Annotated in this window: 40 protein-coding genes and 1 pseudogene (2 of these 41 cut by a window edge); 22 read left to right on the forward strand and 19 right to left on the reverse strand. The window is 49.6% G+C overall.

Annotated features, from left to right (window positions below):
* Positions 1-1,359: the beginning of a DEAD/DEAH box helicase gene (locus EKK48_30425; GenBank protein RTL34896.1), read on the reverse strand. The gene continues 1,839 nt to the left of window position 1, outside the view; 1,359 of the gene's 3,198 nt are visible here — the first part of the coding sequence; the start codon lies at positions 1,357-1,359; the stop codon falls past the left edge of the window.
* 59 nt (positions 1,360-1,418) lie between these two features.
* Here EKK48_30425 and EKK48_30430 point away from each other — a divergent pair, with 59 nt between their 5' ends.
* The 3 genes from EKK48_30430 (at position 1,419) to EKK48_30440 (ending at position 6,296) form a co-directional block, all read left to right on the forward strand.
* Entirely contained in the window at positions 1,419-2,762 is a 1,344-nt protein-coding gene (locus tag EKK48_30430) for a hypothetical protein (GenBank protein ID RTL34897.1), read from the forward strand.
* Positions 2,763-3,353: 591 nt separating this feature from the next.
* Positions 3,354-4,325, forward strand: coding sequence for an alpha/beta hydrolase (locus EKK48_30435; protein ID RTL34898.1), 972 nt, complete (start codon positions 3,354-3,356; stop codon positions 4,323-4,325).
* A gap of 138 nt (positions 4,326-4,463) precedes the next feature.
* Positions 4,464-6,296: a PAS domain S-box protein gene (locus EKK48_30440; protein ID RTL34899.1), complete on the forward strand. Its 1,833-nt coding sequence runs from the start codon at positions 4,464-4,466 to the stop codon at positions 6,294-6,296.
* Here EKK48_30440 and EKK48_30445 read toward each other — a convergent pair.
* From EKK48_30445 to EKK48_30460, 4 genes are read right to left on the reverse strand one after another with little or no spacing between them, the layout of a single operon-like run.
* Entirely contained in the window at positions 6,247-7,797 is a 1,551-nt protein-coding gene (locus EKK48_30445) for an SGNH/GDSL hydrolase family protein (protein RTL34900.1), read from the reverse strand. The two genes, EKK48_30440 and EKK48_30445, sit on opposite strands and share 50 nt — an antisense overlap.
* 20 nt (positions 7,798-7,817) lie before the next feature.
* On the reverse strand, positions 7,818-8,426 hold the full coding sequence (locus EKK48_30450; protein ID RTL34901.1) for a hypothetical protein: 609 nt from the start codon (positions 8,424-8,426) through the stop codon (positions 7,818-7,820).
* Positions 8,419-10,257: a hypothetical protein gene (locus EKK48_30455; GenBank protein RTL34902.1), complete on the reverse strand. Its 1,839-nt coding sequence runs from the start codon at positions 10,255-10,257 to the stop codon at positions 8,419-8,421. The genes EKK48_30450 and EKK48_30455 overlap by 8 nt, the downstream gene beginning before the upstream one ends.
* Entirely contained in the window at positions 10,254-11,834 is a 1,581-nt protein-coding gene (locus EKK48_30460) for an SGNH/GDSL hydrolase family protein (GenBank protein ID RTL34903.1), read from the reverse strand. Before EKK48_30460 ends, EKK48_30455 begins: the two co-directional genes overlap by 4 nt.
* A gap of 461 nt (positions 11,835-12,295) precedes the next feature.
* On the opposite strand from EKK48_30460, the gene EKK48_30465 reads away from it, so the two are divergent.
* Entirely contained in the window at positions 12,296-13,090 is a 795-nt protein-coding gene (locus EKK48_30465) for a hypothetical protein (GenBank protein RTL34904.1), read from the forward strand.
* Positions 13,091-13,113: 23 nt separating this feature from the next.
* Here the strand turns inward: EKK48_30465 and EKK48_30470 are convergent, their stop codons facing one another.
* Positions 13,114-14,655 (reverse strand): SGNH/GDSL hydrolase family protein, encoded by a 1,542-nt coding sequence (locus EKK48_30470; protein RTL34905.1) that lies wholly within the window; start codon positions 14,653-14,655, stop codon positions 13,114-13,116.
* A gap of 25 nt (positions 14,656-14,680) precedes the next feature.
* Positions 14,681-17,968, reverse strand: coding sequence for a carbamoyl-phosphate synthase large subunit (locus EKK48_30475; protein ID RTL34906.1), 3,288 nt, complete (start codon positions 17,966-17,968; stop codon positions 14,681-14,683).
* Between the two features lie 446 nt (positions 17,969-18,414).
* Between EKK48_30475 and EKK48_30480 the strand changes: the two genes are divergently transcribed.
* Entirely contained in the window at positions 18,415-19,185 is a 771-nt protein-coding gene (locus tag EKK48_30480) for a hypothetical protein (GenBank protein ID RTL34907.1), read from the forward strand.
* Between the two features lie 39 nt (positions 19,186-19,224).
* Here EKK48_30480 and EKK48_30485 read toward each other — a convergent pair whose 3' ends face one another.
* A complete protein-coding gene (locus EKK48_30485; GenBank protein ID RTL34908.1) occupies positions 19,225-20,487 on the reverse strand; it encodes an MFS transporter in 1,263 nt (420 codons plus the stop codon).
* Between the two features lie 15 nt (positions 20,488-20,502).
* Positions 20,503-21,714, reverse strand: a complete 1,212-nt coding sequence (locus EKK48_30490) for a YkgJ family cysteine cluster protein (protein ID RTL34909.1) — start codon at positions 21,712-21,714, stop codon at positions 20,503-20,505.
* A gap of 158 nt (positions 21,715-21,872) precedes the next feature.
* On the opposite strand from EKK48_30490, the gene EKK48_30495 reads away from it, so the two are divergent.
* Together EKK48_30495 and EKK48_30500 are read left to right on the forward strand one after the other, a co-directional pair.
* Positions 21,873-24,380, forward strand: a complete 2,508-nt coding sequence (locus tag EKK48_30495; protein RTL34910.1) for a tetratricopeptide repeat protein — start codon at positions 21,873-21,875, stop codon at positions 24,378-24,380.
* Between the two features lie 6 nt (positions 24,381-24,386).
* On the forward strand, positions 24,387-24,845 hold the full coding sequence (locus tag EKK48_30500; protein ID RTL34911.1) for a hypothetical protein: 459 nt from the start codon (positions 24,387-24,389) through the stop codon (positions 24,843-24,845).
* Between the two features lie 67 nt (positions 24,846-24,912).
* Here EKK48_30500 and EKK48_30505 read toward each other — a convergent pair whose 3' ends face one another.
* Both EKK48_30505 and EKK48_30510 read right to left on the reverse strand, forming a co-directional pair.
* Positions 24,913-25,137, reverse strand: coding sequence for a hypothetical protein (locus EKK48_30505; GenBank protein ID RTL34912.1), 225 nt, complete (start codon positions 25,135-25,137; stop codon positions 24,913-24,915).
* A gap of 222 nt (positions 25,138-25,359) precedes the next feature.
* Positions 25,360-27,462 carry a hypothetical protein gene (locus EKK48_30510; GenBank protein RTL34913.1) on the reverse strand — a complete coding sequence of 701 codons (2,103 nt, stop codon included), beginning with the start codon at positions 27,460-27,462 and terminating at the stop codon, positions 25,360-25,362.
* Positions 27,463-27,919: 457 nt separating this feature from the next.
* Here EKK48_30510 and EKK48_30515 point away from each other — a divergent pair, with 457 nt between their 5' ends.
* Both EKK48_30515 and EKK48_30520 read left to right on the forward strand, forming a co-directional pair.
* Positions 27,920-28,921 carry a hypothetical protein gene (locus EKK48_30515; GenBank protein ID RTL34914.1) on the forward strand — a complete coding sequence of 334 codons (1,002 nt, stop codon included), beginning with the start codon at positions 27,920-27,922 and terminating at the stop codon, positions 28,919-28,921.
* A gap of 33 nt (positions 28,922-28,954) precedes the next feature.
* A pseudogene (locus EKK48_30520) lies at positions 28,955-29,139 on the forward strand (hypothetical protein).
* Here EKK48_30520 and EKK48_30525 read toward each other — a convergent pair.
* Both EKK48_30525 and EKK48_30530 read right to left on the reverse strand, forming a co-directional pair.
* Entirely contained in the window at positions 29,093-30,349 is a 1,257-nt protein-coding gene (locus EKK48_30525; protein ID RTL34915.1) for a glycine C-acetyltransferase, read from the reverse strand. The pseudogene EKK48_30520 and the gene EKK48_30525 overlap by 47 nt on opposite strands.
* Positions 30,350-30,399: 50 nt before the next feature.
* Positions 30,400-31,566, reverse strand: a complete 1,167-nt coding sequence (locus EKK48_30530; protein ID RTL34916.1) for a hypothetical protein — start codon at positions 31,564-31,566, stop codon at positions 30,400-30,402.
* Between the two features lie 393 nt (positions 31,567-31,959).
* Between EKK48_30530 and EKK48_30535 the strand changes: the two genes are divergently transcribed.
* Entirely contained in the window at positions 31,960-32,295 is a 336-nt protein-coding gene (locus EKK48_30535; protein ID RTL34917.1) for a hypothetical protein, read from the forward strand.
* A gap of 178 nt (positions 32,296-32,473) precedes the next feature.
* On the opposite strand, the gene EKK48_30540 is transcribed toward EKK48_30535, so the two are convergent.
* The 3 genes from EKK48_30540 to EKK48_30550 form a co-directional block, all read right to left on the reverse strand.
* Positions 32,474-33,649, reverse strand: coding sequence for a trans-2-enoyl-CoA reductase family protein (locus tag EKK48_30540; protein ID RTL34953.1), 1,176 nt, complete (start codon positions 33,647-33,649; stop codon positions 32,474-32,476).
* A 97-nt stretch (positions 33,650-33,746) separates the two neighbouring features.
* Entirely contained in the window at positions 33,747-34,235 is a 489-nt protein-coding gene (locus tag EKK48_30545) for a thioredoxin family protein (GenBank protein ID RTL34918.1), read from the reverse strand.
* Positions 34,236-34,294: 59 nt separating this feature from the next.
* Positions 34,295-36,265: a DUF885 domain-containing protein gene (locus EKK48_30550; GenBank protein ID RTL34919.1), complete on the reverse strand. Its 1,971-nt coding sequence runs from the start codon at positions 36,263-36,265 to the stop codon at positions 34,295-34,297.
* A gap of 223 nt (positions 36,266-36,488) precedes the next feature.
* Between EKK48_30550 and EKK48_30555 the strand changes: the two genes are divergently transcribed.
* The 5 genes from EKK48_30555 to EKK48_30575 all read left to right on the forward strand — a co-directional run bounded on the left by EKK48_30555 (position 36,489) and on the right by EKK48_30575 (position 43,269).
* Positions 36,489-37,322 (forward strand): electron transfer flavoprotein beta subunit/FixA family protein, encoded by an 834-nt coding sequence (locus EKK48_30555; protein ID RTL34920.1) that lies wholly within the window; start codon positions 36,489-36,491, stop codon positions 37,320-37,322.
* Positions 37,322-38,461 carry an electron transfer flavoprotein subunit alpha/FixB family protein gene (locus tag EKK48_30560; GenBank protein ID RTL34921.1) on the forward strand — a complete coding sequence of 380 codons (1,140 nt, stop codon included), beginning with the start codon at positions 37,322-37,324 and terminating at the stop codon, positions 38,459-38,461. The genes EKK48_30555 and EKK48_30560 overlap by 1 nt, the downstream gene beginning before the upstream one ends.
* Positions 38,445-40,160 carry an electron transfer flavoprotein gene (locus EKK48_30565; protein ID RTL34922.1) on the forward strand — a complete coding sequence of 572 codons (1,716 nt, stop codon included), beginning with the start codon at positions 38,445-38,447 and terminating at the stop codon, positions 40,158-40,160. Before EKK48_30560 ends, EKK48_30565 begins: the two co-directional genes overlap by 17 nt.
* Before the next feature lie 188 nt (positions 40,161-40,348).
* A complete protein-coding gene (locus EKK48_30570; protein RTL34923.1) occupies positions 40,349-42,442 on the forward strand; it encodes a hypothetical protein in 2,094 nt (697 codons plus the stop codon).
* Between the two features lie 44 nt (positions 42,443-42,486).
* Positions 42,487-43,269 carry a class I SAM-dependent methyltransferase gene (locus EKK48_30575; protein ID RTL34924.1) on the forward strand — a complete coding sequence of 261 codons (783 nt, stop codon included), beginning with the start codon at positions 42,487-42,489 and terminating at the stop codon, positions 43,267-43,269.
* A gap of 4 nt (positions 43,270-43,273) precedes the next feature.
* Here the strand turns inward: EKK48_30575 and EKK48_30580 are convergent, their stop codons facing one another.
* Together EKK48_30580 and EKK48_30585 are read right to left on the reverse strand one after the other, a co-directional pair.
* A complete protein-coding gene (locus tag EKK48_30580) occupies positions 43,274-44,083 on the reverse strand; it encodes a hypothetical protein (GenBank protein ID RTL34925.1) in 810 nt (269 codons plus the stop codon).
* A 122-nt stretch (positions 44,084-44,205) separates the two neighbouring features.
* Entirely contained in the window at positions 44,206-45,720 is a 1,515-nt protein-coding gene (locus tag EKK48_30585; protein RTL34926.1) for a tetratricopeptide repeat protein, read from the reverse strand.
* A 260-nt stretch (positions 45,721-45,980) separates the two neighbouring features.
* On the opposite strand from EKK48_30585, the gene EKK48_30590 reads away from it, so the two are divergent.
* The 6 genes from EKK48_30590 (at position 45,981) to EKK48_30615 (ending at position 54,817) form a co-directional block, all read left to right on the forward strand.
* The gene (locus EKK48_30590; GenBank protein ID RTL34927.1) at positions 45,981-48,428 is read left to right on the forward strand and encodes a hybrid sensor histidine kinase/response regulator; all 2,448 of its coding nucleotides are present in this window, start codon (positions 45,981-45,983) and stop codon (positions 48,426-48,428) included.
* A gap of 7 nt (positions 48,429-48,435) precedes the next feature.
* A complete protein-coding gene (locus tag EKK48_30595) occupies positions 48,436-49,068 on the forward strand; it encodes a response regulator transcription factor (protein ID RTL34928.1) in 633 nt (210 codons plus the stop codon).
* A gap of 165 nt (positions 49,069-49,233) precedes the next feature.
* Positions 49,234-51,963 carry a hypothetical protein gene (locus EKK48_30600; protein RTL34929.1) on the forward strand — a complete coding sequence of 910 codons (2,730 nt, stop codon included), beginning with the start codon at positions 49,234-49,236 and terminating at the stop codon, positions 51,961-51,963.
* Between the two features lie 74 nt (positions 51,964-52,037).
* Positions 52,038-52,532: an Lrp/AsnC family transcriptional regulator gene (locus EKK48_30605; protein ID RTL34930.1), complete on the forward strand. Its 495-nt coding sequence runs from the start codon at positions 52,038-52,040 to the stop codon at positions 52,530-52,532.
* Between the two features lie 61 nt (positions 52,533-52,593).
* Entirely contained in the window at positions 52,594-53,841 is a 1,248-nt protein-coding gene (locus EKK48_30610; GenBank protein ID RTL34931.1) for an aminotransferase class I/II-fold pyridoxal phosphate-dependent enzyme, read from the forward strand.
* A gap of 16 nt (positions 53,842-53,857) precedes the next feature.
* A complete protein-coding gene (locus EKK48_30615) occupies positions 53,858-54,817 on the forward strand; it encodes a tetratricopeptide repeat protein (protein ID RTL34932.1) in 960 nt (319 codons plus the stop codon).
* Positions 54,818-54,897: 80 nt separating this feature from the next.
* On the opposite strand, the gene EKK48_30620 is transcribed toward EKK48_30615, so the two are convergent.
* Positions 54,898-56,346, reverse strand: coding sequence for a matrixin family metalloprotease (locus EKK48_30620; GenBank protein RTL34933.1), 1,449 nt, complete (start codon positions 56,344-56,346; stop codon positions 54,898-54,900).
* Positions 56,347-56,604: 258 nt separating this feature from the next.
* Between EKK48_30620 and EKK48_30625 the strand changes: the two genes are divergently transcribed.
* A protein-coding gene (locus EKK48_30625) for a PAS domain S-box protein (GenBank protein RTL34934.1) crosses the window boundary here: on the forward strand, positions 56,605-57,671 show its 5' portion. It continues 754 nt past the right edge of the window; the window shows 1,067 of its 1,821 coding nt (coding positions 1-1,067); it begins with the start codon at positions 56,605-56,607; its stop codon lies beyond the right edge, outside the window.

Raw genomic sequence — 57,671 nt, forward strand, 5'->3', positions numbered from 1 at the left:
ACTTTCAGTACCATCACCGATATTCGCCTTTTTCTTCAGTTTCGCCTTTTCACCTTTTCGCCACCAGGCTGGAAGCATGACACCGAAACCAGCTTGCTCCAATGCCGGAACGGTTTCTGTGAGGAACTGGAATGCACCGGTATTGTCCAGAGCAAACCCTGATGGTGTAGGGCTTTTTAAACTTTCACCAACTCGATCAGAGAGACGCGATGCCATGCCCAACGAACGCAAAAGCTGCTCTCGTGGGTTAAAATTGGCAGAATCAAATGTCTTCTTCACCGCACCCGTATTTAACCAGGCGTCCTCAGCTGGTATAAGCAAACTCTGGTCGTTCACACACTGCAGCAGATAATGAACACGCCAATTCTTATCTGTGCACGCATCGTTTTCCTTTGTCGATGTGCGACTCTTCTTTTCACTCACCGGTTCTCCAGGCGGCGGCTCGTCCAAACGAAAACAAAGTCTAAACTGAGAGTACTCACTGATCAGGAGCGGGCGCTCCCACTCCTCCAGCTCCGTGACAAACTTTTTTATCTCGTCATCATCGAAATTCATGCGCCCACTGGCGGTTGAAAGTGAGTGCATCCAGCAGTCATGGACACTGAGATACTTGTTTTTACTCAGATACATCGACGTCACCACACGCGAGCTCGCTTGCCGCACTGAGTCATCGACAAAAGCAGTCACATAGTTACTGACCAACTCATATGGAGTTGGCGCACTTCTATCGATTTCGGCGGTCGACGAAGGCACTGCGTTAAGAGCGCGCACCACAGGCGGCATCAGCTCGGTGAATCCCTGGAAAGCATCACGATCTGCCGGTGTTAAAACCGGCTTCCAACGTCCGTAGTAAATATCGCCTTTGAGCATGACACCGGGCAGATATTGCTGGCGGGCAACCAGAGCAGCGCCGAATCGAGCCAGCTGGATGATATACGAGAATTCCGCCCCCAGAATTATTCCTGGCGAGAGAATGTGACCGCGATCCGCACGTTCTACAAGAGAGACTATTTCGAGCGCATGCAGGGACACCGTGTCGACTATCCACGACAGATGCTTCACGGGAGAGGGCATTTCAAAATCGTCCGCGCACAACAACCGGCTGGAAGGAACTGGAAGCTGCTCGGTGGAAGGCAACCAGACCTGCACTGTAGCGGCTCGACACGTATCCATTTCAGCAGGAACTGCTGCCGGATCGATGGCTTGCAGCAATTTTGCATATGAACAAGCGTAAGGATGCCGCCCGCCTCGCCTCCCCCTCTTTACTACATCCAGGCTAGTAAATTTTTGGGCAGGAAATGATTCCTCAGCCCAGAGGACTACCTCGTCGTTTAACAATCCGGCATGCAAGATTATCAAGAGCCTTCTCTCCCTGGGTACATAATATCCATACTTGAGGAACTAAAGGGTACAAACGTATGTCAACGCGTTCGCTAAACTGCCTGTCTATCCTTATTCTTGGTTTGAGCATTCAATTCAGCTGCGGTAGCGCCGCTCAGGCGATCAACCCACCAAAAAATTCAGCCGTTGCGAAACCAGGCACCTCATCTCAGACAGAAGTCGACATCCGCAACGCTTATGGCTTATATACGCAACAGAAGTATGCAGCTTCTGCAGACGCTTTCGAATCGATTATCAAAAAATCGCCACCAAACGCCAAGCTCTATTACTTTGCCGTGTTGTCAAATCGGGCTGCCAATCGCAACAATCGAGCCAAGCAGTTAGCTGGATATGTAATCGGTCACTTCGGCGGTAGCACGGAAAGCAGCTATTGCAAGACCATGTTTCCTGATGTGGCAGGTGGCGCTCAGACGCAAGAGCCAGACCTGCCCGAGTCAGTTAGAGCGGCGCTCCCCCCGGCGATGCAGGCCATGTTGCAGACGCCGGAAGGCAGAGCTGCGGTGCGAGAAGCGATGGCCAAAGATCCGAAAAATTTCGAGACAGTTCGTCAGGCCGAAAAGCAAGGACTGATTAATCAAAGAACAATCAAAGCCGCCAAACTGGCGATGACACCCAAACCAGTCTTCGGCGAAAAGACAGGCACGACGCGTCCATTCACTGCGGCAGACATCGCCCGCGATGGAGCCGCGGGAATCGATCAAAGCAGATTTCCCAACTGCTGGTTTGAAGCTTCAATGTCGGCACTGGCAGAACTGCCCAGAGGGCAGGCGCTAATGGCCAATATGATCCGCTATGGAGAAAAGGGCTCATATGTTGTGCGTTTTCCCGGTGACGGTAACGAATATGTGGTCACCCAAGATTTCCTCGACGAAACTGGAATTCATGATAAAGCGCTCTGGGCATCAATAATCGAGTGTGCCCAGGTGCAAAAGTTTCCGGGTAACGCTGGCGCAGAAGGAGCACAGGCAGACCAGTCTCGTCTCGAAGTAGGGCTGCAATGCATAACCGGTTGCAAGGCTGAAGTGATCTCACCATCCACTTGCAGCCAGCAGGAACTCTCCAGATTTATTGGAGGGGCAGTATCGTCGAAAAATCCAATCGTTGCCGGCACGTACTGGGCCGGAGTAATTGGCAGTCTGCCTGAACTGGTAGTGCCCCAGCACGCCTATACGATAATCGGATTCGATGCTGCCAAAAATATGATCATGATTCGAAACCCGCATGGAGCTAATTCACAACGCTTCGCCAGCACCACTGACCCCGGACATCTGGAATTTGAACAACTCAATGATGGCGTATTCAAAATGAGCATTCCGTTGTTTCAAAAGTATTTCCATTCCATTGCCAGATCATTTATCTAGTAGCGAGATAGAAGCATCAACGATCACTGCTGCGCACCAGTTTCGGTGTCATAATGCCACCAATCAGTCATCGCTCCACCAGAAACTGCAAACAGATGAGTCTAGCTCTTACTGCCGAGATTGACAGACCAAGCCTGTTATCCTTGACGCGTTTTGAAAATGATTTCGGAAATCATTTGAATCAAACTTTCTCTAAGTTTTTATTCTCAAACGATCACTATCAAAAATTGGGTGTATGATAATCGCGCCTGCTCCTCTCCCGTGGAGAGTGCGAATAAAGTCTTCATCAGCCTCAACGCATGCTCAGTGCAAACATATATGCGACTGCAACTGCTGGATCGAGACTAATAAAGTGATGACTTGAACCGCCTTCGACCACGCTAAAGCTGAGCTACAACTAGATCCCACAACAGTTAACCGGTGAGACAGCGCGAGACGCGCTTCGCTCTCAGTCGCTTAGCAATAAGAACTTTAAAGCTTGTCGTCAGAAAACGACAAACATTTTCTAGCGCCTCAGCTTAGAGCGACAGATGGCTCAGAGAGAAAGTCACCGAATCACCCCCAAGAGCAAAAAAAGACTCGCAAGAGTCAATGGAAACAGTCAGGAAACCCAAAGGATACCCAGTAGATATGCACTTTCAGAAACTTCTTGGACTTGCGACAAGCTTGTTCCTCTTTACCGCTTCGAGCACGCCAGCCCAGAACCAGTCTGTCCCGGAACTGAAAGATATAAACCTGACGACGCTGCACTACGGAAGTGACAAAAATCAGACCATCGACCTGTACCTGCCAAAGCATTATCGACACCCGCTTCCTATAGTGCTCTGGATCCATGGTGGCGGATTCAGTACCGGCGACAAAAAAGATACGGTTCCTATTTACTTGCTCAAGATCGGATTCGCAGTGGCGAGTATGAACTATAGACTCGACAATGAAGTCTCGTTTCCGGCACAATTATTCGACTGCAAAGGAGCAATTCGGCGGCTGCGTGGGGCAGCCAAACAATTCAAACTGGATCCGACAAAAATTGTGGCTTTTGGTACGTCTGCAGGCGGGACATTAGCAGCACTGCTGGGAACAACCAACGGAAACAGACAACTGGACGGGCACGTTTCAGATAACGGCCTATCCACAAGCGTGCAGGCAGTAATTGATTTCAGCGGTATCAGTGATTTTAAGGCATTCCTATCCACGGCAACTCCCTCAACAGAAGTCAATTTGAAACGCTTCCTCGGTTCAGCAACGGGCAAAATGTCAACCAGAGCGAACTTAGCAAGTCCAACCAGGATAGCCACCAAGCAGTTGCCTCCATTTCTTATCGTTCATGGCACAAACGACAAGGTGGTGCCTGTATCCCAGAGTCAACAGCTTTTTCAAGTAGTGAAAAAAGCCGGTGGCGATGCAAAATTAGTAGTTATCAAAGATGGGGGACATAGCCTGCGTGGCTACACACCCGCTGGCTACGTGGTGCAATTCTTGACACAGAAATTTGACCTGGACGGACAAAACGGGGGAAAAATGTCGACAGCGGCGGCTCTGCGTGAGTTAAACATGCCAAAATAATTGCCAAAGAATCGGTAAGCCCACACCTGTCACAGATATCTGACACGCTCCTGCGCAGCTCTATGCTAGGATTGTCGGACTGTTGGGTTATAAAATGATTCTGGTATAGCCGCTCAGAATCAGAAAACTGGGAAGCGATTGAAGAGGCGATTCTCACTATTTTCAAAGGGCGTACTGCTGGTAGCAGTACCAGTTTTGTTCGAGATATTGTTTGTAGTCAGTTTGTTCTTACTGGTTGTCCAATCGCAACAACAGGCCCTACAACGAGCCCACATTCTTTCGAACTTTCAAGAAATTGCAGCAGCATCATCAGATGGCTACCTGGCTATTTTTTCTTCCATTTCTTATGCCACACTGCCGACCAAACAGTCTTTTGATGACTACAACAACGCGCGCAACAAATACATTCAGCACGTCAAATCGATCCAAAACATAAGCTCGCATCCGCTCACGATTAAGAGTGTAAAAGCAGTTACTGATGCATCGAAGATAGCTCTCAGTCTTCTCGACGAAATAGACCTGAAAGTACAGCACAATGATCTGGCTATCTATGAAGGATTTCAGTACAGTCGTCGCGCCATGCAAATCGCAAAAGAATTAAAAGCGCAATTGACAAACTTTCGAACCGAATATCAGAACGCACTAATTGAAAGTGACGAGGAAGCAGCACGGTTTCAGGCGCTGCTTCAAAATTACGTAATCGGGGGCATTCTCGGCAGCATCGTAATTGCATTCGGACTATGTTTCTACTTCAGCAAATCAATCGTTGCGAGGCTCAAGATCGTCAAAGACAACAGCGTCCGCATAGCCGCCGAAGCGCCGCTAAACAAACCAATCTCCGGCAGCGATGAGATCACCGATCTCGACAAATCAATCAGAGGAATGTCTAAAATCATTTCGGAAACAAGGGAAAGTGAAAGAGCAGTACTCGAAAATGCCTCCGATATCATTTGCACCATAGACTCCCAGGGCAGATTTTCGTCGATCAACCCCGCATCCTTACGAATCTGGGGTTACGATCCAGACGATCTGCGCGGGCGCCGGTGCGTCGACGTTCTCGCCGAAGATAGCAAGACTTCACTTCCTTCAAACAAAGAGGCGCTTGCTGCACATCCAGGTGGGCAGTTCGAGAATCGCATTATCGCCAAAGATGGAACGCATCGAGACATGCTCTGGTCTGTGCAAAAATCAGAAGACGAACAATCGATGTTTTGCGTTGTTCATGACATCACCGAACGAAAAGAAGCTGAACGCTTCAAGCAACAATTGACCGCCGTCGTCAGTCACGACTTGCGCACCCCGCTCACCTCGATGCAGGGCGCTCTCACGCTTTTGGGCATGGGCGCACTGGGCGAACTACCCGAAGCAGCAGCGAAGAAGATTCAAATTCTCGATTCTGAGATCGTTCGGCTGATTGCTATTACGAATGATCTTCTGGAAATGGAAAGCCTCACTTCGGGCAAACTCGAACTCTTCATACGCGAAACAGATCTGGCAGATCTGCTCGAGCGCTGCAAAGACTCAGTGGAAACGTTTGCCGAGCAGCACGGCGTTAAAATCGTTACGGCTTCAACGGATCTGGTTATAAACACCGATGCAGATCGCTTAGCCCGTGTTCTTATTAACTTGCTCGGTAACGCGATCAAATTTTCACCGGCGGGAGAAACTGTATATGTCGACGTGAATGCTGCCGAAACGGACTTAGAAATATCCGTTACAGACCACGGCAGAGGTATTCCTGATGGCTATCACGAAGTGATTTTCGAACGGTTCAAGCAGGTCGAAGAAGCAGATGCAAAACAGAAGGGCGGCTCTGGTTTGGGACTGGCAATCTGCAAGTCGATAATTGAACAACTCGGCGGCACAATCGGTGTGGAAAGTACATTAGGAAAAGGAAGCCGCTTCTGGTTCAAGCTTCCCCTTACTTGTCTGACAGAACATCCAAAAGCAAGCCGCGGTCAGGTCCACTGAACTGCGCTAAAATGCGCAACGTATTAACGTGAGTGGAGCGAGGTGTCGGCGGTACAGTCCAGACCTCGAAGTTACCTTTCTTCTGCCCAAGATCTGTCAGCGCGCCATCATCGAAGTGTTTATCAGGATCTTCCGCGCTGTAATAAATCTGGGCGCTCTTCAAACATTTGCCATTCAAACTTATGCTTTTGACGTTCACCGGCGTTTCGAAATTGAGCGAGACAAAAGGTTTGCGAAGCGGCATAGTCAGCATCTCTTCATCGTTTTCCGGATATTCGAAATAGATGTGATTGGCGTCCTGTCTCAAGTGAATCAAAGCCGGTGTCCAGTCATTGACCCTACGCACGGTAGCAGTCTCGACGGGCATTGTTTTCTTACCCAGAACTTGAGGATATTTTGACTCTAAAATGTTCGCGGCTTCTACAGCATGCACGTAAGTACCCATCGGTCCTGGATGTCCGTTTGCCGGGTTGATGCCAAGCCACAGGGGCGGATCAGGAGAGTAGAATCGCGGATCTGACTTAGCAAAGCTGCAAAACGAATCCAGCGCATCATGCCATTCAATTTGATTCTGATTAAACAAAGCAGCTACCTTGTTGTAGCGAGCTTCGTAGTAATTGCGAATTTTATCGATCAGCGTCTTGCCGGGCAACGGCTTTTCAGTGGCGTATACGCAGCACGGCAGAGTCACCACAAATGATGGCACGTGCAGCGAATTCAAATACTTGCCCAGTTCAGAAACGGTGCCCTCATATTCTTGCCAGTTCTTGCCCTCGAGCAGCTTCAACTCCCAGTTGGCAAAATCAAAGCCATATTTTTCGCCGGACAAACGAAATGTGAGAGTTCCCTTCCTCAGCCCATTGAACAGTTCATCCGAAAGATTCGGAAACAGGTCCGAAAAAATGGATTTCGGTCGCTCGGGAATATCATCACCCGGCAACACGATCGTTTTGACAATGCCAAAACCGGCCTTATCACTGCCTTCATCAGGGTCATTTGTGACATAGCCCCAGATCACCGCATCAGGCTTATAAATTGGCACAAGCTTTTTAGCCCACTCCAGCTCCATTTTGGTAGAAGCACCGGACATACCGGCAGCGATCACTTCGACGTCGTTATATCCGCGGCGCTGCAATTCCCGTTGCAGTTGACGCCACCAGATTGTATTCATATTGGCGTAGCCGCTGCCCCAGACGAATGAGTCTCCCATGACCAGAATTCGTTTCGACTTAGGACATTTCTCCTGGACCTGAAATCCCTCGGAGCGCCAAACAGGGTTATTTGCGTCAGCCCAGTTCCTTTTCTTGATTTGACTGAGCAGACGATTGTTTTCCTGGCGCCATGAGTACGAGCAAATTTTGCCTTTGTCTTCGAGATAGGTGAGTACAAACGCATCAATGAAGAAACAAACAGCCAATATTCCGATAAAGGAGTAGAGGAAGTAATTGAACGCCAGTCCTGGCAGGATATCGAAGCGCTTGTTGAAGATCTTGATTTTCACGAAATTCTACGAGATGGTGCCTAAAACAGAGTGTAGATCAATGGAGCAATGGCAGAACTTTGCACCAAAACGCCCATCAAACCGAGCACCAGAAACAGTACCAGGCAGGGCAGAAGAATCAGCTGTCCGTGCTCGGTGAAATAGCGAAATGCATGCAATGAATTCAAAAGCATAGAGCTCTTCTGGTTGCCTTTGACAGTGCTGTTCTGAGAGGTAACGTTCTTGTCCACCCAACCTTCCATGTTGGCAGGAGCTGTGCCATCCCAACTGTAGAAGGGATGCGTGCCATAGACTTTCTGGGCAATCAAACCGATGGGAAGCACTACAACGAAATAGACTATGGCGATCAACACTTTGAATACTTGCGTAGCGACAAAGCCGCCCACCATCTGGATAGCCTTCTGCGGATAGCTGATCAAACCAGGCATGACAACCGTGATAGCCAGAATCGCCAGTCCGACTTCACTGACTGTGAGCCAGTAGTTCTCTTGAACGAGAAAGAAATAGCGGAAGGCACCCATCAATGTAAGCACCCAACCGAGCGCCAGACCGAAGATGATGGTGGCTTTCAGTTCCTCCATTTCCTTTCGATCGTGAAGTCGACTCAGGTACGTCGAATGATTAGTCAAGTTCAAACCTCCTTAACCATTTTTCTCTGTCTGCATCGTTAAGCGGACGATTCTTCTGCTCTTCGCGTCTCATGAATCGATTACCGACAACGAGACAGTCAATTTCAGTCGCCATAAAGCAGCGATAAGCATCTTCAGCTGAGTTGACAATCGGCTCACCGCGCACATTGAATGAAGTGTTGACGATAACCGAAGAACCAGTCTTCTCTTTGAACTGAGTTATTACATCGTAAATAAAAGGATTACGCTCACGGTCAATGGTTTGAACACGAGCCGAATAGTCGACGTGGGTAACTGCTGGAATTTCACTGCGGATCTGCTTCAACTTGTCGATACCGAATGAGCCGTCATCCACAACCTCTTTCCGCCTGCCTGCTGCCACAGGGTAGCAGAGGAGCATGTAAGGGCTCTCTTGCGGAATGTCGAAATATTTGGTGGCATCTTCCGCCAGCACCATCGGAGCAAAAGGTCTGAAACTCTCTCTGAATTTGACTTTCAAATTGAGATGGCTCTGCATATTCTGACTGCGAGCGTCAGCTAGAATCGACCGCGATCCCAGGGCTCGTGGACCGAACTCGGCGCTGCCTCTTGCTACCGCCACAATTTTCCCGTCAGCGATAGCGCCGGCAATCTTCGACTTCAATTCCTCATCTGTGCACTTGTCCCAGACAGCGCCCATGCGATTGAGAACTTCATCATCATCGCGAGAGGTAGGTTCGATTTCATACCCGAGGAAAGCACCATGCATGGCGTCTGGCTTTTGCACTATGCGTTCGTTGCCTAACTCATGGTGCCACATCCACAAAGCAGCACCGAGCGCACCGCCGGCATCACCGGCAGCAGGCTGAATCCAGATCTTCTCAAATGGACCTTCTCTGGAAAGTAATCCTGTTGCCACTACATTCAGTGACACACCACCGGCCATGACGAGATTCTTCATGCCCGTCTCTTTGTAAACGTAGGCGCCCATCTTCAGAACGATCTCATTGAGAACAGCCTGGATGCTCGCTGCCAGGTCCATCTCACGCTGTGTAATCATAGACTCAGCCTCACGCGGCGGTCCACCAAAAAGCTGATGGAATCTGGCGTTTGTCATCTCCAGACCGCCGACGTAATTGAAATAGTGCTGGTTCAGAACAATCGCACCATCATCCTGAATCTGGATCAATTTGTCTTTGATGATATCGGCATACTTGGGCTCGCCATAAGGCGCAAGACCCATGAGCTTGTACTCACCGCTGTTGATTTTGAATCCCGTATACGAGGTGAAGGCGGAATACAGCAAACCGACTGAATTTGGAAAACGGATATGCTTAATAAGCTCAATCTGATTTTTCTTGCCTGTGCCAAAAGTGGTTGTTGACCATTCTCCAACACCATCGATGGTCAATATAGCGGCTTCTTCAAATGGCGAGGGATAGAATGTGCTGGCAGCATGCGACATGTGATGGTCGCAGAAATGCACGTGCTTGTTTACACCCAGCTCCTTCGACATCTCGTGCCCCATCCAGAGTTTCTTGGAAAGCCACGATGGCAGAGCTCTGACAAAGCTGGGAAGACTGGCCGGGGCAGTGACGTGATAAGTAGTGAGCAATCGCTCAAACTTCGCATAAGGATTTTCGTAAAAGACGATGTGATCGATATCGTGCTCGGTTATTTTCGCCGTTTCCAGACAGAAGTTGACGGAGTTATGAGGAAACGAGCTGTCGCCTTTATTTCGAGTGAATCGCTCTTCTTGAGCAGCGGCGACACAAACGCCGTCTTCCAGCAAAGCGGCCGCGGAATCGTGGTAGTAGGCGGATATTCCGAGTACCCTCGTTTTCGAACTCATTGAGCAGCTCCTGCAGTTGGTATCATGTCCAAAATTATTCCGTGATTAGCACCTTTGAATTTCGCATTGACGCGCACTGAGCTCACGGGCCAGGCTGCGTATTTATCGGGAATCTTCCAGCAACTGGAGCCACCTTTCTTGATGCCCAGCTCGACTGGAATGCCGTCGTCATAATTTTTTGTTGGCTCTTCAAATGTCACCGAGATATCGCCTTCTTTCAGCTGCTCTCCGATCAGTTTGATTTCCGACAAGCGGGTGGCGTGAGCTAAATTCAAAAGTACGAAGGGCTTGCGCAATGGCATAGACAAAAGATCCGACTCGCTCTCTGGATAAACGAAGAAGGCGTGCTCCTTGTTCTGGCGCAATTGAATATCGGAAGGAACACAATCGTTGATCACAGGCAGGTTGCTGACCGGCTTGTCGAGTGTGCGCGGACCGAGCACATCTTTGTAATTGGCCTCAATGTAATCGGCAGCCTTGACTGCATAGAAATGACAGGCGAGAGATCCCGGGTGCGAATTAACGGGATTGATCAGATACAAGAACTTCTGTGATTCGCTGCCGGGTGCAGCATGCGACGACACGTAAGCGATAAAGTCATTGAGGATGTCGTAAAACGGCATTCCAGCCAGAGTAAAAGCTTGCCTGACCGGTGCATAACGGTCTTCATAGTAGCGTCTTATATTTTCGTAGAAGGCACGTCCGGTGAAAGTCTCGTTCTTATCGTGGCTCGACGGAAAAACTACAGCGTTGGGAAAAGTAATGTAGAAAGCTGGAACACCTGACTGCTTGGAAAATTCGGCAACATTCTCAACTGTCTTTTTGTAGTGCTCGAAGTTATCGCCCTCGACAATCTTCTGCTCCCAGTCACCAAACTGCCAGCCATAGCGATCACCGGCAAGAATCTCACCGCGGCGTTTTTTGCGAATCGCCAGTAGCTGTTCCGCCAAATTCGGGAAGGCTCCTTCCATAAGCTTGGTGGCGCGCTCAGGGAAATCCTCATCTTTCGGCACAATCAGAGCTTTGCAGACATGCCCTCCCGTCGGGGCGATCTGCTCACCTTCATCAGGATCATTGGTGACGTATCCCCAGACAACCAGGTCAGGTTTGTACTCAGGAATCAATTTTTTCGCCCAACCGAGCTCTCTCCAGGTGGCTGCGCCACGCAGACCGGCACCAACAACTTCGACGTCGTGATATCCACGACGCTCGAGTTCGAGCTGTAATTGACGCCACCAGATCGTGTTCAGGTTGGAGTAACCATGCCCCCAGACATATGAGTCGCCCAGCACGAGAATGCGCTTTTTGGTGTGCTTTTCCGCCGAGACGGGAAACAGATCAGAGCGCCAGACAGGATTGACATCATCCGCTTTGTTGCGGACGTGCATCCAGTGCAGCAACTTCTCATTTTCGGCTTTCCAACCAGTTGAAGCGATTTTCCCCGAATCTTCCATCGTCGGAATTACATATGCATCGACGGCAAAGCAGAGACCCAGAAGAATCGCAACAGATATAAGCAGATAGCGGATGGCTACTGCATTTCCTCTGGTCAGCTTTTTCAAGACGGAGACGAACATTCCACTCCAAAGGGCTTGAATGCTAAATTCACATCGTTCCGGAATCGATGTTGCCCGGCGCCAGAATTATACAAAAGCAGGACCCATGCCGTTGTTAGGAGCACCTAATTATCCCGGCGGTGAGAGCATGCTAACAGACAGAACCACAACCCAATCCACGAAAAGCCTTACGAGAGCCCACTTTTGCAGCAGCAAAATTATGGTAACGGAATGAAAGGAAATACTTCGTATATCGATCCGACTCTAATGTGAGAGGAACTTATTCTCAACAAACCGCACAACAAAGCGGCTGTTGACAAGCCAAGCAGAACAGAAAGCCACAGTTGTAAAGGTGCTGACGAGTGCAAGCACTCCTTTTCGTGGAAACAAAAGGAAGCTGCATGCTTCAATAAGATCATCAGTAAGCTGCAATTTCGGCTTGCCTGTCATTCTTGTCCACAGAATATAGTGGCAAAGACCACATGCGATACCAGGAGTCATTTGTGCGCAAAATACTATTTCTTGCACTTGTATTCGTCGCCACACTTGCGAATGCACCAGCTTTCGCCAACAGCAAATTCGAGACAAACAGCATCACGCCAAATATTTTGGTCGTCTATTTTCACTCCTATGGTGGAAACTTTCTCGAACCTTTTGAAAAGCCGTCGACGGCTGAAAGCATAGCGAAAGCTTTACTGAAAGACATTCCCGGTGTGGCTATTCAAACAGTCGACCGAGATTCCACAGCTGCTCTGAACGGCAGTGACGGATATCGAGGCGTTTCTCAACTAATAGTCCAAGATTACGCAGCACATCCCAGTCTCAAACACGTTGTCTTATGCGGCACCTCCCTTGGTGCCTACGAAGCAGTCGCCTATCTGCATTATGCTCCAACGAATATTTTCGAGAAAATTTCCGGCATAATTTCAGTGGAACCGACCGATGATCTGGCCGAACTCTACTGGAAGACACAATCTCCTAAAGTAAGACAACTACTCTTCCAATCTTTCGGCGGCGACCCAAATAGAGAACCAGATTACTATCGCTCCCACAGCGTCAAAACCCTGTACTCCAACGTACCCGACAGACCCAACGTCAAAGTCTGCGTAGTCTCGGCCAGGCGAGATGATGTGGTGCCTCCATCTCAGCAAAGGCGCTTATGCGAAACGCTACGCCAGAAGAAATTCAAAGTGCAGTTAGTCGAGATTGACCGGGGTCACTCCATTGCCGACGCGGTCACGTACGGCGACGGGCTGCATTTCGTGACAGGCAGATAACCGTTCAGCAATCTCTCAGCTGCCTACTTAGCAGTGGCAACATCCAGAATCAAACCACGATTTAAACCCTTGAATTGAGCGTTGATTCGAATCGTGTTAACACGCGAAGAGCGCGGTCCTTCAGGCAGAGTCCAGCTCACGCAATTTCCTTTTTTCTCTCCCAGCTCGGTTAACGAGCCGTCGTCGAAATGCTGATCCACACCGTCTGCAGAGAAGTAAACATCGGCACTCTTTAAGTCCGCTCCATTCAAAGTTATCGACTTGACAGACGCCGGATGTTCGAGATTCAACTGCACATATGGCTTACGAATCGGCATTGTAAGCAGATCATCATCGGTGTTGGGATAGACGAAGAAAATATGCTCATCGTTTTGCTTGAGTGAAATGTGCGCCGGCAACCAATCGTTGATATGAACCTTATTGACCACATCAACAGGCATAGACTTCTGTCCCAGGCACTGCGGATAGTGCGACTCGAGAATATTGGCAGTTTGCACGGCGTGCACATAAGTGGCTTGAGGACCGGGGTGTCCGTTGGCAGGATTGATAGCCAACCACAGCGGCGGCTCTGGTCTGTCCATCCGGGGGTCCGGCGCAACGAAAGCCAGGAATGAGTCGAGCAAGTCGTACCATTTTATGCCGTTTGCTTCAAACAGCTGCTTCACTGGTGTGTAGCGCGGAACATAATAATTGCGAATCACACTGAGCATATTTCGCCCGCTCAAATTGCGGGTATCGAAGATACAAGATGGCAGAGTCACCGCAAATGATGGAATAGGAAGCGCCTGAACATACTCTCCTAATTGTTTGACGGTGTCGTGATAGACCTCCCAGTTTTTCCCTTCCAGGAGTTTCAACTCCCAATCGGAAAAATCCCAACCGTAAACCTGCCCCGACAGCTTTCTCGTGCGGCAGGCACTCCTGAGAGTCTGAAACTCATCGCCAATATTCGGGAAAGTCGTAGCGATGAATGTTTTCACGCGCACAGGAAAGTCGTCTTCCGGCAGACGCACATTTTTGACGAGGCCCAATCCGTCCTGACTGCCCTCTTCTGCGTCGTTAGTGACATAACCCCAGATCAAAGCATCAGGTTTATAAATCGGCACGTACTGTTTAGCCCAGCGCAACTCTTTGCGAGTCGGCGCACCTGGCATTCCGGCAGCTACCACTTCAACGTCGTTGTAGCCACGGCGCTCCAGCTCGCGTTGTAACTGCCGCCACCAGATTGTATTCATGTTGGCGTAGCCTGTGCCCCAGACAAATGAATCACCCATGACCATGATGCGTTTTGACCTGGGACAGTCAATTGAGACAGGCCAACCTTCTGAACGCCAGATCGGATCCTTCTCAGTGGCCAGATTACGCGCGTGCATCTGCGCCACCATTTTGGTGTTGTCGGCACGCCAGGCACTGGAGCAAATCTTGCCTTGATCTTCGAGACTGGTAAGCACGAACTGGTCTATCAAGACAAGCAATGCAATGACGAAAACGATCGAATAGAGCGCGTAGTTGACAGCAATTACAGGCAGAACCTGAAACTGTTTACCGCCAATTTTAAAATTCACAACAACCCGCTCCTCGAATTATCAATCATGTGGTGGCGAGATTTTTCGCCGGTGGCACGAAGCTTATTACACCCTGTGCGTGCAAATCCTGAAGACTGACCGGAGCAGCATCGTGCACCTGACCGCAGTAAATGGAGGTGCCTATCTGTCGCGCTTCCGTAAAGCTCACTGTGACCACACGCCCCAGGTCAACACCAGCCCGACGCAGGTTATGCTCACGCTCATCCAGAGCATCTATCAAAGAAAGACTGACGATCAAATCAATCTGCTTCGCCTCGAGCTCACGCCGAATGGCAGATGCTGAAGACGTATCAATAACATCAAGACCCGGAGCAAACAAATTATTCGAGAGCACATCGCTTATATAGATTTTGACACCGAGCGTAGAATATTGAGCGATCAAATCAGCTGTCTGAGAGAGACACTGGGCAGCAGAGGAGAAGAGAACCGATTTCGCCTCGCGGGTCTCTCGATTAGCCCCCTTCTGAGCCTTGGCGAAGGCGCAACAAGCTTCAGGAGCAATCCCCATCACTTCACCGGTTGAACGCATCTCGGGACCAAGAGTGACGGCCGACTGCCTGAACTTTTCAAATGGCAAAACTGGAGATTTGACGGCCACGCAAGTCGCGCGCTCTTGCCACAGATGGCTGAGCGAAACGAGCGATTCTCCCATGATCACTCGTGTGCCGATCGAAGCCCAGGGCACGCCACTGGCTTTGGAAACAAATGGAATGGTTCGACTGGCTCGAGGATTGGCTTCAATCACATAGACTTCATCGTCTTGCACTGCAAATTGAATATTGAGGAATCCTTTTACTTCCAGTTCAGCCGCGATCGCTTTCGTAATTGCGGTCATCTGATCAACTATTCGAGCACTGAGACTTTGTGGTGGCATGAAACATGAGCTGTCGCCTGAATGTATACCGGCTTGCTCGACATGCTCCATCACTCCTGCAATGACAGTGTCGACGCCGTCTGAGATAGCGTCGACATCGACTTCGATTGCATCGGTCAAGAATCGGTCAATGAGAACTCCGGCAGCTGCTGCAAAACCGGCGTTGAGGAACTTCTGCAATTGCTCGGGCGTGTGCACGACCTGCATCGCTCTGCCACCAAGGACATAGCTTGGACGAATCAAAACCGGATAGCCGATCGTCGATGCAACCGAAGTCGCTTCCTCGACCGAATAAGCCACAGCGCCGGCTGGACGCTTCAGTCCGAGCTTGTTCAAAAGTCCTATAAACGCATCTCTATCTTCTGCCAGATGAATTGACTCAACAGAGGTGCCAAGAATTTTGAAGCCGCGTGCGCTCAGGGATGAGGCTAACTTCAGAGGTGTCTGACCGCCCATCTGGATGATGATGCCCGGACCGTCTTCGCGCAGGACGATGTTAGACACATCTTCCAATGTAATGGGTTCAAAGTACAACTTGCTGGAAACGTCATAATCTGTCGACACGGTCTCAGGATTACAGTTCACCATAATTGGTGTCATGCCAATTTCCTTCAGACATAAACTCGCCTGCACGCAGCAATAGTCAAACTCGATGCCCTGTCCGATGCGATTCGGTCCGCTGCCGAGGATCATTACCTTTTGCGAGTTATGACGCGGTGCAACATCTTCACTTTCATCAGCGCCATATGAGGAGTAAAGATAGTTTGAAGTGGTCGGAAACTCGCTCGCGCAGGTGTCAACCATTCTGTAGGCAGGATAGACATTGAGCGACTTGCGCAGCTCATAAACTGCATCTTCCGAAATATCCGAGTCGCTGCCCTCAGAGAAAATCGCCGCTATCTGAGCATCGCCAAAACCCAACTTCTTCAAAGCGACGAATTCTTCACGGGTAAGGGCAGAAAGCACATCAGAGCCGGCAGCAAGAGCGAGTCCCTTGAGCCGTCTGTCAATCTCGAATATCTCAAGCAAACCATCCAGGAACCAGCCGTCAAAAGAACTCAACTCTTTGATCTCATCAACGGAGAGCCCGGCGTTGAACGCGCCCCAGACATCTATCAGTCTAAAACGAGACCGTTCGAGCATACGCTGCTTCCACAGATCTTTGTCGGCAGAGGCACGACCTTTTATCTCAGCAAAACCCGTGACGCCTAACTCCAGACTGCGGAAAGCCTTTTGTATCGACTCCTGAAACGTAGAGCCTATGCCCATCGCTTCGCCGACAGACTTCATCTGCGTGCCCAGCTTTTCACAACTTCCAGAAAACTTTCCGAACTCGAAGCGCGGCAGTTTTGTGACAACATAATCGAGAACCGGTTCGAAGCAGGCCGAGACGTCACCAACAATGTCGTTGCGAATTTCATCAAGTGTCAGACCCACAGCTAACTTAGCCGCCACCTTGGCGATCGGATAACCGGTGGCTTTGCTTGCCAGGGCCGATGAACGAGAAACACGTGGATTCATTTCAATCACGACAAACTGACCGTTGATCGGATTGATGGCAAACTGAATGTTGGAACCGCCGCAGTCTATTCCGACAGCACTGATGATCTTTTTAGAAGCGTCCCTCAAAATTTGAAACTCTGGGTCAGAGAGCGTTTGCACCGGAGCTACCGTGATTGAATCTCCGGTGTGTATGCCCATCGGGTCAACGTTCTCTATCGAGCAGACGACAATGAAATTGTCCGCCTTATCGCGAACTACTTCAAACTCCAGTTCTTTCCAGCCGATGATACTTTCCTCGAGCAACACCTTACCGACTGGACTGGCTTGCAAGCCATCGGCGCAGACTCTGAGAAGTTCATCGTAGTCATGTGCGGTGCCGCTGCCACTGCCACCAAGTGTGAAGGCTGGTCTGACGATGACAGGGAAACCAATTTCTTGCGCGATTTCCTGGATCGAATCAAGCGACTGAATCACTGCCGATTTCGGCAGAGGCATACCGATCTCAATCATTTTCGCCTTGAACAACTCTCTGTCTTCGGCCACCTCGATGGCTTTCAAGGAAGCGCCAATCAGCTCGACGCCCAATTCCTGCAAACAACCAGAGTTAGCCAACTCAACAGCTACGTTAAGAGCAGTCTGCCCGCCCACTGTAGGCAGGAGCGCATCCGGACGTTCGATTTCGATAATTTCTCTGACAACATCGGCTGTGAGTGGCTCAATGTAAGTCTTAGTGGCTCGACCAGGATCAGTCATGATCGTGGCTGGGTTCGAGTTGACCAGCACAACCTCGTACCCTTCGTCTTTCAAAGCCTTGCAGGCTTGAGTTCCTGAATAATCAAATTCACACGCCTGACCAATTCTGATAGGTCCAGCTCCAAGAACTAAGACTTTGCTAATGTCGGATCTTTTTGGCATTTGGTACCGCGGGGAAACCTTGTCTGGATAAGCCTTTTGCTATTAGCAGGGCATTATACCGAAGAGGCAAAGAGGAAAGGTTAGTGAGACCTAAGTCAGCACTTGCAATCCTCCAAAATTTCTCAATTTAGCTTAGACAGGACTTAAGAAAGTCATCGATCAGAAAAAACAAACGTGGTTTGCTAGCCAAATCATATTGATTAGACACTCCAACGAGCTCATTTCGATGCCGATGCTCTCTCCTTTGATGATAGAGAGTTAAATAGGTCTGGTGAAGATACTTTTTCAATCTAGCAATTGCTTAAGAATGAAATGACGAGCAAAACCAGGCGAGCCCGAACGGTAAAAGGTTGAGTATCTGCGAACCTGAGCAATTACAGCTAAGATAGAAACAGGAAACCGTTCGTAAACAGTGTCAGACATCCAGACGATCGGAAGTCGATCGATTGAAAACACCAAGCCTACGTCTGCTGTTGATTGCTCTGACTGTTTTGACCTGCACATCCGGGGTGAACAGTTGGGCTCTTCCCGCTCCCGGGGTAAAACAAACAGCTCCTCAGAATACGGCAAAAATGAATGCGTTGCAGCTCAAACAGAGCCATTACTTTTTTGGCGATGTTGAAACAATCGCCAGTAAAACTGCTATCCGCATGGAAGACACAGGATCATGGAAATTTGTTCTGGTGGCCAGAGCCCCTGACTGGAAAGTAACTGTCTATCGAAACGACGACAAAATTTACTACACATGCCCTCTGGAAACTTTCTTAGACGGAGGAATGGTCTCGCAGTTTCTGGTCGGTCGTAAGGGCGAATTTATAAACGGCGGCAGCAATGAAACCTTGAGCACAACCGTCGCCGGCGTTCATGTTAAACGCTGCAGAGGCTCGATTGCTCTTTGCGAATACCTGCCTGCCGAAAAGCTGGTCGCACCGCAGGTAGTGCGAATCTTGTATGAGACTTTTCGAATGCCTACAAACGGCGGAGTAACTTTGCGCTTCATGCAAATCAAGCAGGGTACTGACTGGATGACCGGTTTGAAGGACTCCGGCTTGCAGAAAATGCTCTCCACACAAAGTGCAAAAATGGTCTCAGTGCCAGTGAGCATATTTGATCCACCGACCGGTTACAAACGGTCCAAGTCATTGCGCGAAGTTTTAATCAGCAAGGAATCAAGAGATTCCAGCACGGACGCAAAAGACCTTTTCGAAATCAAGTAATCGCCCACCGGCAAGTAGAGCAGATTCCAGACGAGTGGTTTACACCTGCGGGTTGGTTTTGGGTGCCGACAAACGCTCGGCGCGAACCGAAAGAAGATAGACGATTCCGGAACATAAACAAACCACGCCGCATACGGCAACAGTCAAAGGTGCTCCCCAGCGACTGGCGCACATCCCGACGAAATAACTTCCGAAAGGCGCAATTCCGAGCATCACCATCATGTAAATGCTCATCACGCGCCCCCGCAATCGATCAGACACAGCTAGCTGGAAAAGAGAATGCCCACCGCTCATCTGAGTAGTCATAAACAAACCAATCATCGATGCCAGCATCAAAGAAATCCACAAATTACGCGAGAAACAAAATGCAATCAGGGAGATACTGAAACCAACACTGGCAAAACCAACAGCATACTTGAGGAATGGACCACTGCCACGATGAGCCAGATTGAGCGCGGCCAGAAATGCGCCTACACCTGCCACCGCACGCAGTGCGCCCAGAGTTTTCACGTCTCCGCCAAGAATTTCAGAAGCGAACAGGGGCAAGAGTACAGTGAATTGAAGACCAAACAAACTCAAGACAATAGCCAGAAGAAGCACTCGCCGCACAGAAAACTCTTGCCAGACGAATTTGAGCGCCTCAGAGACGTGCTGACTGTCGGCGTGGCTGACCTTCTCGCGCTTCTGCACCTTTAAAAGCGCTATGGCAACGATAGCAGCCAGGAAACTAATGGCATTTAGAACAAAACAAACACCTTCACCTGCCGCAGCAACAATCACGCCACCTAGCGCCGGGCCGACCGTGCGCGCTGCCTGAAAGAGGGATGAATTCAAACTGATGGCGTTAACCAGATCCTCCCTCTCCACCAGATCTACAAGCAATGCCTGCCGCGATGGCACTTCAAAAGCGCTGCAAGTGCCCACCCAGGCAGCCAGGCAGATCGCATGCCAGAGCTGCACTTGATTTGTCAGCGTCAAGTAAGCCAGCACCACGGCTTGCAGCATTGCCAGAATCTGCGTGCATAGGAGCATCTTTTTGCGGTCACACTTGTCTGCCAGCGACCCACCCAGAAGTCCAAATAGCAACATCGGCAAGAGATTCGCACTTTCCACCTGTGCCAGCGCCACCGGAGAATGGGTGAGGCGATAGACAAGCCAGCTCAGTGCAACCCCTTGCATCCAGGTCCCAGACAGAGAAATCATCTGCCCGAGAAAGTAAATACGAAAATTGCGGTGCTTGAGCGAACGAAAAGTCTGGTCCAGTTCTTTCTTTAAGTTGCGTGACGGTCGTTCTGTTTGCATCTCTTTCAACTGGTACTACACAGATAATGACAAGATTCTTTCCACCCGAGCCGGGCTCTGCAAAAGCACCTCGAGAATTGCATGTGCTTCTCGCGACAGACTGGCTACAGTCAATCGTCGCTCAAGCATCCTTATCTGCTCCAGTTGCCACTGAAAGTCCGAGGTATCAACGGCAGAGATGTTTGCCATCTTCAAATGAATTCGAACCAGCGCGACAAGCACAATCAGGTGGTGGTAGCCGGATAGAAGACTCAGTCCACCAAAGCCTGGACCAAAATAGAGCTTAGAAAATAGTCTGCAGTAGACAAAGCGCGTCAAAAGTTGTTCGAACTGTTCGTAGTCGGTCGCTCTGTAACGACGATCATTTATAGCTTTAAAAGAAACAAGCTCCGCTGCTGCACCATCGCGGTGGAAGCGCATAGATAGCGATGGTGCCGGCTGGGCAAGCAGATCCATAAACTGCCCGTGATCAAACTCTGCAACGCCCTCATCGTAGGGATCAGCGACAAAATACATTTCATAGAGTAGTTTGAGCAAAATCTGATCGATCAGTATCGGGCGCACTTTAGTCAAATGCGCGTTATCGAGATCCACCGGTTTCGAAATTTTGCCGACAATGAATCGACTTTGAGCGAGCAAGACTTCTCGAGTCAGAGTTTTGCCAGGGCAAATATTCTCAAGCAGCACTTTGTCGATCGATAGAAACTCGACCCAACGCATTGAAACTCCGTCTACAAGCTGAATTTGACTCCAATCTGGCTGATTGGGAAACAGCTGCGTAAAAAGCGACAACTGTTGTTGCAGAAATTCCTTTTGCAAAGTCAACGGAGACCCGCTATTGAGGAGCACTCCCGTGCTCGCGAAACTGACAGAAGCAAAAGTGCCTGAGGGCGTATTAGTAAATGTATAAGGGAAAAGACGGCACATTGCTGGTTTGCTTTCAATGCCAAAGTTTTTGTGCAACCTGCAACGAATATCAGCATCTAAGTACTGGCAGCTGCCGTCAGACTTTTTCTCAAGCGCATGAGTAAACGCCTTCATCTTATCGACTGAATTGGGCAAGTGGCGAAAGTTCGGCTTATCCGAATCACCGGCTAAGGCGGTGATTCGCTCCACATCGGCATCAGTGGCAGGTACCGGCCAGTGAAAACAACAATTACCGCACCCGGTACAATCGAAATTGATTCCCTCGGGAATATAAAGAACGGTTTCAAACAGGCTGTTCACAGCGCACTCGTGAGGGTTTTATCAGTTAATCATAGCCCGGGAAGAGACGAAATTCGTCTCAATCTATTAAACTGAAGCCTAATTTCAAATAACCGCAAGTTACATTCAAGCGTGCCATAAGTTGTGCACGCAATCTGAGATCCAGGAGGTGGGGTTTAATGAAGCGACGGTCGAGGCTCTTCGCGACAGTGCTGGCGGCATCGCTGGCGATATTCAGCCCTTCAATCACCTCAGCTGCACCACCAGCCTCCCCAGCGACGAGCGCTGGTCAGGTCCAGGATAAGTGGGCAGTCGTAATCGGTTTGCAAGAATTTGCCGACCCGAGCATTCCCAGGCTTCACTTCTCAGCCAAAGACGCCAGAGACTTTTACGACTACCTGGTTGATCCAAATGGCGGGCGCTTCGCCAAAGATCACGTAAAACTGCTTGTCAATGCTGACGCTACCAAAGTCAATATCATGGACGTCCTGGGCGACTCATTCTTGCCGCACGGTGCTGCTCCGGGCGATCTGGTGGTGATTTACCTTTCCACTCACGGCTCACCGGCAGGTGCCGACATCAACGGTGTCAACTACGTTGTTGCCTATGACACGCAGGTGAACAAAATGTTTGCCACCGGTATAGAAATGCGTCAACTGATTAGAATCATCAAGGAACGCGTTCACACAAACAGAATCATGCTCGTCATGGACACCTGCTACAGCGGCGCTGGAGCCGTTGGAGAATCGCATAAAGGACTGTCGAGATCAAACATCAATCCCACTGCGCTCGCTCAAGGCAGCGGCAGCGTCGTGCTCTCATCCAGTTCGCCGGATCAGCGCGCCTGGGAATCGGAGAACTACAAAAACAGCTATTTCACCCACTATCTCATCGAAGCACTGAGAACTCCCGGCAATCATACAATCGACCAGGATTTCGCCGTCATGAAGCAGAAAGTACAGACCGACGTGCTCAAAGACAAGGGCGAACTGCAAACTCCGGTCATGGCATCGGCTTTGACCGGTCCATCATTTGTTGTCAACGCGCCGCCCAGCATCACGCGTCCGGCACCAGTGACGGTGCCTTACAGCAGCGAAGACCCGTCCGCCAGCGCAGCGTCTGCCGGCAAATCGCCCGGTTTGAATTTCGCCAGTTACGGCGCCCACAAAAGCGCCGCCGAGACACTGATCAGGCAGCACAAGCTCTGGGACGCCATTCATGAATTACAACTGGCAGTCAAAGACAATCCTTCTTCTGTAGATGCTTACCTGGCACTGGCCGATGCATTTGACGAGCAAGGACGCTATGGGGAAGCGTTTGAAGCTGCTAACAGGGCTGTCGTAAATGACAGCAACTCGACTCGCGGGCATGAAGTGCTTGGACGAGCCTACCTGCGAAACGGAAACACAGATGAAGCACTCAGACAAATCCAACTGTCTATAAGCCTTGATCCAACCAGCTCTGATGCGCATTTCCTGCTGGGATTTTTAGATCAATACAAAAACAACCGCATCGACGAGGCCGAGCAGCAATACAGAAAAGCTCTCGCTCTTGATGCTCTTAACGCAAAAGCCCTGGTCAATCTCGGCATTCTACTGGAACGTCAGGGACGCAGCATAGACGAAGCGGAGGGGTTATTTCACAAGGCAATTGATGCAGATGCAGAAGATTGGCAGGCCAGGCTAGGTCTCGCCAACATTCTCCTCAAATATAGAAACAACCCGAAAGAAGCAGAGGCGCAGATTCGCAAAGCGACAGAATTAGCGCCTGCAAATTCCAGATTGCACAGCGAACTGGGAAAAATTGTGGCTCTGGATAAAACACGCTACGAAGAAGCCGAAGCGGAATTCAAAAAAGGCATTGAGTTAGCTCCGAACATGGGCCTACCAGACTCCATGTTTGCTGCTTTTCTTCTCTCTACACTGGGTCGAGTCGACGAGGCAGAAAAGGAGTTCAGAAGAGCACTGCAACTGGATCCGAACTTAGACGAAGCACGAGTGGGTCTCGGAAATTTGCTGGTCGACTATCGCAAAGTTTATGACGAATCTGATGAACAGTTCAAAAAGGCACTGAAAATAAATCCGAAAAACGGCGGTGCATATATTGGTCTTGGACACATAGACACAGTTTTGTACAAAAATTTCAAATCAGCAGAACAAAATTTCAAGAAAGCAATCACCATTCAAGAAACCAACTCATATGCTCACGATCAGCTCGGACAGCTCTATTTCGAGCATATGCAGTTTCCGACTGAGGCTCAAACTGAATTTGAAAAAGCCATCAAATATGATCCCAACAACGCAGTTGCACACTTCCATTACGGCGTGCTGCTCCTCAGTCAGTTGACCAAAGACACCGAACAAAATAAAACAAAGTGGCGCGATCTCGTAGACCGGGCAAAAAAGGAGCTGGACACAGCCATCCAACTCGATCCCGCTAACTCGAGCTACCACGCGGCGCTGGCTAACCTCTACGTTGCGGACAAACAATACAAATTAGCTGAGCCCATCTATCGCAAGGCGCTCGAATCAAATATCACAGACGCCGATGCGCATTGCAAATTCGGATTGCTTTTGATCGAACATTTGAACAAACGCATCGAGGGCGAAGCTGAGTTGAAAAAAGCCCACACGATGAAGCCCGAAGAAAAGGGAATTCAAACTGTTTACGAACGCTACGTGCGGTAAAATCAGATTCCATTCCGCGGAGACTTAGGGAAAACCTTGCTCAAACTTGATCTGCCTGAACTGACCTACGCGTGGGAAGACGACACTCCAGACAACTCATACTATCTGGATATCGAGTCGGGTGTCGTCAAGCTAGTTAATCGCAATCTTCTGGACCTTCGCGACCTTACCGATGAAATCGAGCAGGACAGGCATAAATTTCTCTACATGCCAAAGCCTTCAAAAGAACAGCTTGTTCTGGATTTAAAGGAGTTTTGGTCCTCGGTCGAGGATGACAAACTGCGCAATATTCTCTCAATGGCATTCGAGAGCCCTCATCTGCTCTCTTCCTTTAAGAAGATTCTCGAAGGCAACAGCCCCGAACGTGAACGCTTTGAGCAATATCGACAAGAGAAGACTAAAAAGCGCATCGAAGAATGGCTGAAGTCCCATGCCATCAAGTACCAGCTTCAGACGCAAAGCTGAAATTTCTGACTCGCTTAATAACGCGGTCCGAACCAGGCATTGCGGCAGAGGCTACTGGACAACCGAACTAGGTGGCACCTGGCAACCGTCCGGCCGAATAGCCGGCTCCGACTGAACGCTCGGGCAAAGAGGGTCCCCGAACGCACTTGATAGCGGACCAGGGAAGATAAAGCGTCTCGCTTTCCCGCCTGATGCACAGGTATGTGCTCTGGTCAGCCATGGCTACCTCACCTTCGACCTGCTCCCCGCTAACCAGAAGCACTGTCACAGGTGTGTTCATCGGAATTGCCAACGAAATCCTCCTTCCACAATCAAGACTAGTTTAGCGAATTGACGGCACAGTTAAAAGGACCAGGAAAAAGCGGTAACCCAAGCCCTATAAAGGCTGAGGTCTTCCTGGCGGATTTTTAGCCGATATCCCCTTAAGCTTCAAATTCGAACGCTCAACCGATATCGGTTAAACAATGGAATTGGAACTTAAGACTGATATCGGTTAAGAATTGAATTTGGGGTACTAAGCAACCGCGCTCTTGTCGTCTGGGTGGAGCTTTTCTTCCTGCTGCTTTCTCAAATATGCCTCAGGTGAGCCGCTCGCCAGAGCTTCGTGAACTCGGGAGGCACTGCCATCACCGGTCAAGCGACGGGAGTCGGCAGAGATCTGAACGATCTGCACTACTTTGGCGCGAGCAGCGCTGATTTCACCTCGGGAATTGTTGATTTGACCGACCAGGTCGTAACGTCCCAGAGCGGTGTAGACCTGAGCCAGGCTGTTCAACTCAGCATCAGCAGCATCCAATGCGCCCAGAGAACCGCCAGTCGTATCATATTGTGCGCTCGCAGCCAGGGCCGCACCTACTGCAGTTGAGGCTTTAGATATGGCAGCTGTCGCACTACCGCCGCTATCCCATGCTTTCGCAGAGCCGTAGGCATTCGAGACTGTGCCGTCCGCGCGGACAGTAGTTCCGTCGTAGAAGCTTACGTCGCCACCAGTGCTGACGCTCATCAGGCTCTTGCCAAAAGCGTCGACTGAATTGAAATATCCCTGATTGTTCATCTGGGTGACTTGACCACCCTCTTCTTTGATGGTCAGATTGCCGCCCGGATTGGTATCGAGTGTGATACCACTATCATTTGGTCCACCAAATACGCTGATTGCTCCAGTATCTGAATTGAAGCTGCGGAACACATTTTGAGTTTCAGGATCAACGTTCGTGAATGTGTGACCGTCGTTGACGATGTCACCACATCCTGGATGCTTGACGTGCGTGCGTCCGGCATCATTTGTCACGGTAACCGTACCGGTGTCCGAAGAAGTCGTCATCTTACCGGTCTTCGTATCGATGTGCGTCTGATCATCGGCCTGTACATTACCAGCTGCTGTCACAACGGTCTTGCCGTCAACTGCCACAGCCCCGGTGGTCTCATCAACTTTCAACCCGGGCGGTATCATGTGATGGCGACCATGCATCTGAACCCATTGCTTGGCATGGGTGACCGGATCTTCTTGTTGAACATAAGCGTGATTGTTCTGGATTTTGATGACGTGCCCATCTCTTTCCAAAGTCACATATGGTCCGTTCTCATCGCCATGCTTGTAGGTTTTGACCATCAAACCATCCTGGCGCACTACAGCGTAGTCACCATCTTTGTCGACAAACAAACGAGTTTGCTGTGCCAGTTGTCCCGCATCCATTTGAGCGCGAGCAGCATCTGCATTCCTATCAGCTGGAGTCTGTGTTTGAGTGATAGACTTTTCCGAACTCAATTGTTGTGTTAATTGCTCACGTGAATTGAAGTCGAAAAGGTGCTTGCCGTCCTTGTCAGCGATGAAACCTTTCTGTGCCTTCTCGTCCCACTGGAAAGTTTGCTTTGTGGCACTGTCAACGACTGTCTTAGTTGATCCCTCAACCGTTACATCGTAAGCACCACTCTTATAGTGACCTTCCTTTGTATCCTTATTCAAAGCAATTTCAGCGGCACCGACACGACCTTCAATCGTGTGCGGGTCAACCTTCACGTCTACCGGCACGCCGTCGCCATTTTTGCCCTTCACATGAGCCTCGCCATTTTTTGCCGAGACTTCGGTTGTGGCACCAGTTTTAGTGTCTGTGGTGCTGAACAACCAGTCCATTGCGCTGGTGACCTTACCAGTTACTTCTTTGCCTACATTGGCAACAGCATCACCCATTTTGGAAAACCAACTCGATACGCTGGATGAGTCTGATGCCTGAGTGTCCGCAGGCTTCGCGTCTGGCTTAACTTCGGGCTTGGTCTTCGCTGCATCCGTTGAAGTTTTGAAAATGTCATCGCTGAAAGTAAGACTGCCGATATCGTCAATACTGCATTTGTCAGCAGTCTTGTCTGGAGTTACTCCCATCAGTGAGTCGTAACCGGAGACGATTTTCTTCCAGGCCCAGCCGCCCCAGGTATCGGACCGGCATTCATCCAGCTTCGCAGAACTGATACCACTGTGGTCGTTCCCACCGTGTTCGGTCGTAGACTCACCCGAGCCCTCGCTGTGATGATCGGCGGGGTCCTTGTGTTCTGGCGCAGCAGCAGTCTTCTTCTTCTCAGACGAAGAATCTGCCGACGAGATGAGGTTATCAGAAACGCTCACGAGGATATTTCCTCTGGATCTTGAGGGTTCGGGGGGGTTGAAGGTATAGCGGTAGTAAGCATGAATACTTTAGGGATCTTTGTAAATCATGTCATTGGGGAAAATACGTAGTCGGACACTTTAATTATTGACAACAACCTGAAAACAATACAGTTGCCGGTTCCGGCTATTAGACCGAGTACAAAATTGCTCCGGACTCTAGAAATATCGAGAAGTGGACATGTACGGCTTTGATAACTTACCCAATTTCAAGCTTTTTGAACCACAAGACCAACCAAACGGGCGTTTCCGGCAAAATTGAACAGATGACGCTAGAATTCAAAATAACTGGATTTTCAAGGGTTTCCAGGCTTCATCCGATTCTGTAGGCTAGTGCAACCCAGTCTTCTCTATAAGGTTTCATCCCGGCAGTCTAGTCGCCGAAACGCAGAGAGCTCAGGCAGAAAGGCAACACTTCATGGCAACCGTACTACTCGGACATTCCAAAATTACCAGCCTGGTCGCCGTCGCGCTGTTAGTCGGCGGTTCTCTAGGTGGTTGCGCAAAAATAGAACTGAGTTCTAAGAAGCCGTCGACGACTGCAACTACAACCGCCGCAACAAGCACCAGTCCGACGACACAAGCCAATTCAAGCCCCCCGGGTCAAATGCAAGCCGGGCAGGTGCCTACATCCGTCGCTGGCGACTGGAAAGTCGGGTTTCAGTTCAACACAAGCACTCTCAATTCCACGTTCCATCTCGATCAAGTCGGTCAAACTTTTAAGGGCACAGGCACCGATGACCAGGATGGAAACGCCTTCACCATCGAAAAAGGAACAGTCGCAAACGGGCAGGTGCATTTTTTCAAGCAGTACCAGGGCAATCCGCCAGTTGAATACAGCGGCAAACTGGAAATTCAAGACGACGCCACTTACCACGGCCCATACATGAGCGGGGACTACACAACCGCTTCCAACGGCAAGATCATCAGCAATATCTGGGAAGCGCAAATGATTCTCCCAAATAATGGATTGGCAGGCGCGCCTCCACCTGACCAGGCACCGCCTAACCAGGCTCCGCCGCCCGACCAGCAAGCACCGCAACAACCAGAACGAACCCTCCTATCCAACTGGCCAGCCGACCGGGCCCCCCATCTTTCAGGCAAGTGGGACGTCGGCTACGAATACAATTTCAAAACGATGCGCTCTTCCATGTTCATAGAACAAGATGGCGACCGTATAACCGGTCACGGAGTCGATTTGAACACCAAAGAAAAATTCACGATCGAAAAGGGTTGGTATCACTATCCCAAGATAACGATCATTCGCAAATATACAAAAGGAAAGAATCAAGCCAGTTCAAGTCGAACAATGGCATTCAAAGCTTCGGTCAGTTTCGTCAACGACAAAGACTACCAGGGACCATACATGAGTGGAAAGACTCAAGGTGGTGGCAACTGGGAAGCTCAGCGCGTCGAGTAGCGGTCAAGACACCCACGCTCAAGGCATCCACACTCAAGACATCCACGCTCAAGACATCCACGCTCAAGACATCCACGCTCAAGACATCCACGCTCAAGACATCCACAGTCAAGACGTCTACGCTCAAGACATCTACGGTCAAGACATCTACGCCCAACGAAACGACGCGCGCTAAACGACGCCCAGCTTTTTGCCGACTTTCTGGAACGCGCTCAAGGCACGGTCCAAATCTTTGGTTTCATGAGCTGCAGAGATCTGCACTCTCAAACGAGCCTCTCCGCGAGGAACAACCGGGAACCACAAACCGCGTACATAAACACCTTCAGGAAGAAGCTCGCGACTCATGTCCTGAGCAACCGACGCCTCGCCAACCATGACAGGCACGATCGGATGCTCACCTTCGAGAATAGTGAAGCCAAGATTTTTAATTTCTTTGCGGAAATACGCCGTATTTGCATGCAATTTTTGAACCAGGCTGTTGTCTTCTTCAAGCATCTTTATTGCTTCAATAGATGCACACACTATGGGCGGTGGCACGGTATTTGAGAAAGTATATGGTCGTGACTTTTGACGCATGTACTCAACCAGCTCTTTCTTACCAGCGATGAATCCGCCGGAAGCGCCACCAAGCGCCTTGCCGAGAGTACCTGTGATGACGTCGATCTTGCCATGCACGCCACATTGCTCCGGCGTGCCCCGGCCAGTTTTGCCCAGAACACCGGTAGCGTGAGATTCGTCAACGAATAGCAGGTGATTATGCTTGGCTGCCAGTGCAACAAAATCTTGCAAGGGAGCGTACTCCCCTTCCATACTGAAAACACCGTCCGTAGCGATGATGCTCAATCTATAATCTTTGCACTCATCTTCCTGAATCCAGTCAGTCAACTGTTTAAAATCGTTGTGCTTATACGCCCTTAAATCAGTTGTTTTAGTTGCCTGGCGAGCCAATCTGATACCGTCAATGATACTGGCGTGATTAAGGGCGTCACTATAAATCACATCGCGATATTCTGACTGTCCAAGGTCGCCTGAAAGAAGAGCGGTGAAGAAAGCCTCGTTTGCAGCGAAACAAGACGAGTGCAAAATAGCAGCTTCTACTCCTAAGAAGCTGGCAATTCGCTCTTCCAATTCGGAATGGATTTTCTGAGTGCCACACAAAAACCGCACCGAACCCATTCCGAATCCATAGCGTTCCAGACCTAACTTCGCAGCTTCACGAACACGAGGATGATTGGCCAGACCGAGGTAATTATTCGACGCGAGCATAACAACGTTCTCGCCATGAACACTGACCGTCCCGCCTTGCAGTCCATCAATAGGAACCTCGTACTTAAAAGTCTTCGATTCCTTCGCATGATCTAGCTCCTTAGCGAGCGACGAATATAAATCGCGAACACCAAGTTTATGATTTTTCGATGAAGTAACCATGCTGCAAGCCCCTTGTTGGTCAATGTTCAGTCAGTATGTTTCCGTACGAATTACTTTTTTCCATTGGCAGTAGGAGTAAAGACGAGCTTCATTTCCTTGCCACTGGCAAGCGCGCCAAAGGCATCCTCGTATTCATCCAATGCGTAATCTTTCGCGCTGATTATTTTGTCCAGCTTGTTTTGCAAATCGAATCTATCGCAACGCAACATGCGCAGCATCGTTTCCCATGTGTCGAACATCTTTCTTCCGAAGATTCCCTTCACAGTAACGCTCTTCCAGATCACGGCATTGGCGATGTCGAAATTAGCAAGCGGCTTACGAGCAATACCAAGCAAGATGACAGTGCCACCATTGCGAACGATTTTAAATGCGTCAGTGTAAGCAGCAGGCGATCCAGACATCTCCAAAACGATATCCACACCGTTCGACCCGATTTCGTGCTTCTCAACCGATTGATACAATGCAGTCGATCCTTTTGTCACGTCAAAACAATCGTCAGCACCAAACTCGCGAGCCAGCGAGAATCTCCGGTCTACATCGGCAGCTTCGGTGAGATAGATGCGCGAAGCACCATAATCACGACACAAAAATGTAGCCATCAAACCTAACGGCCCGGCACCGAGAATTGCCACCGACTTGCCGCGCACATCAGCCTCATGGACAGTGTGAACAGCATTGCCAAACGCATCCAACAAGGCGCCGATGCGAGTAGGGATTCGCGATTGATCACCATTTTTACCAAGCAGAATGACATTCTTGTATGGAACAGAAACGCTCTCCGCAAAGCATCCATCGAGGTGCACGCCTTTGACTCGCACTTGAGTACAGATATGTTCGTTGCCTGTCCGGCAGAGCATGCAATGACCACAAGAGAGATGCATTTCAGCGGTGACGTAATCGCCCGGCTCAATCAGAAGCTGCTCTGGTACATTGCGCCAGTGATCGCGCCCTACACCGGCTCCTACCTTCTCTACAATTCCGCAAAACTCGTGACCAACGACTATTGGTTTGTATCCAGCGCCGTTAGTGATGTAACGCTGCATCTCATTGCGGATGCCTTCGTTATTGGCACTGCTGTAAATGCTCTTATCTGTGCCGCAAACCGCCGTAGCCAGCACTTTAATCTGAACATCATCGAAGCCAAGCTCAGGAACCGGCACATCTGTGCGCAGAGTCATTCCGTCTTTACTCACATCTTCTTTCACAAGACACTTCATTGTGGTTTCCGCGTGGGCTCCTTTGTTGACTGTGGCTAATTGAGCGATAGACGCCAGATTTCGTCAAAAAACTGTACCGGAATTCCCCACTTATATACAAGGGAAGACGCGTCGCTGCTTAGTTGCGGAATTGTTAAGGCGCGTTACAGCGATACACTCTGAAACATAGTGCAGGACTGTATAACGGTCAAAAGATAAACCCCTCTAATTTTTCCGAACCCTCGAAAAGCCGCCCAGTCTGCGGCTCAAGATGCGATCTCGTCGACCGTGAAACCGGAAGAGATAGCTGAAAGCTATGCTCAATTAGCGTTTGTTTAGTTGCCAAGTTCTACCAGACTGCTAGATTACTGGGGTGGCACTAAACAATTTCTTTATATTCGGGAGCACATGGCGATGGACTTTGACCCAACCAATGAAATGAACTTCGACCCAATCGTTTACCGACCTGCTGCAGACGTCGTGGCTTCTTTCGTAGCAGAAGCTTCGATTGTAAGAACGATTGTGCAGGGCAGCGGTGGTCCGGACAACTCTGAAATTACTGAAGCAGGACTGAGATTTGTGCGCCATCTCATGGCGACATCAAAAACAATGCGCTTTGGGTTTATGCCTAACTTCAAAGACATGAATGCAATCAGAGAAGTCGCCCGCGAATTCATCAAGAAGTGCGGCGGAGCCACACACGCACTACAGACTATGTACAACGTGATTCAGGTTGCCGAAGCGAATTGATTCCCGCCTGGATATCCGCGAATCCTTGTCGTGCTCAAACTCAACGCTTAGATCCGCCCCTGAATTATCAGTTTGACAGCAAGATGAACTGATCTAAAAGACAACCAGATTATGAAGAAAACAAAGCCCCGCTTAGAGCGAGGCTTTTTGTTTGTGGATGATTGTTGAACGACTTAAACTAAACAGCAGGATCCACTTCTTTTTCGTAGTCCACGCCTGGCAATCCGAAGCCAAACAACTTGAGAAATTCTGTTTTGTATCCCTCAAAATCCGAAATCTCGTTCAAATTTTCGCTGGTCACTTTATCCCACAGAGCCTGAACTTTGGCTTGCGTAGCTGCATCCATCTCCCAGTCATCAATCCGAATTCGTCCTTCTTCATCCAGTCTTGGACGATTACCGTTATACAGTTGCGTATTGAACAATCTGTAAATCTGCTCGATACAGCCCTCATGAGAATTCGCTTCTTTCATGACTTTGTAGAGAAGTGAAATATAAAGTGGCACCACAGGAATGGCAGAACTCGCTTGAGTTACCAGAGCTTTATTCACGGATACATAAGCCTTACCGTGAAGATCCGAAAGTGCCTTTGTTATGTCCACAGCAGCGACTTCGACATCCTTCTTGGCTCTACCAATGGTGCCATCACGGTAAATCGGCCAGGTTACCTCGGGTCCGATATAGGAATATGCAACTGTGACCACGCCATCCGCCAGAGCATCCGCCTTCTTCAAAGCATCAATCCAGAGACGCCAGTCATCGCCGCCCATGACCTCGACCGTGTCCTGCATCTCCTGCTCGTTGGCAGGCTCAATGCTGACATCTTTGACTACGCCTCTATCAGTATCCAGAGTCTTATTTGTAAATGTACTGCCGACTGGCTTCAGAACGGACCTGAAGGTCGTCCCAGTCTTAGGATGTGTTCGCACCGGTGAAGCCAGGCTATACACAACCATGTCGACTTTGCCCAGGTCGTCTTTTATCGCTTTGATCGTCTGTTCCTTTATGGCATCTGAAAAAGCGTCGCCATTAATATTCTTTGCATACAACCCGGCAGCTTTGGCAGCTTTCTCAAAGGCAATGGAGTTATACCAGCCGGCCGTAGCTGGTTTACCGTTCTCGCTTGGTTTTTCGAAGAAAACACCGATTGTGCCAGCCTTTCCTGCAAAGGCAGCGGTGATGCGTGAAGCCAATCCGTATCCGGTCGAGGCGCCAATCACAAGTACTTTCTTGGGAGTGCCTTGAATCAATCCCTGTCCCTGGACATAATCAATCTGCTCTTGCACGTGCGCGGCGCAGCCGGTCGGATGCGCGGTCACACAAATAAAACCGCGGATTCTAGGCTTGATTACCATTGTGCTCTTTTCACCGGTCGTACTCATGGGTCATTCTCTCTCTTGGGGATGTATGAATTCATTCACAGATCTAGCACCACCATATCTGGTGCACGGACTAGTGATGCTTGGGTGCCTTTTTGGCAATCTTCACTAACTTTGCTTTATATTGTTCAGCGTCGAAATAACCGAAAATTCGGCCCAACACTTTTCCATTGGGTGCAAAAACCAATCCAGTCGGGTATGCCGAAACGTCATTCTTCTCGGCAGTACGCTGCCCCTCGGCGTGGTCTTCCGCATTCAACTTGACCGGTATGAAGTGCTCGTTCAAATATTGCTTAAATTCAGAATCTGCAAATGTTGTCTGGTCGAGCCTTTTGCACCATCCACACCAGCTTGTGTAGAAATCGGCTAAAACGAGTTTATTCTCCTTTTCGGCCTGGTCTAGACTCTCACTGAAGTTCGTGCGCCACTCGCCTGCCGCTTCAGCGGATGCAGGCGGTGCAGATTGACTATCACCGTCATCAGCCAACGCAGGTGCCAGGCTGAGTTGTGCAGCAAGCGCAAGAATACTCAGCAGCGCTAAGTTTTTTCGAGCAAATATCATTTCATTCTCATATAAAAGTAGGTTGAGCCCGTCATTCTAATACAACTGTCTAATTTGAGCTATTTTTCAGGTGTAACGATCATTTCCTCTCGAATGATTTTGACCGGCGGATACCCGCCACTCAAGAAGCGGTCATGGAAGTCACGCAGGCTGAACTGACTTCCTTTTAATTTTTTGTAGTCATCTCTGAGCGCCAGAATATCGAGCTTTCCGAGCGTGTAGACAAGATAGGTGGGGTCGGAAGTGCCGCGCTTGGCTTCGCGTTCGGCATTGGCTTTTTCTTGATATCCCTCTTCGACAAAGAACTTCACGCCATCCTGTAACGACATGCCGCGGGTATGCATTTTGATGCCAACAATGTACCTGCAGTTACGCAGTAAGGCATCGTGCAGTTGCACCAATTTGAGCTTCTTGTCACCTTTGTTGAAGCCCTCGTCCAGAAGCATTTGCTCGCAATAATGTGCCCATCCTTCTTCAGTCAATGCCGAACCAATCAGCCTTCTCACCTTTGTTGGAGCAGTCTGTTTAACATGCAGATACATAACGAAGTGCCCGGGATAAGCCTCATGAATGCTTGTGCAAAGCAAATCGCAATTGCTGAAAGCGCGCATGTGCTCCTCAACGTGCGCCGGAGTCCAGTTGGGCTCGGGTGGCGTTACGTAATAAAACGACTGCACAGCTTTCTTTTCGTATGCGCCGGGCACATCCAGCGATGCGAAAGTCAATGCCCGCATAAAAGATGGCGTATCAGTGACAATGGGTCGTTCGGGAGAAGCGATCGTAACAATCTTCTGATCTGTACAGAATTTGCGTATGCGCTCGAGCAAATTTCGAATATCGGTCAACAGTTGAGTCGGCTTCGGATGCTCCTTTGCGACGTCTTCATAACATTGCTGAGGAGTTTTACCGGCATCAATCTCTTTGGCCAGCGCGACGAATTCGGATTGCAAACGCTTAAGCTCTTTGTTGCCGCGCTCCAAGAGCGAATCAATAGGTTCGGAAACCATCTCCTGATATAAGAGTTTCTTGCGGTAAGCTTCCTCGCCATAGGCAAAATCTCCTTTGCATTCGCCTTTAGCAATCATCTTCTCCAGAAATGACTGGTAGTCTTTCAGCGCTGTCACGCAATTGCCGGTAGTTTCAGCCAACTGAGCTTGCAACTTCTCGTCTTTTACCCCCTTGAATGCACCCGGCACGAAATCTTTGAAGAACTCCACTGCGCCGGGCAATTGCTCGACTGCAATCTCGGCATAGATTTTGGGCACCAGGTTGGCATCAAGATTCTGCTTGGCAAATTCGAGAGCTTGCGGAATCTGTTTCTCACGGGCAATTACATCTTTCATGCGAGTTTGGATAGGCGCAAAATCACGCTTAACAAGGTTGAAGATGCTTGAACTCACACCCGTTGAATAAATATCCGGGTCTTTTTTCCACAACTTCAGCTCGTCACAGTTGAGCAAGTCGTTATTAATATGACCGAGCAACATTTCTCGATCGTGACGGAGATTTCGCGACAAACTCCTGGGATCGAGTGAGTTGAGCGTATCGCGATAGCTCTTCAAACCTGCAATTCTGGCTGCAACAAACTCAGCTGAAAGATTTTCCAGCTCTGTGTCGTGTTCGTGAAAACCAGATTGCGTTGCCCAACTCGGGTCTAGCTTGAACATATCTTCAAAATACGAATCAGCAATCATGCTGAAATTTTGATCACCAGTCAAACCTGCCCTGGGCTGAGGAGCAAGGATTACAGGCGGTTTACCTGAGAGAGGAGCTGGCTCGGTTTTTAACTCAAGACTCTTTTTTTCAGCAACAAGAACCTTTGATTGGTCCCGACTCAATTCAACATTCGATTCGACAGTACGAATCTGCGACTTTGACTGGATTTGATTTTTTCTTTCGGAAAGCTTTCGCGATGAGTCAAGCAGGTCTGCTCCAAGCGCGCCTCGAACAGGGCCCAGAATGCTGCCAGCGGCAATTAGGGTCGAGAGCGAGCACGCCTTTGCAACGCCCCTGAACTGTCGCTTATTCATCTTCTTTTTCCTCTTAGCTGAATTTCATCCCGAGTCGAGAAATCATACGCTGCTCGCAATATTGAAAACCTTATGGCGGCAAAAACAAAGAAAGCATTACGGAATTCGCTGAACCGCCGATTAGCGCGTCAAATAGCAAAATTCTCAGAGCTGTGATCTCGCGTAACAATCCGAGTTTCGGCGAACAATATATGTAATATTGATCTGGGAGCTCAGGAGAATTATGTCAGGCTACAACATTTTCGTGCTCGTCAAACAGGTCCCAGACCAGGGATCGAAGGCGGGCATAAATCCAGACGGTACGATTGATCGGGCAAAAGCCAAGCGGATGTTGAATCCGTTTGACAGATATGCCCTGCAAGCTGCTTTGCACACGAAAAAATCATATGGTGGAACGGTCACCGCAATTTCGATGGGACCGCCGCCCGCTGTTGAGATTCTCATGGAAGCGCTTGAACACGGAGTAGATCGCGGTTTCCTTCTATCAGACCGCAGATTAGCTGCCTCCGACACATTGGCAACAGCTTATGCGCTGTACAAAACAGTTTTATACGCAGGCAAATTCGACATCATCTTTTGCGGACTGCAAACCACCGACGGTGACACAGCACAGGTCGGACCGCAATTGGCTGAACGTTTGAATTTACCGCAAATTACCTATTGCGAAGATTTCGCCATCGAGAACGGGCGGGTGCAAGCACGCCGAATCATCGAAGGCGGAATTCAGAGAGTCAGCACAGGTATGCCCGTGCTCGTGACCGTTGCAAACTCTTATCATCCACTTGAATACAAATCATTCAGGGGTGCCTGGAGAGTACAGCAACTGGCCAGAAGACAGGAAGAACTGAAGCAATACATTCAGACAATCGACCTGGATTTGATCGGCGCCGACGTTGAACGCTGCGGTTTGAAAGGATCGCCGACCATCGTTGCCGCCACCGAAAAAGTCGGTGAAATTGGCGGCAGCTGCACAATGCACGAAGGTCACTCACCAGACGAAATGGTCAAAGAAATCATCAAAAGCACAGGCATCCGCGAATACTTGGTAGCAAAATAATGAGCGAAGAAAATACACCGCAACAAACACCAGAAACAGTGCCAGACGTTTCGCAATTTTGTCCTAAGGGCGATGTGCTGGTCGTAGCAGAGCACATCCTTGGCGAACTGCAACCGGTCACTCTCGAGCTGCTCGGGGCCGGACGCATTCTCGCCGATAAGATGGAACGCAAGCTCATTTGTATCGTCATGGGTCACGAAATCGGTGATATACCGCAAAAAATGATCGAATACGGTGCAGACAAGGTTTACGTCGCCGATCACGAAGCCTTGAAGAACTATCGGACCCTGCCTTATCGCCGCGTCCTGGTGGATTTTCTGGAGTCGCTGCCTGAGCCACCACATACGACCTTGCTCGGTTCGACGACTACCGGTCGTGACCTGGCACCGCGTATCGCCGCTCACTTCGACACCGGGTTGACTGCTGATTGCACTGAACTCGATATCGGTCCTTACGAGCACAAAAGCAAAGTCGATCCCACCAAGATTGGACTCTATCCAAACTGCTTGTATGCGATTCGTCCGAGCTTTGGTGAAAGTTTGAAGGCGAGAATTCTCGGACCCTGGAAGAATCCGCAGATGGCTACCACCAGACCCGGTGTCATGATTCCGAACAAGCCTGATTCAAACAAAAAAGGCGAAATCGTCAAAGTCCCCGTTAACTTGAAAGAAGACGATACGAGACTGGTTGTCGAAGAAACCATTCGCGAAATGTCTAAGGGAATCAAGCTCACAGAAGCAGACGTAATCGTTGCCGGCGGCTATGGACTGGGCACTGTCGAGGGCTTCGAACTGGTCAAAAAATTGGCCGCCTGTTTTGAAAATTCCGCTATCGGTGCATCGCGTAAAGTCGTAGACCTGGGCTGGATCCCCTACCAGCATCAGATCGGTCAAACCGGAAAAACAGTTAGACCGAAGCTCTACATTGCGTGCGGTATCTCGGGTGCGATTCAACACCGCGTAGGCATGTCGAAATCGAACATCATCATTGCAATCAACAAAGATCCCGATGCAGCGATATTCAAATTCGCGCACCATGGTATCGTGGGCGATTGCTACCAGATCATCCCTGAGATGATCAAACAACTACAGGAAAACAAAGTGAAGCGGGAGGTTGAGGCAGTTGTCGGAACGCATTGAATATGACCTATTGCTCGTCGGTGGTAGTCCATCGAATCTGACACTTGCGTATCATTTCCTCGAACTGGCTAAAGCCAGCGGGAAAGAATTCACGATTGCCGTTCTGGAAAAGAGCAAAGAGTTCGGCGCCCACATCATGAGTGGTGCCGTCTCCAATCCTCACGTTTTGGAAAAGGTCTGGCCTAACTACAAAGAATTGGGCTTCCCAATTGAAGCAACCTGCACCGACAGTAATGTGTCAGTGCTCGGGCTGGAAAAGAAGTGGGATATACCAAATGCCATGGTGCCAAAAACCATGGACAAGACCGGTTACCTCGTTCTCAGCTTGAGTTTTGTCACCAACTGGATGGCACGCCAGCTCCAGGAGAAAGCAAAAGAAGTTCCAAACATCTCAATCGATTTGTTTACAGGCTTCGCCGCTCATGGTGTAGTCTTCGAAAATGGTCGCGTTGCAGGCGTTAGCGTCAGCGAAGATCCAAAAGGCGAAGACGACTACGTCTACGGCAAATTTACCTGCTTCGGCGACAAAGGCTTTATTTCCCGAGACGTGATTGACCACTTCAAACTACGTGACTGTCCACAAATCTGGTCTGTCGGCGTAAAAGAAGTCTGGCAGTGCAACGAATCATATGAAGGCAAGGTCTGGCACACACTCGGCTGGCCGTTGCTGGAAGGCACTTTCGGCGGTGGCTTTGTCTATGGAATGAAAGACAACAAGCTGACGATTGGTATGGTTATCAGCCTGGATAGTCGTGACCCAAATATGAATCCACAGCAGAAGCTGCAAGACTACAAGAAGCACCCATGGATTCAAAAAATGATCAGTGGTGGCAAACTTCTCAAGTATGGTGCAGCCTTACTTCCTGAAGGTGGATACTACTCACTGCCAACGAAATTCGCTGTTCCCGGTGCCTTACTTCTCGGCGATGCGCTCGGCGTTCTCGACGTGAAGAACCTGGCTGGAATCGACCGCTCCATGGAATGCGGCTACATCGCAGCAGAAGTCCTGCATGATGCCCTGGTCAAACAAGACTACTCAGAAGCAGCACTGGCACCATATCAGGAGCGCCTGAAAGACAGCTTCGTGATCAAAGAATCTTACGAGAACAGGTACTTCCGCTGGGCCTTCATCGAGAATCCAAAACTGCTCGGTGAGTATCTGCCTGAAGTAGCACGCAGCATCGACAAATCATCAGCCATGTTTGGTATGTGGAAGGTGTGGTTTAAGCATCCATTCGGTGCTCCAAAAGACGGCGTCAGATCGCTGGGATTGATTAACGGCAAGTTCAACATCGGACCGATCAAATACGAAGCCGACTACAAGCACATCATTCCATCGTTCGTCGCTCCTAAATACGAAGAGCCTCAGTACGACAAATCGACGATCTACTCACGTGCCGACGCTGTTTTCTATGCGTCCACGAAATATCACGAAGGCAACAACCACATCGACGAGTTCAACGCCCAGGTGTGTGTTGAGTGCATCAAACGCTACGAAGGCGTCGATAAAACGACTCCTTGTGTCGCCGACTGCACGGCCGATGTCCACAGAATCGATATCGTCGACCAGATCAGGAAGCACGGTATGTCTTTAGAGAACTGTGTGCACTGTCGAACCTGCGAAGACGTTTGCCCCGAAGTTAATCTACGGGTCAAACCGACGGCGCAAGGCAGTGGTCCAGATTTCCTTGGACTATAAAAGCTCGAAAGTCTGAATGGTGCCGCCTTCTATAGAGGGCGGCACTACCCCTTTAAGTTTTAAACTGATATCAGCTTAAAATGCTGATTAGAGGCGCTTGGCACACCATAGCAGTGCGCCAAAACGCAACGCCATTCGAGCATTCCCACAAACGCAACTGTCATTTTTGGGGGATGGGAATCTCCCTATTGAGATCGGGTCCCCGCGCACGTACATTTGACCCTGTACCTTCAGCGGAACCAAATACTCTGTTCGATTCAGCATTAACTGCGAATCCATCGGCGCCAGCCAAGCCTTCCGAAGCTCTTGAGCTTTTAAGGCAGGACATTGCCGCCCATCATGACCAGAAAGCAGGCCAGAGTTATCTGGGTCAGGCAATCTCTGCCGTTACCAGCATCGGACGACCGGATACATTGACGCCGGTCGAGCAATTGAACGACCAGCTCAAAGAGGCAGTTAGAAAAGGCGACACAGAAACGGCCGTTAAGTTGTCGGCGGAAGCACGGGGTCTCGTGACGGCCGACAAACAATCGCTCAATACAGAGCAGATGATCAGCCATTATGGCGCTGAAATGGTCAAGACTGCCGGTCTCTTCGTTCCAGGCAAGCCTGGCTATGCCATCTCAGGCGCGGCTTACGCCCTCGACCAGGCAAAGCCAAGTGATTCACTTTCGAACCAGCTCATCGATGGAAGTCTCGGTCTGACAAAAGGACTGGGCTTGAAAGGCAGCTTCGACTACCTGGGCGCCAAAGACATGGGAATTGCCCTGAAAGCTGTAAGTCTGGGGGTCTCAGTCCGCGTTCTTGATAGTGCATTAACCAGACAAACTTACACGGGCGCAGATGGCCGTTTTGATCTGGCGGATGGTTTGACAAAGACTTTCGACACTTCTTTCAACAAAGGCGCTCTGGTATCAGATGTAGTGACTTTCGGCGTTGCGCACAAAGCTCTGGGAGGCATCAATGGTGTCACTGGTGATGCTCTAAAGAAGAGTCCATTCTGGTCAACAGTGGCAACCGGCGCCGTTTTTGGCGTATCAGCAGGAAGTGTGCAAGAAATCAACCGGCAGCAGCAATCGGGAGAGAAGTTCGACATACAGAAGATACTTACCTCGGCGGCATTGACTGGTGTCACCGACATGATCGCTGCTGCGCCGGGAGCCAAAATGATGAGCAGCATCCAGCGCCAGAGAGCAGTTACTCTAGACGAGACAACCGGCAGAAAAGCGGAAGAAATCGATGGCGCGGAAAGAAGCAAGATCACTCCAAACATTCAAAGGAATTTTCCAGAATCCAATTCGCGCGAATTCCAGCTCATCGGCAACGGACGCAACGTAATCGAGCAACTGCGCGCCGCACCAGGTGAGCCTGTACTAGCCGCAGTGCGCGAAGTCACGGCATCAGGAGTGCTCGGACCGCCCAAAAACCTGGTCATCCAACACGTCGATTCGCAAACTAATGGTTCTGCCGGTTCGGCCGTCGATGCAATCAAGTGGGGCACATTTCGTGGTGCAGATCTTTTAGCCTCATGTAATCCTGAACTGCTGCCGCAATCGCTTCGTTCGAAACATATCATGCCCACTGCCGAAAGTGTCTATTTGACACAAGATCAAACTGGTCGACTTCGCTTTACGGATTCGGAACCGACTGCGCTCAAGCCAGGAGAATCACAACCCGTAAAACTCGACAAACCGATGCAGCAATTCAACGCCGTCGGCACTGTCAGCGACATTATGCGCAATCCAAACCTTCCACAGTATATTGAAAACATCCATGACAAAACAGCAATCGCAAAGGCGATGCTTCACTTCAAGACGCCAGTGCGATACTTCGATAGCGGCGCAGACAATATTACCTTCGAAATGCCAGACAGAAGCATCCTCAAGGTTACAGATCGGGGATGGGATCCGAGCTGGGGGAGCCGAGAAATCTGGACAAAGAACGGTCCAAAACTGACAGATGCACTCATTTTGCGCAAACCGCAGACAATCGAGTTACCGGATACTTCGGTGACTTACTTCGTTCAAAAGCGATTGGTCAGCCCGGTCACTACAGCGCAATTGCGTTCGTTTGACCGACTGATTGAAGAAGACGGCACTTTCAAATTCTGGGACAATGACTTCGGCGAACACGGTCGCAGGCAAGTGGGAATGGATCCCCAAACTCATGAATTGTTCTTAATTGACTATGATGCAATGCGGCTGCCACATCAGGTTCCGAAATACGCAGCAGAGTCGCAGGAAACTCTCATCGATCGTATTTTAGATCGCTACGACGAATAATGAATTGGCTGGACACAAAACTCTCCAAAAGAAATTGACACGGCATGGATTGGCAAGAGAATTCGAAATTCTGGAATGAAAATGCCGAGGTCTGGACATACCTGGCCAGGCGAGGGCGCGACGTTACCAGAGACAATCTCAACACACCCGCATTTTTAGCCATGTTGCCCGATGTGAGCGGACTACGGGGATTAGACATGGGTTGCGGCGAAGCCAACAACACTCGACTTGTAGCCCAGCGCGGCGCCACCATGGCCGGTATCGATTCATCTGAGGTATTTATACAACATTGCATCGAAGCAGAAAAGGAAAACCCACTGGGAATCCAATTCAGTATCGCCAGTGGTGACCAATTGCCATTTGAAGATAATTGTTTCGACTTCGTCATGGCGACAATGTTTCTAATGGATGTTCCTGAGCCGCTAAAATGCATTCGCGAAGCTTTTCGGGTGCTCAAGAGTGGTGGCTTTTTCCAGTTTTCGATCACACATCCTTGCTTTCAAACGCGTCGCTGGCAGTGGGTTAAGGAGAACACGAAGAAAGTCGGCGTTGTTTGCGGTGACTATTTCCAGGGAGTTCAAGGAGAAATTCATACCTGGACGTTTACACATTCATCCGAAATCGAGAAACGGGAATTAGCAGATTTCAAAGTTCCGACTTACTACTTTACTCTCAGCGATTGGCTCAACTGGCTGATTGAGACCGGTTTCACCATGGAGAGATTTCTTGAGCCTACTGTAGATGCAGACACAATTGCCAAGTTTCCCGGTCTAGACGGGTGGGACAAAATAGCAGGATACCTGCATGTTCGTTGCCGGAAGCCATAACCTTTTACTTGCTCGCCTTCAACATAAGAGCGCTCTCTTTTGTTTTACCGGCAGCTTTCAAAATGGTGCTGTAGTCCTTCAAAACTGGCTTCCAGTAGGTCTCAGGCAGTGCAATTCGATCAACAGACCAGGCCTCGATCCACTTTCCGGGGGCAGTCGTTTTATCACCTTCCAGGCCTTCTAAATAACAAAGTTCCTGACTGGCATCCAGACAGAGCTGCAAACGCTGAGCCGCCTGTTGTGGCTTATGAGCGGCTAAAAGTGCAAACGCCTGTTTGCGCCCACCATCAAGAATTGCTTTGACGTTTTCGACAGTTATGTAGTTGTCCGGATAAAAAATTGCGTGCTCTTCATTGGCAAAAGCTTCGAGTTGCGCATGAGTGCCGGTCAGAGCAATCTTCGTGAGCTGATCGACCTGCTCCTGAGAATCGTCCCCATCCTTTTTCCCCACAAAGACTACTTTGGAGCCATCCCAGGTAAAAGTTTGTCTGGTGTAGGCAGCGCTTCCGGGATACTGAGAGATTACATCGATGCGCCCATTGCGACCAATAACGTCTGTTTTCGCTTCATTGATTTGCACCTTGAGAGGCATCGGCTTCTTCCAGACAACTTTTTCACCATTAAGACCTTCGAGCCATGCTTTCTGAGGAGCATCGCCAACAGCATCTGCAAAATAAACACTGAGCTTGTGAGCCCCATTCTTCTTAAGCGAGTTCGCTGTAATGACATCAGAGGTAGTATCAGCCAACGCGGGCATCTCTGCGCCCGCTGCACAAACAAATAGAATAGAGAGAAACGCCAATTTCGTCTTCAAGACAATAACCTCAAATTTGCGACCGAACATATAACGCCAGGCATTTGAAAAATAGAAGTAGCGATTGCCGTCTAATCAACAGTTAATCCACTGTCGTCTTTTTCGGTTCACGGTTCAATTGGCTACTTGGTAATTGCTGCGGCGTTCTTTGAAAGAATTGCGTCAGCGCACTGACGAATGTGATTGGCCGATTCCTGACGATGCGTTTCTTCCAGGAGTTTGGCATAACACTCGAGCATTTGTCCGACCACAGTGGCCTCAGCGCCAAGAGCCTTGGTTTGTCCGTCGATAGCGCGCAGGTAATAAATCTCCGACTCGTCATACTTTTGCTTGCGTCGCAAAATTTCAGCAAGATAGAAAAAGCATGTAGCGATGTCTGTGTCGACGACGGCGTGAGACGGCTCCAGCAGTCCGATCAAACGCTTGAGCAGAAGTTCGGCGGCGGAATAATTATTCTCGAGATAACGAGACTGCGCCAAATTTTTCAGGCAAATCAACAACTCCTGATTATTCTGAGGAGACTCACTCTGACGTATCGACAGCAGCCGTTCCCAGAGTACTGAAGCCTGCGCATACTGACTGGCATGAGAATAATGGTGAGCCAGTTTTTGCAACGTCACTGCATTATCCGGATGCGACGGAGGCAAACGTTTCTCATAAATGGCCAGGGCGTCCTTGTAGAGTTCCTCAGCCTTATCCGGCTCGCCGTCAGCTTCATGCACGTCGGCTAGTTCTACCATCGTTACTGCGACAACAGGATGGCGCTCGCCGAGGATGCGTGTCTTTATCGACAGGATACGTTTGTAGAGGTTCTTCGCCTCTGAGTATTTTTCTCTAGCCGCGTTGAATTTAGCCAGGCTGGACATGCGTTGCAATACTTCCGCATCGCTAGGTTCGATAGATTTTTCTTCCAGCTCGAGCAGTCTCAATTCCAAATTGGCCACAGCTTTCTTATCATTCAGCTCGGTGCAAACTTGCATGAGATTGCGGATAACTTCGCTCAACTCAGCGCTGTTTTTGCCCAGACTACCCTCCAGAATCGCCAGTGCTTGTTCCCACAAGAAGCGCGACTGCTGGTACTTTCCCTGGTCCTGGTAAAGTTTGGCCAGATTGCTGAGACCGATTCCAACCTCGGAATGTTTAAAGCCAACTGCTTTCTCTAAAATTATCAAAGAGCGCTTATACGCTTTCTCAGCCTCTTCATATTGTTTCTGACCGGCATAGACAAGCCCCAAATTGGCCAGGCTGGCTGCCACCTCAGGGTGCTCAGCACCAAGCGCATACATATAAACGTTGTGCAGGCGCTTGCAAAGCGGTTCCGCCTCGGCGTAACGCTCCTGAAAGAAATAAAGTGCCGATAGATTATTCAAACTGGCAACGATGTCTTCATGCAGGCTCGGCAACAGCCGCTCTCGAATCGTCAGAGAGCGGTCGTAAAGAGGTTCCGCCTTATCGTACTTGCCCTGCTCAAAATAAATCTCAGCCAGATTGTCCAGGACATTTGCGATTTCGAGCTCATCGCCAGTGTCTTCGACCTCTCTCAGAGCAGCATGCATGAAGTTCTCGGCCTCACTGTAGCGCCCCTCTTGGAACGCTTCAGCGCCTAGTTCCGCAAAACTTTTCTGGCTGTCATTCATATGTTGTTGTCTAAACGGCGGAAAGATAATTGATAACTGCCCATTTAACGGCTCGAAGTATCTTAATTTTGGGGGTTCTGAGGAGAGTTATTTTAGGGCAAATTCGGGGCATGAGCATTGTGACGCGAACCAAATTATCACGAAGAATCGAAAGATTCTGACAGGCTTACTAATTGAAAGCAATCATATCTTCGTTATCCAGGTGCTCACGGCGCCTCCCCTTACCCATCGAACGAAGAATTGAATGAGAGCAGCAGGCGATGAGCACCGCTATTAACGTACTAATCATCGACCACAATCCCGATGACGCACGGGTGCTACAGCAGCTTTTAAACAGCAGCGAAGTAGGCAAATTTGTCGTCGAGTGCATCCACAACCTTCAAGACGGACTGCAGCGCTTGAAGAAAGGCGGCGTGGACGTGCTCTTGCTTGATTTATCCATGCACGAAAGCCAGGGCCTGAATACATTTTTGACGGTGCGCAAAGAGACCGATAATATTCCCATTGTCGTGCTCACAGGACTCGATGAGCATGCTGTCGCTTTAGAAGCCGTCAAACTGGGCGCTCAAGACTACCTGGTTAAGCGAGATCTCAACTCCAACTGGCTCAGCCGAGCGCTGCTTTATTCGATTGAACGATTCACCGCCAACACTGAAATCAAGAAGCTGAATGAAGAGCTCGTAAAAGCTCGTGACGAAGCCCTGGCAGCGGCACGATTCAAAGCCGAATTTCTAGCCAATATGAGCCACGAAATTCGAACCCCCATGAACGCTGTCATCGGCATGAGCGACTTGTTACGGCGCACCAGCTTGAACGCCGAGCAAAGCAAGTTTGTCGAGGTGATTAAAAGTGCGGGGGGTGCACTGCTCAATGTCGTCAACGACATTTTGCTCTTCTCGAAGATGGAAGCAGGACGATTTCCCCTCGAAAGCACTGAAGTGAACGTACTCGAGTTAATCGAGGGAGTAGCCGAAATCCTTGGCGGACCGGCGCGTCTCAAAGATATTTCCTTGATTACCTTTGTCGAACCGACAGTTTCAAAAGTAATCATAGGAGACCCGACCAGACTGCGGCAGATCCTGCTCAATCTTGGCAGCAATGCCGTGAAATTCACAGACCACGGCTATGTTCTGATCAGTGTCTACAATGAACCAAATGCGGAAAACACACTCAGATTCGCCATTGAAGACAGCGGCTCAGGGCTCGCACCCGACACCATGCAAAAATTATTCAAGCCGTTTTCTCAGGGCATGGATAAAGCCGCCACTACAAATGGTGGCACTGGATTAGGGTTGGCGATTTCGAAGCTGATGGTCGAACTGATGGGTGGGGAAATTGGAGTAACCAGCGCCAAGGGCAAGGGCTCGACATTCTGGTTCAAGCTACCGGTCACTTTGAGCGAAAATCAACCCAAAGAAACCTTCAATCCAACTGGCCGGATTCTTGCCGTTAACTTCACGCATAGGGAATTGGAGCATCTGCGAAAATTCACCACACATTACGGTATGGGATTTGGCAGCGCCGCAGATGCAAAAGAAGCAATCTTGGAAGTCGAGCGCGCTCGAAAGAACGGCAGCATCTACGATTTTGCACTGATCAATGTTGATCCGAACAATCTCGATCGAACCACTGTGCCTTCAGACCTGGCAAAACTCGTCAATCAGCTCGAACTCTTCGGCATATTGCTAACCAACTTCGACCAGGCCGCCCTCGGCGAAGATGCACTGAAAGCCGGATTCTCCGCCTATTTAACTCGCCCACTCAAACAAACACAGTTGCTTCAATGCCTCGATGATCTTTCAAACGGCAAAAAGCTCTCACCGTTCAGCCGCGGACCGGGAGATGGAAAGAAGGAGCAGTCACTCGACCCGACATTGAGAGTTCTTATCGTCGAAGACAATCCTATAAATCAAGAAGTCGCCAATCTACAATTGAAGAAGTTGGGTCTGTCAGCGTTGATTTGCAGCAACGGAAAAGAAGCGGTGGATCTCGTCAAGAAACAAGAATTCGACGTTATTCTCATGGACTGTCAAATGCCTGTCATGGATGGATTTGAAGCAACTCGTCAGATCCGTGCCCTCGGTGATCAGTTGAAGACTACACCGATCATCCTTGCCATGACAGCAAATGCTATGGAGGGCGACCGAGAAGAGTGCCTGGCCATGGGAATGGACGAATACGTAGCCAAACCAGTGACAATCGATGGACTGCTACATCTACTCAGCAAACTGCTTCCAGATCGACTGGTTGACTTCAAGACGCACGACATACGTTTCCAACTGGAACGCTCGTCCCGCAGTACCAATCTAATCTCTGAAGACGCCACAAAAGTGCCGCAGCCGTCAGCACAATCAAGCGAAAAAGCACTCGACACTGAAATGCTTACAGCCAATTTTGGCTGGGAAAGCGCATGCAGACTGCTGACAATGTTTGCAGAAGGAACACCGGCAATCTTAGACAAGCTTGACAAGGCTATAGCAGCGGCCGACAGCGCCCAGGCAAAAGCCAACTCACACGAGTTGAAAGGCTATTGCTCGACCATTTCAATGCATGAGATGGCAACACTGAGTAAACAGATTGGAGATGAAACACGCGCCCAAAATTGGTCGGAAGCGCGTAAACTTTTCGAGAAACTAGTAGCTGCATTTGATAAAGTTCGTCAAGAAATTGAATCTACTATCATGATTTCTACCACTTCAAACACATGAGGCACTGATGTCTGACGACACTATTTCTATATACCTGGTCGAAGACAACGAACTGATTCGTTCAGCTGTGTCAGTTGCCCTCAATGGAATCAGCGGTTTCAAAGTCGTCGGCGAAGCAGCCGACGGAGCCACCGCCATCGACCAGATACTGGCCAGCCCGCCTGATTTGGCTCTGGTCGATATTGGATTGCCCAAAGTGGACGGCATCGAAGTGACGAAGACAGTTAAACAGAAACTGCCATCATTGAAAGCAATAATGCTCACTTCACATGATTCAGACGAAGATATGTTCGCGTCATTTCAAGCCGGTGCAAACGGATACATAATCAAGGATGGTTTCAGCAAAGCAAAACTTGAGGTAGCAATTCGCACTGTCAACTCAGGCAGTTCATGGCTAGACCCGCTGATCGCTCAGCGCGTTTTGCAAGTAGCAGAAAATGCCGACAAACTGAATTTGACTCGCAACGAAAAATCGTATTTAGAGAAGGTCGCACACGGCGATTTGAAAGAGAATCGAGCCGCTACAGACCAGGCGCAGGCCCTGAAGGAACTTGCAGACGATCACATGGACGAAGCCTGGGATTCATTTATGAATCGGCTGATGGGCTTTAAACAAAGCACAAACGAAGAGATGAATTAGCCAACCCCTATCGCGAGCTGGATTAACTTGGTCAAAGTCTGCTCGATTGGACTTTGCAGTTAATTTCGCTTTTTGACACCAGGATGTAAAGGTACACAAAGGCCACATTTGGAAATTACTCTCGTTTCATGCTCGAGACGATGGCGCTCGCTGGAGGATTTTTAAATGACGAAGCCGAATGACAATGACGTTCCACAAGCTGTAGACCGCGTGATGACGCAACTCAGTCAAGACAACACCCAGGGTGCCTTGAAACAGATTCACGACGAGATGAACAAGCCAGGCGGAGCAACAGAGTCAAACAAAGAATTTCTGACGGCTCTTACAAAACGCTGCCAGGAGCAGGGCTACCTTCCCAAACTGGCTGTCGATTTTGGTCAAAAGAATTTCAAGGCACTCGACTTAAACGGCAGCGGAAGCATTTCCGCAGGCGAACTTCAACACGTACTGAACGACAAGAAAATGATGTCTTCACTCGATCCATTTCAACGCGAAATGGCCGCTTACCTTCTCGCCAACTCAAAAGAAATCGGTAACGTAGGACCTAGCTACAGAGGAAAGACTGCGGATATTACCAGCACTAAGCTAAACACTTATGCCAAGGGAGCTGATACCAAATACGAAGCCTATCAAAGTGGACAAAAACTGCTCGGTCAATTGGGAAGCCAGGATAAATTCAACGCAATCGATACAGATAAGAACGGGTTTCTCTCTGAGGCAGAAATCGACAAAGGTATAAACTTTGCGGATCGAGCTCTGGCAATGCCCGGTCTAGTTACTCCAGAAGCAGCAAAGAACTTGAAAGATCAGAAAGAGTCCCTCGAGTACTTGAAGTCACATCGCGACCAGGTTGGTACGGCTGAAAACGACAGCTTTTGGAATGATGCCACACTCAAAGACATTCAGGCAAACGCCACAAAACATGCCAATCCACGAAACCTCGAGCATATCCCAACAATCGACGATAAGATTGCTGATGCATCAGCCTCGCAAAAAGGAAAAATCGACATGTCTCGCGGCGAGCACACGTCGGAAGTGATGATCAAATACATGGTCGATCATCAGCGCGAACTGGATCTCGATGGGAACGGAAAAGTATCAAGAAGCGAGCTCAATAAAATTCTCGACACACCAAAATGGAGAGACTCTTTCTCTGATGATGAAAAACGACTACTTCAGGAAATGCGCTCTAGATTCAACGACCTATCCAGCGCGAGCGGACGAGGCTCCACCAGCGAAATTTCGCTAAGCAGCATGGCCGGCTATGTGCGAAAGGAAGAAGCAGCACGTGACGAAGAAACCAAATCTGCAGCTGCGGCAAAGTATGCTCGTGAAAATTTCGCCGCCGTCGACAGTGATCGTAACGGTTGGTTATCACAAGCAGAAATAACCGAAGCAAAAGACTTCTACGCAAAAGCCTCAGCTGCTGGTCTTCTTCGCGACGACGCGAAGCAGAAAGCCGACGAAAATTTGAAAGCGCTGCAATATTTGGAGGACAAAAAGAAAGAGATTTCTAGTGCCACCTTCAGCAGTGACATGACTCAGGCTGATATCGAAAAATTTGCGAAAGGCAAAGCAGGACACGTCAACGATACCTTCAGACCTTCACAAGCAGAGGCAAACAAAGAACCTGAAAAAAAGCCCAATGAGGCGCTAGCCAAATCAGCGGAAGCTGCCAAACCAGCAGAAGCGGCCAAACCGGAAGAAGCCGCCAAGCCGACGCAAACTGCAAAACCTGTAGAGACTGCAAAACCTGCAGAAGCTACAAAACCAGCCGAAACTGCAAAGCCAGCTGAAACTGCAAAACCCGCAGAAGCTGCAAAACCAGCCGAGACTGCAAAACCTGCAGAAACTGCAAAACCTGCAGAAACTGCAAAACCTGCAGAAACGCAAGAAGACCCTGAATGCAAAGATGGAGTCTGTCCGGTAACTCCCAAGTTTCCACACCTTGAAGCTGGAAAACCAAATGCAGACGCACCAAATAAATTGGCACCCTGGTTGCAGCCAATTGAACTGGAAGGACTGAACTTAAACAAACCAGCTGGACCAAAAACCGAAGGACCCGACTCCGATGCGCCGAAGTTAGAAGGTCCGAAGTTGGAAGGTCCCCGGGTAGACGATCCAAAACCGGAAGAACAGAAACCAGAGGCAGGAAAGCCAAAACCGCTCATCGATCCATCCGAACTGACGGAAGAGACTGAACAAGAGGAGAGAGTACGTACCGAAACCGACTTACCGGCTGAGCCGAAAGAATCAAAAGTGGAGGAAAGCGAAAAGGAAAAACCAGCTGACACACGCTTCAAGTACACTCAAGAGAATTATGCAGATGCGCTGAAAACAGCAGCGGAGCAAAACAAACCAGTAGTCCTGATTATGGCAACAGGCAAAGACAAAGAAGCAATCCAGGCCGCTGCAGATGCCAGCAAAGATGGAAAAGCGGTCGTAGTCTATGTGGACAGAGACACAACCGACGCGAAATCTCCACTCGGCGCCTACGCAGCCTCGGTGTTGGAAAACCATAACAAACGCAACGGCACCAATGACGAGAGCCTGATGACTGTGTTTCATGTAAACAAAGATGCGAACGGTAAGCTGCAACCAGAGTCAGCCAAATTCGCTAATTACGGAAACCCTGGCGATATTGCGCCTCTGCTCGGCAAGCAAATCGATGAAACCATCGCGCAAAGAGCCGCAGCTCAAGTCAAGCCTGTCGAATCGAGTCCCGTCCAATCGAGACCCGTTGAACAAAGACCGGTAACGGAAGTTTACCGACCCGCTCAGCCAGCGCAACCGATCCAGCAGACATGTTCGCCATACAATGCGTGCAACAACAGCGTACAAACCTACCAGACGTACTATAGCCAAGGCAGACGGGGACTGTTCCGCCGCCGCTAACGTAAATAGTCAATAATCGACTGGTAGACCGATATCCGCGTCGAAATAGGCTGATAGTGCTAAACTATCAGCCTATGCCGCCAGAAGAACCCGACGAAATTTTGACAATTCTTGCCCGCGACGCGCGAACTTCTCCAGAGAAGATCGCTAAGATGCTTGGCCGTTCTATCGAAGAAGTCAAAGAAGCAATAGCCCGGTACGAACGTTCCGGAGTGATCAAGAACTACAAAACCATCATCGATTGGGAAAAAGCAGGTGTTGAAAAGGTAATTGCTTTTATCGACGTGAAAGTGCATCCCGCCAGAGAAGTCGGCTTTGATAAAGTAGCGGAGCGCATATATCGATTCCCAGAAGTTCAGAGCCTCTGGCTGGTCTCGGGTGGTTACGATTTGCGCGTAGCTGTCGAAGGAGCCCACATCCGCGAAGTTGGTCGATTTGTCGCGGAAAAACTTGCTCCCATTGAAGGCGTCATGGCAACCGAGACACATTTCCTACTGCGCAGATATAAAGAAGACCAGGTCGTTTTCGTTGATAACGAAGAAGACACGCGACTTGTAGTCACGCCTTGAGTGTGAGGACTGTCAATCCACTGCCTCTGTGCCATTAACAGAAGCCGCCTGGGGAGAACCAATGAGCAGCGACAACTCAAAACAAGCTCCAGCACTCTCCAAAATTGCTCGGGAACTAGCTCCAAGCGGCATTCGAAAATTTTTCGACATTGCCGCAAAAATGCATGACGTAATCTCGCTGGGAGTAGGCGAGCCGGATTTCGTGACGCCGTGGGGCATTCGCGAGGCGGGCATCTACTCCATAGAAAAAGGTCAGACGACATACACTTCCAACTATGGCTTGCTGGAGTTGCGCCAGGAGATCAGCAGACATCTTGAAGAAAAGTATGGTGCCAGATACTCCCCGGAAAACGAAATCCTTGTCACCGTAGGTGTCTCCGAGGGGATGGATCTGGTCATGAGAGCCATACTGGATCCAGGCGATCAGGTACTGGTGCCGGAACCTTGTTACGTCTCCTATCGCCCTTGCGTTGCGCTGGCAGGAGGAGAACCAATCGGCGTAGCAACCAGAAGCGAAGATAATTTCCGCGTTTCGGCGGCTCAACTTGAGCAGAAATTGACACCGAAAACCAAGGCTATCATCCTCGGATTCCCATCCAATCCTACGGGCGCAACAATGCCTCGCCAGGCGTTGCAGGAGATTGTCGATTTCGCGACGAAACACAATCTTTTTATCGTCAGCGATGAAATTTACGATCGTCTCACATACGAAGGCGAACACACTTGCGTTGCATCATTGAAAAATGCCATGTCGCGAACCATCACTTTGAACGGATTCTCAAAATCTTACGCCATGACCGGATGGCGCATCGGCTACGCCTGCGCACCACCGGAAGTGCTGACGGCAATGATGAAAATTCATTCTTACACTGCGTTATGTGCACCAATAAACGCTCAAAAAGCGGCCCTAGAAGCTCTTAAAAATGCAGAAAGCGCAGTCGAAGATATGATTGCACAGTACAATCAACGACGACGCTTGATCGTGGATGGATTGAACTCAATAGGGCTTAAGTGCCATTTGCCGGCAGGAGCATTTTATGCATTCCCAAGCATCAGAGCCACAGGACTATCGAGCGAAGAGTTTGCCGAAAGACTGCTTTACGAAGAAAGAGTAGCAGTTGTTCCAGGCACCGCATTTGGTGAAGGCGGAGAAGGTCACATTCGCTGTTCTTATGCCACCAGTATCGAGAAAATCGAAATCGCTCTAAGCCGTATAGCCCAATTCGTAGAAAAGATTTCTCCCGATGTGATAAAAGCAGCACAACTGAACAACAAAGACTACAGCGAGTCAAAGAGCATCGCGCGCTGACAAAGGTTCAATCCATATGCATTCCAAGACAAAAAGTTTTGCCCTGTCGGCTATCATGCTGTGTCTCAGTGGTGGCTGCTCGGTTCATGAAAACAAGTCGACTTCAGCAGATGTGCCAACATCTCATCAAGACGACTCCAACCACTCCAGCCAACAGACTACAGCTGGTGCTCCGGTCAAGGGAGATTTAGCCAGCGATTTGAAGATGTACTCGGACAACATCAAGAAAAATCCCAAAGACGCAAGGTCTCTCGTCGGTCGCGGACTGAGCTACGAAAAACTCGGGCGCTTCGACGAATCACTTGCAGATTTCAATAAGGCTCTCGCGATCGCTCCCGAAACACCAGGCGCTCATTCAGGCAAAGCGCAGACGCTCCTCTGGCAGGGCAAATTGGACGAAGCCATCTCAGAAGCAGATAAAGCCCTGAAACAAGACAGTAAAGATTTAAGTGCCTGGGAAGTGCGCGCCAACGCCTACATCATATCCAATAAGCCAGATAAAGCTCTTAGCGACATCGAACACGCCATTCAAATAAACAGCACACAAGCGTCTGTCTACGAATTACAAAGCCAGGCGCTGCGAAAACTGAAGCGCGACAAGGAGGCTTTAGCCGCTGTAAATAAGGCTATTGAAGTGGATCCCAGTTTCGCTCAATCGTATAACAGTCGTGCCATCATATACAGTGGCATGGGTCGAAATCGGGAAGCGATTGCCGATTTCAACAAGGCAGCACAGCTCCGCCCCGAAATTCCAGATATTTACCTGAACCGAGCCCTCTCCGAAATCGCACTGCAGCAATATCGGGAAGCACTGGCAGATTGCAATAAAGCAGTGGAGATGTCACCCCGCGCAGGAGATGCCTACTTTTTGCGCGCTAAAGTCTATCGACAACTGAAAGACCCGCAATCTGCGGAGAAAGACGAAAAGATGGTGGCTGACCTGGGCTATAAGCCCCCTAAGACGCTGAAACTATAATTCTTTAGGCTCCAGGCATCTAAGCTGAAACTGTAAACCTTCATCGAGACTCAAACTTAAACTTGGTCCGGGCAGCCAACTCATTTTTGCCGGGGTGGTAAAGACGGCGTAGCGAACAGATTAGCTGGCGACTCCAGTCTATTCACAGTCTTGTTTGCCTTCGGAACGGACCTGTTCTGCTTGCCTCCGATCGAGCTTTTCGGCGGTGGCAAGCTCGGCTGAGCAAAGAGTACGGACGGTAATCTGGTGGTACCGGACGTTTTTGGTGCGGTCGGTTGAGCGAACAAGCTGGCATTGGATGAGTGCGACGAACTGGTCGACACATCCGAAGCAGAATCTGAACTGTCCTTCTTAGGCGGCAGGGGTGGCTGCGCGAAGAATGACGGGGGTATGGGAGGATATCGCAGAGCCCCCGGCGGCAGCGTCGGCTGGGCGAAACACTCAGGCGGCAGGCTTGACGTGCCGGTCACGAGAGTGACAACTGGATAGTCTTGATACAGCCGAGCAGCGGTTGCTCGGTCGCGCGGAGAAAGAGAAAACAGCTGACGCGGCGTCAGTTTGAAGTACATGATGTCTTTGACGTATGGGGAATGCCCAACGCCTATCGCATGTCCAATTTCATGCAAACATGCGCTTTTAATCTTACTGTCGGCAGCCTGTGCGCTGTGGTCAAAATCGTAAGTTTCAATTTGAATCAGGGCATGCGAAATCATCTGCTTATCATCGGTGTCGCACGTCGTCAAACCGGCAGCGTCACGTTTACGGTCTTTCTGGACTGTACTGATCGCCTGTCCGACCCACTCGACCACGACATCAGCTTGTGCTTTATCGTTCACAAGCTTGTAAGACAGCTTATTGCCCGAAGCGCTGCACCACGCATCGAGAGCTTCCAGAATCAAACGACGATAACTGGGACGATAATTTTTCACACCCTTTCCAGAATCGATATAAAGTTTCAGCGGAAGAAGACCTTGCTTCCACTTTTGCGCCTCTTTGTTCTCGACTATGTCATCGAAGTAATCCCGCTTCTTCGACTGTCCAGCCTTGACTTTGTGACTGTCATCCTGAAGGTCACGGATAATATCGGCAGCCTGCTGCCTGAATTGCTGATCCGGGCTTTCGATTATGAAGCGTTGGAAGGCGTCCTCCGCCTTCTTAAATTCCCCCATGTCCGAGTAGCACAGACCCATCGTGTAAAAGGTGCCGGGTGACCCACCGTAACTTTGAGCTATCTTAGCGTGCAAAATTCCCTTCTCAGGGTAACCCAGCTCTCGATATATCATGGCCAGATTTTCGTGCAGAGTCCCCGAGTAGCGACTCGGGTCATGCCTGGCAGCCGACTCAAGCAGTGGTTTGGCCTCGTTGTATCGGTCCGCCGAGATCAAGCCGTGCGCCTTTTCCAGGGCATCGAAAATGTGGGACTCAGTTTGATAATCGAGCGGCGTCAATGCCAGAGCCGCTCCAGCGAAGGCTGAAGCAGTAACTATAGGGAGAAGCGAATTTAGAAGAGTCTGAATGTATCGAGCCAAGGCAGTCAATCCTCTCTTCCAATTTTCCCGCCAAACACTCAGTCTTAACAGAAATAAATTGTGATCACGAAAACAAGAAACAGACGCCTGACGTCCGACTTGCCCCTTAGCTTACAGCGAAACCGCAGCTGCTTATACCGGGGAAATCCGGGGAATGATGCATTGGCTCAAGCGTTATCAACCTGCGTGCGTCTAGCTGCAATTGATTTCACTGTTCGCAAATGGCACTATATATGGTGCAAGAAAAAAAAATAGACAATGAAGTTACGCATCTGGCATAAAATTATCATACTGATCTTGATACCGCTCTCCTTCGAGATCGCAGCCACAGCCTATCTCGCACAAATACTAGTTACAACCGACAAAACATCAGAACGCTTTCAAAATTCGAGAAAGATCCTGTCTGAGTATCACACTATGCAAAACTACCTCACTGAGGCAGGTTTCGATGTGGCGAACATGTGTATTTATCAGCCGGACCCCAGTCCACCCGCTTTCGAAGAAGATAAGCGAAGAGTCGAGCAAGCCAAAGCCGTTCTGGAAAAAGCTGCTGACATTCATCCAACTGTTCGGGAAGCTCTTGATACGGCACCAGCACTGTTCGAGCATGCAATCGAGCTGGTCGACAAAGCAAAGAAAAATTACGACGATCCGACTCTTACTCTTCGCAAAAAGGGATCTGCCCTTAAGAACGATGTATTCAATCTGCTCATGGAGAGCGAGCCGCTGTTCAAACGTGTAGCCGATGTGGAAACATCAATCGAGACTCTTGAATCATCAGAATTACAGAAATCACGACAGTTAATCGTCAGTGCCGCCATAATAGCCTTTCTCTTCAGCCTCCTCATAACTTTTCTTGCTGCTCTAATTTTCTACAGGAGCTTTGGCAAACGGCTCCAACTTATTGAAGGGAATGCAGAGAAAATAGCGGTTGGAAAAGCTCTCCCACCGCCTCTATCGGGCGGTGATGAAATCGATGAACTGGACCGCACTCTGCACCGAGCTGCGCAGTTTGTGGAAAATGCCCACCAGAAAGAATTTGCTGTTCTAAATAAATCCGTCGACGTTCTGTGCAGTATAGATACCCGATTCAAAATTGTATCGATTGGCGAGTCTGTGGAGAGATCATGGTTCTACCGTGTTGATGACGTACTTGGACGCTCCATTCTGACTTTACTACCAGAGACAGATTCCGTACGCATACGCAAAATCTTGAGCGAATCGACAGAAACGGAGATAGAGCACGACTTCGAATCCGAGTTTAAGTGTGGAGATGGCGAATTGCGCGAGTTCGCATGGAAAGTCAGGTGGAACCCGACGAAGGG

This window comes from Candidatus Melainabacteria bacterium (genome assembly GCA_003963305.1).
Taxonomy (GTDB): Bacteria; Cyanobacteriota; Vampirovibrionia; order Obscuribacterales; family Obscuribacteraceae; genus PALSA-1081.

Bases quoted from the DNA above. Each gene is read 5' to 3' on its own strand.
- EKK48_30610 (RTL34931.1), top strand. From the start codon at position 52,594: ATGAGCAGCGACAACTCAAAACAAGCTCCAGCACTCTCCAAAATTGCT.
- EKK48_30460 (RTL34903.1), bottom strand. From the start codon at position 11,834: ATGTTCGTCTCCGTCTTGAAAAAGCTGACCAGAGGAAATGCAGTAGCC.
- EKK48_30515 (RTL34914.1), top strand. From the start codon at position 27,920: ATGGCAACCGTACTACTCGGACATTCCAAAATTACCAGCCTGGTCGCC.
- EKK48_30475 (RTL34906.1), bottom strand. From the start codon at position 17,968: ATGCCAAAAAGATCCGACATTAGCAAAGTCTTAGTTCTTGGAGCTGGA.
- EKK48_30535 (RTL34917.1), top strand. From the start codon at position 31,960: ATGGACTTTGACCCAACCAATGAAATGAACTTCGACCCAATCGTTTAC.
- EKK48_30430 (RTL34897.1), top strand. From the start codon at position 1,419: ATGTCAACGCGTTCGCTAAACTGCCTGTCTATCCTTATTCTTGGTTTG.
- EKK48_30435 (RTL34898.1), top strand. From the start codon at position 3,354: ATGGAAACAGTCAGGAAACCCAAAGGATACCCAGTAGATATGCACTTT.
- EKK48_30600 (RTL34929.1), top strand. From the start codon at position 49,234: ATGACGAAGCCGAATGACAATGACGTTCCACAAGCTGTAGACCGCGTG.
- EKK48_30595 (RTL34928.1), top strand. From the start codon at position 48,436: ATGTCTGACGACACTATTTCTATATACCTGGTCGAAGACAACGAACTG.
- EKK48_30485 (RTL34908.1), bottom strand. From the start codon at position 20,487: ATGCAAACAGAACGACCGTCACGCAACTTAAAGAAAGAACTGGACCAG.
- EKK48_30545 (RTL34918.1), bottom strand. From the start codon at position 34,235: ATGATATTTGCTCGAAAAAACTTAGCGCTGCTGAGTATTCTTGCGCTT.
- EKK48_30455 (RTL34902.1), bottom strand. From the start codon at position 10,257: ATGAGTTCGAAAACGAGGGTACTCGGAATATCCGCCTACTACCACGAT.
- EKK48_30540 (RTL34953.1), bottom strand. From the start codon at position 33,649: ATGGTAATCAAGCCTAGAATCCGCGGTTTTATTTGTGTGACCGCGCAT.
- EKK48_30465 (RTL34904.1), top strand. From the start codon at position 12,296: ATGCGATACCAGGAGTCATTTGTGCGCAAAATACTATTTCTTGCACTT.
- EKK48_30525 (RTL34915.1), bottom strand. From the start codon at position 30,349: ATGGTTACTTCATCGAAAAATCATAAACTTGGTGTTCGCGATTTATAT.
- EKK48_30575 (RTL34924.1), top strand. From the start codon at position 42,487: ATGGATTGGCAAGAGAATTCGAAATTCTGGAATGAAAATGCCGAGGTC.
- EKK48_30550 (RTL34919.1), bottom strand. From the start codon at position 36,265: ATGAATAAGCGACAGTTCAGGGGCGTTGCAAAGGCGTGCTCGCTCTCG.
- EKK48_30615 (RTL34932.1), top strand. From the start codon at position 53,858: ATGCATTCCAAGACAAAAAGTTTTGCCCTGTCGGCTATCATGCTGTGT.
- EKK48_30495 (RTL34910.1), top strand. From the start codon at position 21,873: ATGAAGCGACGGTCGAGGCTCTTCGCGACAGTGCTGGCGGCATCGCTG.
- EKK48_30605 (RTL34930.1), top strand. From the start codon at position 52,038: ATGCCGCCAGAAGAACCCGACGAAATTTTGACAATTCTTGCCCGCGAC.
- EKK48_30585 (RTL34926.1), bottom strand. From the start codon at position 45,720: ATGAATGACAGCCAGAAAAGTTTTGCGGAACTAGGCGCTGAAGCGTTC.
- EKK48_30555 (RTL34920.1), top strand. From the start codon at position 36,489: ATGTCAGGCTACAACATTTTCGTGCTCGTCAAACAGGTCCCAGACCAG.
- EKK48_30530 (RTL34916.1), bottom strand. From the start codon at position 31,566: ATGAAGTGTCTTGTGAAAGAAGATGTGAGTAAAGACGGAATGACTCTG.
- EKK48_30560 (RTL34921.1), top strand. From the start codon at position 37,322: ATGAGCGAAGAAAATACACCGCAACAAACACCAGAAACAGTGCCAGAC.
- EKK48_30590 (RTL34927.1), top strand. From the start codon at position 45,981: ATGAGCACCGCTATTAACGTACTAATCATCGACCACAATCCCGATGAC.